This is a genomic window from Ensifer sp. R-19, assembly GCF_049905105.1.
Taxonomy (GTDB): Bacteria; Pseudomonadota; Alphaproteobacteria; order Rhizobiales; family Rhizobiaceae; genus Ensifer.
This window is the reverse complement of the sequence record NZ_CP184569.1, coordinates 1,686,323-1,742,847: the sequence shown is the minus strand read 5'-3', so window position 1 is coordinate 1,742,847 and position 56,525 is coordinate 1,686,323. Positions and strand designations below refer to the sequence as shown.

Here is a 56,525-nt window from a genome sequence, read left to right as displayed (position 1 = left end):
ATGTAGGGAAGCACGTCGGTCGCAACGATCAGGTCGAAGGGCTCGTCGTCGTTGTCGTCGAGATAATCGACCGCTTCGGCGACGTAGAGCGTCTCGTAGAGATCCTTCTCATGGGCGATCTCGACCATGTTTTCGGAGAGGTCGATGCCGGTGATGTCGTCGGCCATGTCGCGGAGCGCGCCGCCGGTGAGGCCCGTGCCGCAGCCAAGATCGAGCACACGATCGAACGGGCCAAGCTCAAGCGCCTGCAGCCGCTGGCGCACGAGGAGCGGCACGCAGTAGCCGAGCTGGTCGACGAGCACGTTGTCGAACACTTCGGCATGCTGGTCGAAGAGGGTGGCGACATAGGCGTCAGGCGCCTTCACCGGCGTCTCGCCGCGTCCCATCGAGGCCAGGCGCACGGCAGCGCCGCCGTGGTCTTCCGGGTCGAGCGCCAGCACTTCGGCATAGGCATCGGCGGCGGCATCGAACTTGCCGGATTTTTCCAGGGAGAGGGCGCGGTTATAGGCTTCCGCCAGCGCTTCCTCGTCGATTTTCGTGCTCTTCTGGGTCATGGGCGCTTCTTACGTCCGCAGAGGCGCTTTGGCAATCGCCGTCGGCGATCGTTTACCGGAGCGGATTAATCGGTATCCGGACGACAAATAGGTTTTCATTGGCCTTTTGAACGAAAAACGGCGCCCTGCGACGCCGTCGGGATTTATCGGCGAGAGGAAAGGAGTCATCATCGCAAGCATAAGAAAAGACGGGAGGAACGCCGATGTCCGCCGAGCTCGGTCCGCTGATCATCAGTGCGGAGGTCAAGGAGCCGAAGGGCCCGCCGCTGCCGCAAACATCCCAGGAGCAGATCAACGCGGTCGTGCACTATTATCGCGGTGAAATGGGCCGTATGGCCGGCTGGCGCGACCGCATCGACCGAACCTCGAACTGGGCGATCACCGTGGTTGCGGCGCTGCTTTCGGTATCGCTGTCGACGCCGACGTCACATCACGGCGTGCTGCTCTTCGCGATGCTGCTGATTACGCTGCTGCTCTTGATCGAGGCGCGGCGTTACCGCTTCTTCGATGTCTATCGCGCCCGCGTGCGGCAGTTGGAACGCGGATACTTCGCGCAAATCCTGGCGCCGGACGGCGCGCCGAACTTCAATTGGGCGGCGGCGATCGCCAAGAGCCTGCGCAAGCCGGCATTTCTGATGACCTATCGCGAGGCGCTCTGTCGGCGGCTGCAGCGCAACTATTGCTGGATGTATCTGATCCTGCTGCTGGCCTGGGCGCTGAAGATCTCCTCGCCGAAGATGTCGGCCAATGGCGAACCCTTCGGGCATGTGCGGTCCTGGACCGATGTCGCCGAGAATGCCGCACTCGGCCCTTTGCCTGGCTGGCCGGTGGTCCTGGGCGTTCTGCTGTTCTATGCGCTTGTCCTTTACGGCTCGCTGCACAGGGAGCCGCGTGAAGGCGAACTGGCGCATGGCGAGGTGCATGTCTGAGAGCGCATCGGCTGCAGCGTCCGCAACGCTGAGCGATCGCGGTTATCAGGGCTTGCCGATCGCAACGCCGGTAGCCTGACCGAAGGCCACCTTAGGCTCCTCGGTTTCGATCGGCGGTTCAGTGCAGAATGAACTCGCCTTTGAGCGCGCGCCATTCCGTCGCCGAGATCAGCTTGCGATGCACATAGCGCACCGAATGCAGCGGTCCATCCAGCTTCTCTTCCCAGAATTTCAGGAAGCTGCGCATTTCCGGAAAGTCCGGTGCCAGGTCGTAGTGCTGCCACACATAGGTCTGGAGGAAGGTTGGATGATCCGGCATGTGGTAGAGGATCTGAGCGGTCGTCAGGCCGTAGCCCTTCAGTTGCAGTTCCATTTCGTTCGTCATTAGGACCTCACTTCTCGCAAAGGTTGGTCTCTATGATGAAACGCCCGATTTCTTAATCAAGGGCTAATATTTGCCCTGAAATGAAACTTTCGTAAGAAATAACAAAAGCTTGGCAGCATCTCACGGAGAGTGCTGCCAAGCTTTGCTCGTCGGTGATTTCCGGAATCAGCGCTTGAGGTGACGGGTTAGCCGCGCTTCCAGCATGCTCCAGATGTTGCGCAGGATCTCGACCATGATCAGGTAGAGAATGGCCGCCCAGATATACATCTGGAAGTCGAAGGTGCGGGAAAAGGCGTAACGGGTTTCGCCCATCAGGTCGAAGACGGTGACGATCGCGACGATCGCCGAGCCCTTGATCATCAGGATGATTTCATTGCCGTAGGGGCGCAGCGCCACGATCATCGCCTGCGGCAGGATGATCTTCCAGAAAGCGACGCGCTCGGGCAGGCCAAGGGCGGCGGCACCTTCACGCTGTCCGCGCGGCACGCTCCCGATTGCGCCACGCAGGATTTCCGCCTGGTAGGCTGCGGTGTTGAGCGTGAAGGCGAAGAGCGCGCAGTTCCACGCATCGCGGAAAAACCACCACAGGCCGACCGTTTCCAGCTGCGGGCGGAAACTGCCGAGGCCGTAATAGATCAGGAAGAGCTGCGCGAGCAGCGGCGTGCCGCGGAAAAAATAAACATAGCCGTAGGCGAGCCACGACCAGAGCTTGTTCTTCGACATGCGGGCAAACGCGATCGGCAGCGACAGAAGGGCGCCGAGGACGATCGAGATCGAGACCAGCATCAGCGTGACGCCGAGGCCGGAGAGGAAGCGCGGACCGTATTTCGCGAATTTCTCCGGGTCCCAGCCATTGACGACGGTCAGGAAGATGCCGACGCCAAGCGCCAGCCAGACGCCGAGCGCGACGCTGCCGACGAAGCGGGTCAGCGTATAGGGCCTTGGCGGAACCGGAGGCGGGGCCTGCGGCGGGATCATCGTTGCAACAGTGCTCATCGGCCCATCTCCGCACGTTTGGTCCAGCGTTCCAGGTTCGCAAAGACGATCGAGGAAATCATCGCGAGGATCAGGAAGAGCACGCAGGCGACACCATAGAATTCAAAGGCTTGCTTGGTAACGCGGGCGGCGACGCCGGTCTGGCGCAGGATGTCGGTCAGGCCCACCACCGAGACGAGGGCGGTGTCCTTGAGCAGCGCCATCCAGAGATTGCCGAGACCGGGCAGCGCGATGCGCACGAGCTGCGGCAGGATGATGAGGCGCATGGTCCTGCCGCGATGCAAACCAAGGGCATCGCCGGCCTCGTATTGTCCATGTGGAATGGCCTTGAAGGCTGAGAGCAGCACTTCGGAACAATAGGCGGAGAACACGACGCCGAGCGCGATCATGCCGGCGAAGAAGGCGTTGATCTCCACCGGCCCCTCGTAGCCGAGCGTCGCCAGCAGCTGCTGAACGAGGATCTGCAGGCCGTAATAGACGATGAAGAGCGTCAGCAGTTCGGGCAGGCCGCGGAAGATCGTCGTGTAGATGTTGGCGGCCAACCGTATGGTGCGCTCTTCGGACTGCTTTCCGAGAGCGATGAAAAAGCCGATCAGCAGGCCGACGGGCAGCGTCGCGATGGCAAGGCTCGCGGTAACCACGAAGCCGTAGGCGATATCGTCGCCCCAGCCTGTGTCGCCGCAGGCCAGCAAGGTGCCGGGCGCCAGCCAACGAAAGACCCCGACGGGGCCGCAGAATGGATCGACGATCGATCCGATCCAGGAAAGGATGGAATAGAAGCCGGCAAACAACCCGCTCATGTCAGAAGTTTCCCCTTTGCGCCGTTTTTGTGTGTATCGATCGCGCTTTGTTTTAGGCTCTTGTCAAACAAAAACGGCGGAAGGGCAAGCCGTCCGCCGTTGCATTTTTCGCATGAACTGACGTTTCTCCGGCATGATTCACTAGGAAATCGCGCCGGATCCCGTCAATCAGCTGCCATAAACGTCGAACGGGAAGTACTTTTCGTTGATTTCCTTGTACTTGCCGTTGGCGCGGATCGCTTCGATTGCCTTGTTGAACTTTTCGCGCAGCGCGTCGTCGCCCTTGCGCACGGCAATGCCGGCGCCTTCACCGTTGATGACGGGGTCGATCGGCAGCGTGCCGAGCAGCTTGCAGCAGGCGCCGTCTGTCGACTTCAGCCATTCGGAGAGCACGACGACGTCGTCGATGACGGCGTCGATACGGCCGTTGGCGATGTCGAGCTTGTATTCGTCAGCCGTCGGATAGAGCTTGATGTCGGCACCCTTCATATGCGCTTCGGCATAGTTGGAATGGGTGGTGGAGCCCTGCGCGCCGAGCGTCTTGCCCGCAAGCGCTGCCTCGGTCGCCTCGGTGATCGGCGAATCCTTCGGCACGACGATTGCCGGCGGCGTGTTGTAGTACTTGTTGGTAAAGTCCACCTTTTCCTTGCGCTCGGCAGTGATCGACATGGATGCGATGATGGCGTCGAACTTCTTGGCGATCAGCGCCGGAATGATGCCGTCCCAGTCCTGCGTGACGAAGGTGCATTCGGCCTTCATTTCCGTGCACAGTGCCTTGGCGATGTCGATGTCGAAGCCCGTCAGCGTGCCATCCGCTGCAAGGTTGTTGAAGGGCGGGTAGGCGCCTTCCGTGCCGATAACGACCTTTTCGCCGTCGGCCATGGCCGAGCCTGCCATGAGCACGAAAACGGCAGCCGATGCGGCGGCTGCCAGCCGCTTGGAAATACGCATGATAGTCCTCTCTGTTGGCCGACATCCGGTTTTTTGTTTTTCACGGATGCCAATTTCTGCCGGAGCGTTTGCCTCCGGTTGCGGCGATATTCGTACTCTTTTCCTGTAAAAATCAACAGGAAAGCGAAGGTGCTCACCGGGAAAAGGATTTCGACCGCAGATTGTGGTGGCGGGTCGCGCAATGAACATGAACGGTGCGTTCAGCGCCGGTTAATCTTGCCTCCGCTAGCCCTTATCAAGGAACCGGCGCGTGGCTCGGGCATTGCACTTGACGGCGCGTGTCGTTGGCAACACAAAAAAGCCGGAACCTTGGGTCAAGGCCCCGTGAGTATTCGCGTTCGCACCCATTCTTAGCCGTGTCATATGCTGGGAAGAGGATGCGGGACCAGGACCTCCCAAGAAGAGGAAGGAAGACAAATGTCGATTCGATCCAAACTGTTTGCAACCGTCGCGCTGCCGGTGCTGTCGGTGTCCGTCGCGGTTCCGCCCGCTGTCGCCGACAACCTGATGAAGCCATTCGAGGTTGCACAGGAGGGCGGCGGTCAGTCTGAGGAAGAGCTGCTGCTGCAGAAGCAGCGCCAGGCTGAAGAAGAGGCAGCACGCCAGGCGGCCGAACAGCAGAAGGCTGCGGAAGAAGAGGCCGCGCGCCAGGCTGCCGAGCAACAAAAGGCTGCTGAGGAAGAAGCCGCGCGCCAGGCTGCTGAACAACAGAAGGCCGCTGAGGAAGAAGCTGCCCGCCAGGCTGCAGAACAACAGAAGGCCGCTGAAGAAGAAGCCGCTCGCCAGGCCGCTGAACAGCAGAAGGCTGCCGAGGAAGAGGCTGCCCGTGCAGCCGCTGAACAGCAGAAGGCTGCTGAGGAAGAGGCTACCCGCCAGGCTGCCGAACAACAGAAAGCTGCTGAAGAAGAAGCTGCGCGCCAGGCGGCTGAGCAGCAGAAGGCCGCTGACGAGCAGAAGGCTGAGGAAGAGCAGAAGGCCGCCGAAGAGCAACAGAAAGCCGCTGAACAGCAGAAGGCTGCAGAAGACGAAGCTGCCCGCCAGGCTGCCGAACAGCAGAAGGCAGCTGAAGAACAGCAGAAAGCTGCGGAGCAGGCTCAGCCCGGTACCTGCGTCGTACCGGAAGGTCAGGATGCATCGACCGCATGCCCGCCGGAAGGCGGCAAGGCAGCCGAACAGCCTGCGACCACCGAAGAGCAGAAGGCCGGCGAGCAGCCGCCCGTGACCGAAGAGCAGAAGGCAGGCGAACAGCCCGCGCCGACCGAAACGGCGCCGGGCACGGAGCCGCAACCCCAGACTGGCGAAGGCCAGCTTGTACCGGGCACGGAGCAACCGCAGACCGGCGAGGGCCAGCCTGTGCCTGGCACCGAGCAGCCGCAGACCGGCGAAGGTCAACCCGTCCCGGGGACCGAGCAGCCGGCGACCGCCGAGCAGCAGCCGCAGGTGCAGCAGCCGGTTCCGGAAGTGGTCGACACCCGCACCGAAGAAGAAAAGGTGAAGATCGCCGAAGACCCGGCGGCGACCGACGAGACCGTCGTTCTGCCGGTTGAAAACGGTGCGGCCGTGCTCGACAGCGACAAGGACGCCGACAATGCCGGCGGCAACCAGGCGCGCGAAGAGCGCCAGAAGCTGCGCGAGGAGCTGCGCGCCAAGGAAGAAGACGCGCCGGCGCCGGCAGACGATGCCGCATCCCAGGCTGCCATCACCGCCGAGACCCCGGCCGACCTGACGCAGAAGATTGAGGCGAACCTCAACGAAAAGGGCACGCGCGTCGATGAGGCGCCGGTCTTCGTGGTTCCGGAGACGACCAACATCGTCAACAACACCGTCATCAACAACACGGTGATCAACAACAACACGACCGTCAACAACGTCACCAACAACATCACCGAGGTGAAGGTCGTCGAGCAGGTCGACAATCGGGTCATCCTCGGCGTCGGCGACCAGATCTTCGTGCGTGGCGACGATCGTCCGCGCCTGCGCCACGATGCGGAAGAGACCTATTACGACGAACTTCCGCGCGGCCGCACCCGCGAAACCATCCTGCGTCCGGGCGGCTACAGGATCGTCACCGTCTACAACCGTTACGGCGACATCCTGCAGCGCTCGCGCGTTGACCGTGACGGCAACGAATACCTGATGATCTACGCGCCCGAGCGTGACGAAGGTCCGCGTCCGGCGATCATCGACGTCGGCTACGAACTGCCGCCGATGCGCCTGCGCATCCCGGTGAGTGATTATATTGCCGACGTTTCCGACGACCCGGACCGTGACTACTACGAGTTCCTGGCCGAGCCGCCGGTCGAGCGTGTCGAGCGCGTCTACACGATGGACGAGGTGCGTCATTCGGCCCGCCTGCGCGACAAGGTTCGCCGTATCGATCTCGATACGATCACCTTCCCGACGGGCAGCGCCGAAGTGTCGATGTCGCAGGCGAAAACCATGCGCAAGGTCGCGGCCGCAATGGAGAAGGTTCTGGCGAAGGATCCGGGTGAAACCTTCTTCATCGAAGGCCACACTGATGCCGTCGGCTCGGACCGCTCGAACCTCGTGCTTTCGGATAAGCGCGCCGAATCGGTCGCATCGCTGCTGACCGAGGTCTACGGCATTCCGCCGGAAAACCTTGTGACCCAGGGCTACGGCGAGCGCTTCCTCAAGGTGCGGACTGAGGAGGCCGAACAGCAGAACCGCCGCGTCACCATTCGCCGCGTCACGCCGCTGGTCCGTCCGGTCGCGCAGCGCTAACAAAGTCGCCCAGCGCTGATCAAAGTCGCACAGCGCTGATCAAGCTTCGGGCAGGAATGTCCGAATAGCTCTAGGAAACCCGCCTCGCAAAAGGCGGGTTTCCGTCGTTTCACAGATCTCCAGCCTCTTTAATTTCCGGATTGCCATGAAAGCCGTTGCCCTGCCGTTCCTCGCCTTCGCCATGCTCACCCAATCGGCTGTCGCAGCACCGGGGCTCGTGGAGCCGGATCTGCGGCTGCCGGCCAATCCAGATGGAAAGAGCGGGGCGCCGCGCGTCGCCCTGACGCTCGATGCCTGCAGCGGCGCGACCGACATGCGCATCCTCGGCACCCTGATCGAGAACCACATTCCGGCGACGATCTTCGTGACCGCGCGCTGGCTGAAGCGCAACGGCCTCGTCGTCGAGGTGATGAAGGCGCATCCGGATCTGTTCGAGATCGAGGATCACGGCGCGATGCATGTGCCGCCGATCGACGTGAAGGTCTCGGTCTATGGTCTGGCGGCGGCCGGGTCGGAGGCTGCGGTTGCGGCCGAAGTCGATGGCGGTGCGACGGCGATCAAGGCGCATGGCCTGCCGGCGCCGCACTGGTTCCGTGGGGCAACCGCCAAATATACCCATTCGTCGATGCGCCAGATCCGCGCCATGGGTTATCGCATCGCCGGCTACTCGGTGAACGGCGACGGCGGCTCGCTGCTCGGCGCAGCCGTCGCCGAAAAGCGGATTCGCGCAGCGAAGGACGGCGACGTCATCATCGCCCATATCAACCAGCCGACCCATTCCGCCGGCGCCGGCGTCGCGCGCGGCATTCTCGATCTCAAGGCGAAGGGCTACAGCTTCGTCCGATTGAACGACATTCCGGATGAAATGACGGTCGGCGCGACGAATTGACTGATTTTGGCGGCTGGCTGCGGAAAATGTCCGTAAGGAAATGGTCAACGCCGGAAAATGTCTGCGTCGAGTGTATCTCCCCGAGCGCGGCGACGTTCCATATCCCATATCGCGTGGTGGATTGTGCGTGCTCGACCAAGCCGTTTCTCTCATGACAGTTGCAAGGCCGCTGCTCGACGCAAAGTAGCGGCTTGTCGAATTCCATTTTCCGTTGCCGGCAGCTCCCCCTTAGGCTTGTCGAGCTATGCGTCTGGCTCTGGAGGAGTGGATGAAGCGTATCGTTATCGGGTTCGTTATCGCGCTGCTATCGCAGGCATTCGCGTCGCCTGCGCGCGCGGATGGTGCGAGTGCGCCATTGCAGCCGTTCGAGCAAGTGCTGGAGCGCGCCGAGAAAGGCGATGTCGAGGCTGAGATCGATATCGGCATACGCTACCAGACAGGTGAGGGTGTTGCGCGCGACGTTTTGAAAGCCATCGGCTGGTATCGGGGGCCGGCCGAGAAGGGTAACGCGAAAGCGCAATTCCTGCTTGGCACAATCTATTTCAACGGTGCCGAGGGCGTGAGGCAGAACTATGCCGAGGCGCTACGCTGGTATAGGAGGGTGATCGCTGGCTGCGGCTTGCTGCGGGTGCCGGAAATGGGCAGGCACAAAATCTCCTCTGCACCATCTACGTGCGCGCATTCGGCGTCGGGCGTGACGATCGGGAAGCGGTAAAGTGGTGCCGCTTGGCGGCCGACCGGGGCATGGCCTCGGCGCAGGTGGATCTGGCAATCTTCTACATGCTGGGTCGCGGCGTCGAGAAGGACGAGGCTCAGGCATTCGAGCTGTTCCTGAAGGCGGCAAAACAGGGGAACCCGCAAGCCCCGATGAATGTCGGCGCCATGTACCTGACGGGTGCCGGCGTTAATGAAAACTACGCGGAGGCGCACCGCTGGTTCCTGATGCTTGCTGATCGCGGAGATCCCAAGGGGCAATTCAACCTGGCGGTCATGTATGCGAACGGCCAAGGTATAGAGAAGAACGTGAAGGAAGCGGCGCGGCTCTACAAGCTTTCGGCTGACCAGGGTTATGCCTTGGCGCAGTTCAATCTCGCCATGGCCTATCTGAACGGCATCGGCGTGGAGATTGACGCTCCGGCTGCCGTCCGGTGGTTCCGCAAGGCGGCGGAGCAAGGAAATGCCGACGCGCAATTCTTTCTCGGTATCGCCTATGCGAGAGGCGATGGGGTGGAGCAGGACCTTTCAGCCGCGGCCGAATGGTATGCCAAGGCCGCCGCGCAGGGGATGCGGAAAGCGCAGGAGTTGCTGGCGAAGCTGCCCGAAGAGTATCGCCGCGCCTCGCAGCGTTGAGCCTGCAGCGCCTTCGCGCCTTTCAGACGCCTTTGCGCTGCAACCCTGTGACCTTCTCCACGAAATCGGCGATCGCGATGGTGTCGTCGAGGTCGAAAAGCGGAAGATCGGCATTGGCAACCGGGTGATCGGCAGCGATCGCGCAGATGTGCGGATCGGTGGGGGCCAGCGGCTCTCGGTTCGCCGATTCCAGGCGGCGGGCCTCGATCTTCGGGATCGGTTCGCGCTTGTAGCCCTCGACGAGCACAAGATCACATGGCGCCAGGCGCGCAAGGATGTCCTCGAAGGACGGTTCCGGCGCGCCGCGCAGTTCGTGCATGATCGCAAACCGCGTGCCGGAGACGATCGTCACCTCATGGGCGCCAGCCTCGCGATGGCGGTAGCTGTCGGCGCCAACCTTGTCGATGTCGAAGTCGTGGTGCGCGTGCTTGACGGTGGAAACCACGTGGCCGCGCTGCGTCAATTCGCTGACGAGCCGTACCATCAGCCCGGTCTTGCCGGAGTTCTTCCAGCCGGCGATGCCGAAGATTTTCATGGCGCTCATGCTTTTCTACCCTCAAACAAACTCAACCATTCCTCCGCCTCGGTGAGATCCGCAGGCGTGTTGACGTTGAAGAAGGGATCGAATGCGCCCTTCGGCGTCATGGTGACAGGAAAGTCGACCGTTACCGAGGCATGGCGTTCGATGAAGGCACGGACGCGGCGCTTCGGGTCGCTCATCAGCCAGTTCTCCAGATCGTCGGCGAGCGCAACTGGCCAGAGCGCAAACAGTGGATGCATCTGGCCGACGGATGCCGCTACGGCAATCTGTTGACGTTGGGTCAAGGCGGCGATCAGTCGCGCGACGAGGTCATCGGGAAAGAAGGGCGTGTCGGTGGGAACGACCAAGACATGGGATGCTTCCGGCGTAGCCCCTGCCACATGGCGCATGGCCGTCAGCACGCCGGCGAGCGGTCCGAGAAAACCCGGAACCGTATCGGCAATGACGGGCGTATTTCCGTCGACGGCGTCTGCCGGTTCGGCGTTGAGGTTGACGGCTATGCTGGTGACCTGGGGACGAAGCCGCTCGATGATGTGCGAAAGCATCGTGCGGCCACCCAGGTGAAGGTCGGGCTTGGGGCTTCCCATGCGGCGCGACAGTCCGCCTGCGAGGATGACGGCGGGTAGCGGTTCGCTGATCAGACGGCGTGAGGTGTCCGGCATCGCGCGGCTCCTATTCCAAAGGGCCGGTCAGCGAGCGCTGGGCGACCGCTTTTCGGCCGCGCAGGGTCTCGCGGTAGAAGGTGTAGAGGCCCGAACCGATAATGACCGCAACGCCGACCAGCATCCAGGTATCGGGCACTTCCGTAAAGAAGAAGATGCCGATCGCGATCGACCAGATCAGGCTGGTGTAGCGGAAGGGCGCAATGACCGAGATATCGCCGGCGCGCATTGCCAGCACGATCGTCTGGTAACCGAGCATCAGCAGGATGCTCGCGGCGGCGATGTGGCTGAAGGTCGTCGCCGACATTGGCTGCCAGCCGCCCATCGGCTGGACGAGGACGGCACCGACGATGGTTGTGACAAGGGAGGTCGACACGGTGATGTAAAGCGAGGGCACGTCATGGCCGATGCGGCGGGTGCAGAGATCGCGGGTTGCCGTGACGAACACGCAGGCGACGACGGTCAGTGCCGCCGGCGTGAAGCCCTCGGGACCGGGCCGAAGCACGATCAGCACGCCGATGAAGCCGGCGATGATCGCCGTCCAGCGCCGCCAGCCGACTGGCTCGCCGAGGAACAGGGCGGCGCCGAGCGTGACGGCCAAGGGCAGCGCCTGCATGATCGCCGAGGCATTGGCGAGCGGGATCTGGCCGAGGGCGGAGATATAGGTGACCGAGGCGAGCGCCTCCATGGCGATGCGCAGCAGGATCACCGGCTTCATCAGGGTGCGGAGCGGCCGAAAGGCGCGAAACTGCCAGGCGGCCAGCACCACCATCAGCGTCGTCAGCAGCCCGCGCACGAAGATGATCTGGCCGACATTCATCGCGCCGGTGACAGATTTGACCAGCGCGTCGTTGCAGGAGAACGTGACCATCGCCAGGCACATGAAAAGAATGCCGCGGAAATTGGTGGAGGCTTGCATGCTGGCTGTCCTGCGGCGCCGGAAAGCGGGCTACGCTGTCGACGAATGGGGAGGCGAATCCACGGGATGGATCGCCTAATGTTTAAGCATTGGCTGCCGGCTTGTGCAAACGGGTTCGCACGCGGTGGCCGTTTTTCTTTCAGCGCAAGTAGAACGGTCCGCGCCGGCTGAGTTCAATTGCCCGGAAGACTGTGGCAGGCCGCTAAAACTCCGCCGGCGAACATGAGCTTATTCGCGGAATCTTAAGTTTCGCTGCCTATCGTCGCTGCAATTCCGCATCCATTCGCATGACGCGATCGGCGGGGTGGCGCCGCAGTAACCTTGCAGGGTGGCCATTCCAGGGACGTCTGCCCAGGCTTAGGAGAGCCTTCGGCACTCGTCCCATCGGTGTTTCCACCAAGAAAAGCCGCCGCGCGGGCCTGCTTCCCATAAGAATAATTCAGGGGTGCGCAATGTCTTTCATCGATCGCCTGCTGCAGCGTTTGCGGATCGTCACCAAGGTTCTGCTTTTCGTGGTTCCGCTTGTGGCGCTGATTGCCGGTATTGGTCTCATTGGCTTCTTTACCGCCCGCACGCTCAACGGCCATATGACCGTGACGCGGGAAACCATCAACAATCTCTCGGATTTCCAGGCGCTGCGCAGCGCGCTGCAGGCTTTTGCCGATGCGCCGAGCGAGGCAACGCGGGCTGCTTTGGCGAGCCAGATCGACGAGCAGGAAAGCGGCGTGAAGACGCTGGACAGCCTGCTGACGCGCGGTGAGGACAAGGCAGAGATAGCCTCGGTGCTGACGCTGGGTGAGGCGATGCGCAGTCAGACGGACAAGCTCTGGGTGACCAAGCTCGAGCGGGACCAGGTGACGGCATCGCTGGAAACGGCGCTCGCCGACATGACCGAGCAGGGCAACAGTGCCTACAAGCAGATCGACATCATCCGCAAGGAATCCGGCGAGAAGGAAGCCTTCGCCAAGGCGCTGCTCTTCGATGCCGCCGCCTATCAGGGCCTTGCCGAGCGCATCAAGAAATTCCGACTGCCGGTCACGATGGCCGTCAATCCGGATGCCAAGATCGATCAGGCGGGCAAGCTGCTGCCGCATCTCGTGAAGCAGATCGATGAGGCCGAAAAGATTGCCTCGGAAAAGGTGCAAGCGCCGATTGCCGACGTGAAGGAACAGGCGCTCAAGGTTCAGGCGATCCTTGCCGGTGCCGAAGACAGCGAGGCGAAGAAAAACGCGCTGGTGCCGATCCTCAGCAAGTTCTCCAAATATGAAGCGGACTTCGCCAAGGAGGCAGCCAAGAACTCGGATACGGCGGCCAAGCGCTTCGTCGGCATGGATGCCGAGATTTCACAACTGAAGACCCTCATCGCGCTGATGGGCGATACCTTCAAGGGGCTCGACAGCACGCGGCTGCATATCAGCGAGTTGCACCGCAAGCTCGATGCCGCGGGCCGCGAGCCGGTCATGGCTGACATCCAGACGGTTCGCGAAACGGCGGGCAAGCTCGGCGAACTCGGCGGCAAGAACGCGGCGCTTCGCGATCTTCCGGCGAAGCTTGGGCCCTCGCTCGGCAACATCGACAAGGACACCGCGGCACTGATCGACGTCGGCGGCCGCTGGCAGGCGGCCAAGGCGGAAGCTTCGGCACTCGTGGCCACTGCCAGCACCACGCTTGAGAGTTTCGTCAGCAGCGCGCAGGAAGCCGGCAAGGTCGACAGCCAGCGCTCGGCCAATGTCTCGATCGTCGCCATGATTGCCGGCACGCTGCTCGCCATCATCGGTGGCCTGATGCTGGTCGAAACGCTGCGTGGCCCGCTGAAGCGCGTGACCGAAACGATGACGCGGCTTGCCGGCGGCGATCTCGACGTTGCCATCGAGGGTCGCAACCGCGGCGACGAGATCGGCGACATGGTGCGCTCCGTTGCCGTGTTCCGCGACAATGCCCTCGAGAACGTGCGGCTGGGGCGCGAGGCGGAGGCGGCGCGTGCGCTTTCGGCAGAAGAAGAAGCGCGCCGCGCCGCGGAGCGTGCCCGTGTCGAGGCCGAGCAGATGCAGGCGCTGAATGCGCTTTCGGATGTTCTCGCAGCTCTCGCCGACGGCAATCTCGAGGAAGGCATGGCGGAGGACCTGCCGGCCGACTACGTCATCATGGCGCGCACCTACAACAATGCGGTCGAGGCACTGCGGGCGACGCTGGCCGACGTGCGTGTCGTTACAGGCGAGATCACCGGCGGCACCGGCAATCTCGCGTCGTCGGCTGACGACCTGGCACGCCGCACCGAGCAGCAGGCGGCCGCACTCGAGGAAAGCTCGCGTGCCCTTCGGCAATTGACGGAGATCGTCCGCACGACGGCCGAAAGTGCGCGCAAGACGACGGTGTCGGTGGGCGAAACCAATTCTTATGCCAAGCATTCCGGCCAGGTGGTCGCCAAGGCGATCGACGCCATGGCGGAGATCAATCGCTCGTCGGAGAAGATCAGCACGATCATCGGCGTCATCGACGAGATCGCTTTCCAGACCAACCTCCTGGCGCTGAATGCCGGCGTCGAGGCGGCGCGGGCAGGCGAGGCCGGACGTGGCTTTGCCGTGGTGGCGCAGGAGGTGCGCGAGCTTGCCCAGCGTTGCGCAGGAGCGGCCCGCGAGATCAAGGGGCTGATTTCGGAAAGCTCGGCACAGGTGCGGAGCGGCGTGGCTCTCGTGCAGGAGACAGGCGATGCGCTCACCGTCATCAACAGTCACATCACCACGATCCACGACCTCGTCAGCAATATCGAGGCCTCGGCGGCTGACCAATATACCGGCCTCAACGAGGTCAATTCCGCCGTGCACGAGGTCGAACTGATCACCCAGCAGAACGCCGCGATGGTCGAGGAGAACACCGCCGAGATCCACGGGCTGCGCCGGCAGGTGGAAGCGCTTAACGAGAAGATCGAGCGCTTCCGCACCGGTACGGAGGGAATGGGTGCGCAGGCGCAGGGGCGCGGGAGCTACGCGGCCTGATCTGTTCCTCCGACGGCGGCTTTCAAGGCTTGCCGCCCGGCTTGTCAGCCCCTCACCCTAACCCTCTCCCCGCAAGCGGGGCGAGGGGACGTGCACTGCGGCAAGACATCCCAATGTAGGTCGCCGGAAAGCGCAAGCCGTCGACGCATCTGTGCGGAGTACGTGGGGACACGAGCGTGTGCCCCACATTCCCTTCTCCCCGCTTGGCGAGGGAGAAGGTGCCGGCAGGCGGTTGAGGGGCCGCCTGCCGGTTGTTCATCCAAAGTTGGTATCGTGCGGGACGGTCAGCCGCCGGTGACGCTCATGTGGCGGGCGACGGCGGGACGGTTGTGCTCCCGGTCGATGATGAAGTCGTGGCCTTTCGGCTTGCGGCCGATCGCCTCGTCTATCACCTGGCTCAAATAGGCATCGTCTTCGGAGGCCCGGAGCGCAGTGCGCAGGTCGGCCGCGTCGTTCTGGCCGAGGCACATGTAGAGCGTGCCGGTGCAGGTGAGGCGGACGCGGTTGCAGCTTTCGCAGAAGTTATGCGTCATCGGCGTGATAAGGCCGAGCCGTCCGCCGGTTTCCGCAACCTCGAGATAACGGGCAGGGCCGCCGGTGCGATAGGGAATGTCCGAGAACGTGAAGCTCTGTTCCAATTGCCGGCGCATTTCGGAGAGCGGCATGTAGTGGTCGGTGCGGTCTTCTTCGATCTCGCCCATCGGCATGGTTTCGATCAGCGTCAGGTCCATGCCGCGGCCATGGGCCCAGCGCATGAGATCGGGGATCTCCGCGTCGTTGAAACCTTTCAGCGCCACGGCGTTGATCTTGATCTTGAGGCCGGCAGCCTGGGCCGCGTCGATGCCTTCCATGACCTTGGAGAGGTCGCCCCAGCGGGTGATCTGGTGGAACTTCGCCGCGTCGAGCGTGTCGAGCGAGACGTTGATGCGCTTGACGCCGCACTCGACAAGCTCGGAGGCATATTTCGCGAGCTGCGAGCCATTGGTCGTCAGCGTCAACTCGTCGAGCCGGCCGGCCTCGATCTCCTTGCCGAGTTCACGCACCAGGAACATGATGTTCTTGCGCACCAGCGGCTCGCCGCCGGTGAGCCGCAGCTTGCGCACGCCCTTGGCGATGAAGGCGGAACAGAGCCGGTGCAATTCTTCGAGCGTCAGCAGATCCTTCTTCGGCAGGAAGGTCATGTGTTCCGCCATGCAATAGGTGCAGCGGAAATCGCAGCGATCGGTGACCGACACGCGCAGATAGGTAATCGCCCGACCGAAGGGGTCGATCATTGGAACGGTCTTCTGCTCTAGCGGCCTGGCGCCGAACCTGTCTATCGTGGCTGTGTTCAAAACGTCTTTCTCCCAGCCCTTTCAATGTCGTTGTCGAACCTGCTCGCGTCAAGGCGCATACTGTCGCAAAGTGTTGATCGGAAGAGCAGGGTAATTCTCGCCAGCCGATTTCTGCGCTAGTGCATACTCATCCCTAAGTCAAAGCCGCATCAGGGATAGGAGGTTTCAGCAAGCAAGGTGCGATGGAGCTTTCAGGCGGATCACGGCGAATGGACGGCATCGCGTTTGCCGTTCGCGAACAGGAGCAGGCAATATGAGTGAAATCTGGCCGACGGAACTGCGTGTCTCCAAGGATCGCCACCGGCTCGTCGTCGCCTTCAACGATGGCGCATCCTTCGATCTCTCGGCGGAGATGCTGCGGGTACTATCGCCGTCTGCCGAAGTGCAGGGCCATGGGCCGGGCCAACGGGTGACGGTGCCCGGCAAGCGCAACGTGCAGATCATTTCAGTGCAGCCAACCGGCAACTACGCGGTGCGCATCGGTTTCGACGATTTTCACGATACCGGCATCTTCACCTGGAGCTATCTGCGCGAACTCGGCGAGAAGGGTGGAGAGCTCTTCGGTGCTTATGAACAGGAACTCGCTGAGAAGGGCATGTCGCGCGACAAGACGGAAAAGCCGCGCTGATCTCGACTGTGCCTGTCGTCAGGCCAGTTCGTCCTCTTCTTTCAGCAGTATCCCGATCAGCCGCTCCATGGATCGGGTGACCACCATGCAGTCCTCCAACGGCTCGTCGTCCAGCAATTTCTCGATCAGCGCCGTGTGGATCTCCATGGCTGCCTCCGTAAGGTTGCGGCCCTCCTGTGTCAGCGACAACCGCAGTACCCGTTTGTCCTTCTCGTCACCGCGGCGCAGGATCAGGCCGCGCTTTTCCAGCTGCGGCAACAGCATGCTCATGTTGGAGCGGCCCACCAGCAGTTTGCGTGCCAGTTCCTGCTGCGAAATGCCGTCGAAGCGGTAGAGGTTGATCAGGATATCGAGGTGTGGCGGCTTGATGTCGAGATGGGCGATCTCGCGCGTCACCGTCTGCTGCATGAGCTGGCAGGCGCGCGCAACCGCGATCCAGCTGCGGAAACGGGGGTGATCCCAAGGGAAATGGTGTTCTGTCGTCACTTGATTTTTGTTCAACGTTGTACAATTATGTTCAGCATTGAACATAACAAGAGATTCCCACTATGGCACCCTTTGCGATCAAGGTCATCCGCCACACGCTGAAAGGCGTGGCAGCGTTCTCGCCCGAGGCCGCCGGCAGGCTTGCCTTCAAGCTTTTCAGCGTGACGCCCGGCCGGAAGCCTAAGAACGCCAAGGAGAGGGCGGCGCTCGCGGCCGCGGCGCCCGTGATCGCCACGGGGCAGCCGGTGACGCTTTCCTATGCCGGCGGCTGGGTGCTGGCACGCCAGTTCGCCGCTCCGCGCAATGCCGCCAACGCCAAGCGCATCCTGCTCGTGCATGGCTGGGGATCGCGCAGCGACTACTTGGCTGCGATGATCGATGGCCTGGTCAAAGGCGGCGCTGAAGTGGTGACGCTCGACTGGCCGGGGCATGGCGGTTCGCCGGGACGCACACTCACGATGCCTGCAGCGGTCAGGGCGATCGACGCCGCCTGGCGGCATTTCGGCAATTTCGATGTCTGCGTCGGTCATTCCTTTGGCGGGGGAAGCCTTGCTTGTGCGGCGGGCGGCATCGTCTGCGACGTGCGCAGCCATGTGGCGAAGAAGCTGGTGCTGATCGGCGCGCCGAGCGAGATGACTTGGCTTTTCAAAGGTTTCGGCAAAATTCTTCGCCTGGCGCCGAAGACGCAGGCGGCCTTCGAAGATGTTGTCGAGCGTCTCGCCGGCAGACGCCTCGAGGATTTCGACGCCGCGCGGATCATCGGCGTCCTCGCCGTGCCGACGCTGGTCATCCATGCGGAGGACGACAAGGAGGTCGCGGCCGATCATGCCCGCCGCTATGCAGCCGCTGGGCCGAACGTGGAGATGTTTTGGGCAAACGGCTTCGGCCATCGCCGCATCGTCTCGGCCGCACCCGTGATCGCGCGGATCAATGCCTTCATACACGCGGAAGATCAAAAAGCCGCCGCCTGACTATTTTTCGTTGCTGCCGTCATCAGACTGTCATGCTATCGGTCAAAGGGTCGCTTTAGCCTCCGGAATCGCTTCGCAATCCGCGCCCTGCCATCGATCCGGAGATCTTTCGGTATTGGAGGACGGCATGTCGGTCATCACCTCGGTCGAGGAACTCAACGCGCTCTATGGCGGTGTCAGCGAAGCATCGGTGGCCAAGGTCACCAAAACGCTGACGGCGGAGTATCGGCTGATGATCGAGGCTTCGCCCTTCTGCGCGCTCGCAACCGTCGGGCCGGAGGGGCTCGATTGTTCGCCGCGCGGTGACGACGATTGCGTCGTTCGGATCGCCGACGACAAGACGGTGCTGCTTCCCGACTGGCGCGGCAACAACCGGGTCGATTCGCTCGCCAATATCGTGCGTGACCCGCGCGTGGCGCTGATGTTCCTGATCCCCGGCTCGAACACGACGATGCGCATCAACGGCACAGCCGTCCTCAGTATCGATCCGGAGCTTACCGATAGCTTCGAGGTCGACGGCAAGCACCCGCGCAGCGTGATTGTCGTGACCATCGGTGAAGTCTATTTTCAGTGCGCCCGTGCGGTGATGCGCGCGCAGCTTTGGAACCCGGAACGCTTCCTCGATCCGGCATCGCTGCCGACGCCCGGCACGTTGCTGAAGGCTGCCAAGACGGATTTCGACCGCGAAACCTATGACCGCGAATGGCCGGAGCGCGCAGCCAAGACCATGTGGTAGGCTGCTGCGGGGGCCGACCGGTACGGTCGCCATCTCAGCGAAGCGCGCGGGTGGAGGCGAGGGTGCGGCGGCAGGCTCTGACAGGTGCATCAGCACTCCTTTTCGCTCTCTTGGCCGGCAAGGCGACAGCCGGCGAGCCCAGTCTATCCGAGAAGCTCAGCCTGCTGGCTACGGCCTACCCCGATGCCATCGAGCGGATCGACGGCAATGTCCTGGTTCTGCGGGATGGTGGGGTGCCGCTCTCCATCGACGACGGCAAGAAGAAGAGCCATGCCGAGAAACTGGCCGCGGCGGATATCGAGGACAGCCTGTCACAGATCTATCCGCTGGGCGCGTGTGCGAAAGCGCCGGCCGTCGATTTCGATCCGGGTCGCATCCGCAGCGATGCACTGTTGAAGCGGCTCTATGGCAGCAGTGCTACGGCTGTCAGGCGGGATCTCGTCACTGTGGACTGGTTCGGCGAGCGGCTGCAGGTGACGCGGAAGCACGGAACGGCCGCGGCGCTGAAGGCGATCGCCGCTGATCTTTCGCGACATGCCGAACTCAAACGCTATCTCAGCCCAAGCGCCGGCACCTTCAACTGGCGGCCGATTGCCGGTGCTGCCACGCTGTCGGTCCATAGCTTCGGCGCGGCGATCGATCTCAATACGGGCTTTGCGGATTACTGGCGCTGGTCCGGGAAGGGGGTGCACGGCTATCGCAACCGCTATCCGCTGGATATCGTCGAGATTTTCGAGAAGCACGGCTTCATCTGGGGTGGCCGCTGGTACCACTTCGATACGATGCATTTCGAGTACCGGCCGGAGCTGATCGCGATCGCGCGGGCGGCGGGCGCGGATGCCTGCGGCCACTAGTCGGCTGCCTCGCAGCGTTCAGAGCGGGCGGTGCCTTCACGCATGCCCGAGCACCGGCAAACAAAAAGCGCCCATGAAGAGCGCCGATTGTCAGTTCGATCGCAGAGCGCCGTAGGTCAGCGTCGATAGATCAGCCAGTTGCGGCCGGATTCCTTGCGCATGCCGTCTTCAAAGAGAACGGTCTTGTTGCGCCCGCCATTCTTGGCCGAATAGAGCGCGATATCCGCCTTGTTGTAGAGATCGACAGGGTCTTCTGCTGCGGTCGCCATGCAGACGCCAACGGAAAGCGTGATCGGGCCGTAGTTGACACCGGTCTTCGAATTGCGGAAGGGCGTTGCCGCAAGAACCGTGCGGATGCGATCGGCGATCTGCAGGCATTCTTCCTGGGTGCTGTCGCCAAGGATAATGGCAAATTCCTCGCCGCCGGTGCGGGCAACGAACGCCTCACGGCGCAGGTTGGCGCGAAGGACGCCGCCGACGGTCGCGAGGATCTTGTCGCCGACCGGATGGCCGAACGTGTCGTTGACCTTCTTGAAATGGTCGATGTCGGCAACGAGCAGGCCGGTGTAATTTCTCAGGTGCTCATTGTTGTAGACGGCCGCCAGATTGTCGTCAAAGGCGCGCCGGTTGGCGAGACGCGTGAGCGAATCCGTGTTGGCGATGCGCTTGTACTCGTCGAGTTCCTGCCGGATGACCTCCATTTCGAAGGACTTTTGCACAACGGTCTCGACGCGCTCCTTGCCCTGGCTCATCGTCTCGGCCGTCGCCTCGGTCAGGATGCCGATCGCGTGGCGCAGGATATCCGCGCTCGATGCACTCTTGCTGACGATGTTGACATAGGCCTCATCGAGAACCTTGTTGTAGTTCTCAAGCGCGTATTGCTCGTCGCGCAACAGGGTAACGAGCTCGGCAAGCTTGGCTGCAAGGGTGGTGTGGGCGCGCTCGATGCCGTTCGAGCGGTGGATGTGGCTGAAGTACTGCGCGCCGATCGCATCCAGCTCTTCCTGGGTCGCGCGGCTACCGAGCGCCGCGAGTTCTTTCGACAGCTGCGGGTTGGAGCCGAGATAGGCTTCGTAATAGAGTTCGTAGTTGCGGGGGATAGGCGCGACACCCATCATGCGCATGGCATGGGTCACTTGCGCTGCGATATCGGGCGTCTGTGCTTTGCCCGAATTTGCCGTTTGCATGTGCAAACCCCCTAATAGTATTCACTGCTTACGGGTTATGATTTTTAGGGGCAAATGATTTGCGAAGTCTTAATATTTGCCGCCGCGGTGCACCGCAGTTCGATCGACTGCGGCCATTCCCGCCGATCTATCCTAGCGTTTGCGACTTGAACCCACGGCGCCGTTGAGGCGCCGTGGTGTGTCAAAATGGATCAGGCCGGGCCGATCATCGTTTCGGGGCGCACGATCGCGTCGAACTCTTCGTTCGTCACGTAGCCGCCGCCGACGGCTTCTTCGCGCAGCGTCGTGCCGTTCTTGTGGGCGGTCTTGGCGATCTTGGCAGCGTTGTCGTAGCCGATCTTCGGGGCGAGGGCGGTGACCAGCATCAGTGAGCGGTCGAGTGCCGCCTTGATGTTGTCTTCGCGTGCCTCGATGCCGACGACGCAGTTGTCGGTGAAGGACACGGCCGCATCGGAAAGCAGCTGCACCGACTGCAGGAAGTTGTAGGCCATCAGCGGGTTGAAGACGTTGAGCTCGAAGTGGCCCTGGCTGCCGGCGAAGGTGAGGGCGGCGTGGTTGCCGAAGACCTGGACGCAGACCTGGGTCAGCGCTTCGCACTGGGTCGGGTTGACCTTGCCGGGCATGATCGACGAGCCAGGCTCGTTTTCAGGCAGCGACAGTTCGCCGAGACCGGAGCGCGGGCCGGAGCCGAGGAAGCGGATGTCGTTGGCGATCTTGAAGAGGGCTGCAGCCGTCGCGTTGATCGCGCCATGGCTGAAGACCATGGAATCATGGGCGGCGAGCGCCTCGAACTTGTTCGGCGCCGAGGTGAAGGCAATGCCGGTGATCTTGGCGATCTCGTCGGCAACCTTTTCAGCAAATCCGACCGGCGCATTGAGGCCGGTACCGACGGCCGTGCCGCCCTGGGCGAGTTCGCAAAGGCCGGGAAGCGTCATCTCGATGCGCTTGATCGAGGAAGCGACCTGCGCGGCATAGCCGGAGAATTCCTGGCCAAGCGTCAGCGGGGTTGCATCCTGGGTGTGGGTGCGGCCGATCTTGATGATGTGATCGAATGCCTTGACCTTGGCTTCCAGCGCCTTGTGCAGGTGCTTCAATGCCGGCAGCAGGTCATGGATCACCCGTTCCGCGCAGGCGATGTGCATCGCCGTCGGATAGGTGTCGTTCGACGACTGGCTCATGTTGACGTGATCGTTCGGATGCACCGGCTTCTTCGAGCCCATGACGCCGCCGAGCAGTTCGATGGCGCGGTTCGAAATCACCTCGTTGGCATTCATGTTCGACTGGGTGCCCGAACCGGTCTGCCAGACGACGAGCGGGAAATGGTCGTTGAGCTTGCCGTCGATCACTTCCTGCGATGCCTTGACGATGGCATCGGCTACGGTGGAATCCAGACGGCCGAGCGCCTGGTTGGTGCGGGCGGCTGCCTGCTTGACGATGCCGAGCGCCCGGACGATCGAGGCCGGCTGCTTTTCCCAACCGATCTTGAAATTGCCGAGCGAGCGCTGGGCCTGGGCGCCCCAATAGCGGTCGCTTGCCACTTCGATGGGGCCGAACGTGTCTGTTTCCGTGCGCGTCGATGTCATCGTGATACCTGCCTTGGATCATGCGGTTCATGAAGCCTGGGCGAGGGGCCGGGTGGCGCATCTCCCCAGGGTGCCGGGCCTCTCTCTGCCCCGCCTGCCGGAGCTTGTAAAGGGGCGTGGCTCGGCTTGCCATGCTACAATCGTTTGAAACGTTGACGTGCAACAAGGCCGGCCCGGAACGATGGTGATTCGGTCGCTTGCGGGCCGCGGGCGCCGTTGTGATGTTTCGGTCACAGGCGCGGCGTTCTTTTTAGCCGCCGATCGGCGGCTGCAACCGGCCCATGACCTCCCGCTGAAATAAAATCCATATGGATCAAATTTTTATCCCCCTTCGAACGTTATGGAATCGAGGCGTTTGCAGGGACGAGGAAGGAGATTCAAGGTCGATGTTCGCGGGCGCGTTTCCTTTTCATTCACCATCCTTTTCTATAACTTTCAGTGCACGAGGGCGTGGCGAGAATCTGGCTTCAGTCGAATTCGGCGACAACGCGATACGGGGACGTAGTTTCATATGAGAGTAATTAAGACGGCAGCGGTCGTGGCGCTCATGAGCGGCTGTGCGATCGCGACCATGGATGTGCGGCCGGCTTCGGCCTTCACATTTGGCGATTTCATCCGGGCGGGCCGGAAGAAGACCGAGGCTCAGCAGGTTCAGCCGAACCAGCCGCTGCCGGGCATGGGCACGATGGTCGACCCGCAGCAGGCGGCCAAGCCGCTGCCGAAGGTCACGGGCCCCAAATATTACACCTACAAGGCGGAGCCGCTGCGTCGCATCTCAACCGACAAGTTGCTCGACCCGGTCGTTACCGGCTCCGTGCGCAACGATGCGCTGCCGCCGATGCTGCGCACGCCGCTTGCCGACGCGCGGCAGTTCCTGCCGGATATCAACGTTCGCGCGTCCGGCGACGTCGCCAAGGCGGTCGAAGCCCATTACGGCGCCCGCATGGATTACATCTGGATCGGCGCCGAAGGCGTGAACGCCAAGGCAAAGGCGGCGGTCGCCGTTCTCGCCGATGCAGCCAAGGTCGGCCTCGACCCGCAGGATTATGCGGTCACCGTGCCGGCTGATACGTTCGACCGCGGCGACATGATCGCGCGCGAAAAGGAACTGCTGCAGTTCGAAATCGCGCTGTCGGCGGCAACGCTCACCTATGCGCAGGACACGGTGCGCGGCCGCATCGATCCGAACAAGATCTCCGGCTACCACGACTTCAAGCGCAAGACGGTCGAACTCGCTCCGCTTCTCGACAAGCTGTCTGCGAGCAACGACGTCGCCACGCTTCTCAACGACCAGAACCCGAAGAGCGCGCAATTTGCGGCACTCTCCGTCGAACTGGAGAAGCTGAGGGCGCAAACAGGCGCCGAGCAGCGCGTCGAGATCGCGCCCGGCACGCTGCTTAAGCCGGGCCAGAGCAATCCCGAGCTCGCCAACATCATTGCCGGTATTCGCCTCAAGGGCTCGGAAGCGCTGAAGACCGAACATGCGGCGGTTCTTGCCGCTTACCAGGGAGCGCCGGAATACACGCCGGAACTGGTAACCGTGGTCGAGGCCTTCCAGAAGGAACACGGGCTGAAGGCTGATGGGGTCGTCGGCCAGGCGTCGGTGCGCATCCTGACGGGTGGCGACAGCGTGGCGAACAAGATCAACAAGCTCGAGATCGCCATGGAGCAGGCGCGCTGGCTGCCGGATGGCCTCGGCGGCCGCTACGTCTTCATCAACCAGCCGGCCTTCACCGCAACCTATACCGACCAGGGCGCCGAGCAGTTCTCGATGCGCGTGGTCGTCGGCTCGAAAACGAACCAGACCTATTTCTTCCAGGACGAGATCCAGACCGTCGAGGTCAATCCGTACTGGGGCGTGCCGCAGTCGATCATCGTCAACGAGATGCTGCCGAAGCTCCGCAGCGACCCGAACTATCTCGATCGCATGGGCTACCAGGTCGAGGTCGGCGGCCGGCCGGTTCCGTCGGCGTCGGTCAACTGGAACGGCTCGACCGCTTCGGTCGCGGTACGCCAGCCGCCGAGCAGCGACAATGCGCTCGGCGAGCTGAAAATCCTGTTCCCCAACGCGCATGCGATCTACATGCACGACACCCCGTCGAAGAGCTTCTTCAAGCGCGACAACCGGGCACTCAGCCACGGTTGCGTGCGGCTTGCCGATCCGCGCCTGATGGCGGCGGCCGTGCTCGGCACGAGCGTCGAGGACGTCGGCAAGGAGATTGCCGGCGGCGGCAACAAGGCACTGCAGGTTCCGGTGAAGGTGCCGGTTTATGTCGCCTACTTCACGGCCTGGCCGAACAAGGATGGTGTCGTCGAGTATTTCGACGACGTCTATGAGCGCGACATGTACATGAACCGCGCCTTTGACGCGACGCGCGGCGCCCGCAGGGCCGAAGGATAAGACACAAGAATAAGAAAAGGCCGCTTCGAGCGGCCTTTTTTCTGTTCGATCATCGGGTCTCGAGCAGCGCCGAGACCAGTTCCGGTGTCAGTTCGTCGAAGTGGCTGATGATTTTCGTCGGCTCGAGGCTTTCGACGGGGACGTCCGAGTAGCCGAAAGGAACCGCAATCGACGGCACTGCTGCATTGCGGGCGACGAGGAAGTCGTTGAGGCTGTCGCCGACCATCACCGAGCGTTCCGCCGAGCCGCCGGCATTGGTGACGGTCCTCAGGAGGTGCTCGGCATTCGGCTTGCGCACTTCGAAAGTGTCGCCACCCGAAATCGCGGCGAAGCGTTCGATCAGCCCCAGGCGTTCGAGCAGGCGCGTTGCCAGCTTTTCCGGCTTGTTGGTGCAGACCGCCAGCTTGAAGCCGGCGCCAGAGAGCCGGTCGAGCGCGTCGACGAGGCCCGGATAGGGCAGCGAATCGCCGGGCATCGAGCCGTGGTAGAAATCGACGAACTCCTTGAGCTGCCATTCCAGGACGTCTTCAGCGAGCGGCTTTTGCCGGAGCGCGAAGGTGCGCTCGATCATGGCGCGTGCGCCGTGCCCGACAAGATGGGTGAGATCCGCATAGCCGACCGGTGCGATGCCGGCCTGGGTCACCGCATGGTTGAGGCTCGCGACCAGGTCCGGCGCGGTATCGACAAGCGTTCCATCGAGATCGAAGACGACTATGGGAGATGACACCGAAAAACCTCATGGCACCGGAAACGTTGCCGTTCGGGTAGGCGAAGTGACAGCAGAATGCAATGGGGAGTACATGTCCCAAGTCCTGCGGAATCCTTGGCGGCAATTTCATTTTGACTTTTGTTTGCGTCGCCGGGCGTGTAAGTGTCTCAGCGGAAAACGGGCCGGCCGTTCGCTGCTTGCAGCAAAGCCGTCCGTCGGAATTACAAGGGAGCGACTGGCGCATGGACGCCCGCGAAATGAAAATCAAAGCCGCGGCTGCGGCTCTGGAATATGTCGAAGACGGCATGCGCCTCGGCATCGGTACGGGCTCCACGGCTGAGGAATTTGTCCGGCTGCTGGCCGAGAAGGTCGCCTCGGGCTTCCGTATCGAAGGGGTTCCCACTTCGGAGCGCACGGCGCGGCTCTGCCTCGAACTCGGTGTGCCGTTGAAGTCGCTCGATGAGCTGCCGGAACTGGACCTGACGATTGACGGCGCCGACGAGGTCGATGGCCGGCTGCGGCTGATCAAGGGCGGCGGCGGCGCATTGCTGCGCGAAAAGATCGTCGCGAGCACGTCGAAGCGAATGATCGTGATCGCCGACGAATCGAAGGTGGTCGAGGTCCTCGGTGCCTTCAAGCTGCCGATCGAGGTCAATCCCTTCGGTCAGGTGGCAACGCGGATCGCGATCGAGAAAGTCGCTTCGCGGCTCGGCCTTTCCGGCGAAATCGCCGTGCGTCAATCGCACGACGGCGCCTTCAAGACCGACGGCGGACACCTCATTCTCGATGCATCTTTTGGCCGTATTCCTGATGCAGATGCGCTCGCGGGAGAGCTGAATGCCATTCCCGGCGTCGTCGAGCACGGGCTTTTCATCGACATCGCGTCGCTGGCAATCATTGCAGGGCCGGAGCAGGCACGCATTCTGACTGCGTCCTGAGCTGGCTCCCGACAGCCCGCAATGGGCTGGGAGCGGTAAAGACAACAGGTTTCCACACATGCGGGCCTGGCGGCGGAAACCGCCCGGGCAGCATGCGACAAACACAGGAGCAAGGGTAAAAATGAACAAACTCGCAGGTCTTGTCCGCACATTCGCTGCCACCGCGGTTCTGCTTTCCGCATCGATTCCGGCGGTGCAGGCCCAGGACGTCTCCGAAGAGCAGATCAAGGCGGCGCGCGCGACGATCGCAGCGCTTGGCGTGACCAACAGCTTCGACAACATTCTGCCGAACCTTGCCGAGCGGCTGAAGAACACGCTGATCCAGTCATCGCCGAACCATCAGGAACTGATCACGGCAACCGTCGACGAGAAGGCACTTAGCCTTGCCGCGCGCCGTGCCGATCTCGAGAACGAAGCGGCGACGATCTACGCCAAGACCTTCTCGCTCGAAGAGCTGAACGCGATCACCGAATTTTACGGCTCGTCCGCCGGCAAGAAGCTCCTGGATAACGGCCCGATCGCTTCGCGCGAACTGCTGAAGGCCGCCGACATCTGGGCCGCAGGCGTTTCCCGCGATCTGACCCAGGAAGCCACCAAGTCGCTCGACGAAAAGGTTGGCAGCACGCAGCCGGCTGCCGAGGGCGCCGTCCAGGCGCCGGCGCAATAACCGTCGCCGGCCACGGTTCATCACGTTTCGAGGAGCCCGGAGAGATCCGGGCTTTTCTTTTGGCCGGAGGCACCACTATATGTGCCTGCGGTGCGGCCTTCGGCCGGCCGCACCGGCTGCCGGACGCGAGATCGTTCGGCGCGCTTTCCATTTCGCCATTTCGGCCCGCTTGCTTTCAGGAGACTGCCCATGCCCGCTTTCGACTATGACCTTTTCGTGATCGGTGGCGGATCCGGCGGCGTCAGGAGCGGACGCCTGGCGGCGAGCCTCGGCAAGAAGGTGGCGATTGCGGAGGAGTTTCGCTACGGCGGCACCTGCGTCATCCGCGGCTGCGTGCCGAAGAAGCTCTATGTCTACGCGTCGCAGTTTTCCGAACATTTCGAAGACGCAGCCGGTTTCGGCTGGTCGGTCGGCGAAAGCCGGTTCGACTGGAAGAAACTGGTCGCCGCCAAGGAGCAGGAAATTACCCGGCTCGAAGGGCTCTACCAGAAGGGTCTGAACAATGCCGGCGCCGAGATCCTGCATACGCGCGCCGAGCTCGTCGGCCCGAACACGGTTCGCCTGCTCGACAGCGGCAAAACGGTGACGGCCGAGCGGATCGTGATCGCCGTCGGCGGTCATCCGACGCCGCATGACGCGCTGCCGGGACACGAGCACTGCATTTCCTCGAACGAGGCTTTCGATCTCGAGGAGCTGCCGAAGTCGATCCTGATTGCCGGCGGCGGCTACATCGCCGTCGAATTCGCCAACATCTTCCACGGCCTCGGCGTCGAGACGACGCTGATCTATCGCGGCAAGGAAATTCTGTCGCGTTTCGACCAAGACCTGCGCCGCGGGCTGCATGTGGCCATGGAAGAGAAGGGCATCCGTATCCTCTGCGAGGACCTTATCCAGTCGGTCGCCCTCGATGATGCTGGAAAGCGTGTCGCGCGCACGATGAAGCACGGCGACATCGCCGTCGATCAGGTGATGCTGGCGCTTGGCCGCGTGCCGAACACCACGGGCCTCGGCCTCGAAGCGGCTGGCGTCAAGACCGATGAGCGCGGCGCCATCATCGTCGATGCGTTCTCGCGCACCAGTGCGCCTGGCATCTATGCGCTTGGCGATGTCACCGACCGCGTGCAACTGACGCCGGTCGCGATCCACGAGGCCATGTGCTTCATCGAGACCGAGTACAAGAACAATCCGGTGTCGCCGGATCACGACCTGATCGCCACCGCCGTCTTCTCGCAGCCGGAGATCGGCACCGTCGGTCTGACGGAAGAAGAGGCGGCGCGCCGCTTCGACGAGCTGGATGTTTATCGCGCCGAATTCCGGCCGATGAAGGCGACGCTTTCGGGCCGCAAGGAAAAGATGATCATGAAGCTGATCGTCAACGCTGCCGACCGCAAGGTGCTCGGTGCCCACATCCTCGGCCATGATGCGGGCGAAATGGCCCAGCTGCTCGGCATCTCGCTGAAGGCCGGCTGCACCAAGGACGATTTCGACCGGACGATGGCGGTGCACCCGACGGCGGCGGAAGAACTGGTGACGATGTATTCGCCGTCCTACCGCATCCGCAAGGGCGAGCGGGTCTGAGGCCCCGGCAGCCGGCGCCTTGCTTTGCAGGCGCCGGAGCCGATGAATTCTGGTAGAATGTCTTTCCAAGCCTTCGCTTAACGTCTATAAGCCCGCATCCGCGAAGTCACCGGCTTCGGGCGAGCTTGGCGCAATAATCTTGCGTTGGGGCAGGGCACGCGGACATGAGTGAAATTTCCGAATACCGGGCGGCCACCTTCGGCCGTCAGGGCGCGACCCGCGCGGATAGATCCGCGGCAGACAACAGGTGATCGAAATGGCACAAACTTGGACTCCAAACAGCTGGCGGCAGAAACCCATCCAGCAGGTGCCGGACTATCCGGACCTGGCAGCGCTTGAGGCGACCGAAGCGAGCCTCGCGAAGTATCCGCCGCTGGTGTTTGCAGGCGAAGCGCGCCGTCTGAAGAGTGCACTTGCCAATGTTGCCGAAGGCCGCGGCTTCCTGCTGCAGGGCGGCGATTGCGCTGAAAGTTTCGCCGAGCATGGCGCCGACACGATCCGCGACTTCTTCCGCGCCTTCCTGCAGATGGCCGTCGTCTTGACCTTCGGCGCACAGCAGCCGGTGGTGAAAGTCGGCCGCATCGCCGGCCAATTCGCCAAGCCCCGCTCGTCCAACATCGAGAAGCAGGGCGACGTGACGCTGCCGTCCTACCGCGGCGACATCATCAACGGCATCGAGTTCACCGAGGAAGCGCGTATCCCGAACCCGGAACGCCAGATCATGGCCTACCGTCAGTCGGCTGCAACGCTGAACCTTCTGCGCGCCTTCGCCATGGGCGGCTATGCCAACCTCGACAACGTGCACCAGTGGATGCTCGGCTTCGTCAAGGATAGCCCGCAGGCAGAGCGCTACCGCAAGCTCGCCGACCGCATCTCCGAGACCATGGACTTCATGAAGGCGATCGGCATCACCTCGGAAAACCATCCGAGCCTGCGCGAGACCGATTTCTTCACGAGCCACGAGGCGCTGCTGCTCGGTTACGAGCAGGCGCTGACGCGTGTCGACTCGACCTCGGGCGACTGGTACGCCACCTCCGGCCACATGATCTGGATCGGCGACCGTACCCGCCAGCCCGACCATGCGCACATCGAATACTGCCGCGGTATCAAGAACCCGCTCGGTCTCAAGTGCGGCCCGTCGCTGACGGCCGATGGTCTCCTGGAGCTGATCGATCTTCTGAACCCGGCCAACGAAGCCGGCCGCCTGACGCTGATCTGCCGCTTCGGCCATGACAAGGTGGCGGAGCATCTGCCGCGCCTCATCCGTGCGGTCGAGCGCGAAGGCAAGAAGGTCGTCTGGTCCTGCGATCCGATGCACGGCAACACGATCACGCTCAACAACTACAAGACCCGCCCGTTCGAGCGGATCCTGTCGGAAGTCGAGAGCTTCTTCCAGATTCACCGGGCAGAGGGGACGCATCCGGGCGGCATCCATATCGAGATGACCGGCAACGACGTGACGGAATGCACCGGCGGTGCGCGCGCGCTTTCCGGCGACGATCTTGCCGACCGCTACCACACCCATTGCGATCCGCGCCTCAATGCGGACCAGGCGCTGGAACTCGCGTTCCTGCTGGCCGAGCGCATGAAGGGCGGCCGCGACGAGAAGAAGATGGTCGTCAACGGCTGATCTAATCCCCTGGCATCGTTCAGGCTTTCTGAACGTCGCTTGGGAGTTTTGAATTTGACAATGCCGGGCCCGCTCTGGAAGCTGGTCCGGCATTTTCGTGTCTGGAGCAGGAAGCGGCGCGCGCAATCGTGCCGCCTTATCCACCGCATGACAGGGTGATGCATCACGATTTCGCTTTGGGGGAACAATGCCGGACGTTCACAAGGGAAGCTGTCTTTGCGGGGCAGTGCGCTTTGCCGCACAGGGCGAGCTGCGCGAGCTGATCTACTGCCATTGCAGCCAATGCCGGAAGCAGACCGGGCTCTACTACGCCGCGACGAATGTCCGGAACGACGGCCTTGAGGTCGAGGGAATGGAGCATGTCACTTGGTATCGGGCAAGCGACAGCGCCAGCCGTGGCTTTTGCCGGATCTGCGGCTCGGCCCTGTTCTGGAAGGGCGACGGGCAGGATTACATCTCGATCATGGCTGGGGCCTTCGAGAAGCCGACCGTGCTGAAGGGTGGCTATCACATCTTCTGCGAAGACCAGGGCGACTTCTACGAAATCACCGACGACTTGCCGAAATATGCGGCCGGACGCAGCTGAGCGATCACTCCGGCGTGCTTGTTGCCTGCCGAACCGCCTGCTCATAGCCATTGGCAAGGCCGGCCATCTTGACCGATTGCCACTGACAATATTCGTCGAGCAGGCGTTCGCCTAGCCAGAACAGCCCGCGCTGGCCTTCGCCGGCGCGGCCGATGAGGCCCGCATCCTGGGCGCGGGTGAAAATGCGCCTGATATGCGTGTTGGAGATCATGTAGTGCGTGGCGAGTTCCGAGAGGCTCGCTTCGAGCCAGACTTTGCCGTCGACGGGATCGAGGCTTTGCGGCCGCGACATGAGATCGTCGAGCAGCAGGCCGCCGCATTCGGTCCAGACGAAGGCGGCCACAGCTTCCGGCGGCTCGTTCCACCGCCGGTCGGCGAGCAGCAGGCGGGTGGCGATCGGTTGGGCGCGCTCAAAGATCGTCCGATCGGCTTCGACGCGCTGAAGGCGGCCCTTGCCGTCGAAACGGTCGAGCGTGCCCATCTGGCTCATGAACCAGCGCAACATCGCCCCTTCGCTGATTTCGGTCGGCTCCAGGGGCCGCACTTTCTTTCTGGCACGACCGCCATTGGTATCGCGCAGCAGCTTGTAGGTCAGCAGTTCGGCAATGAAGGCGGCAGCGGTATTGCGGCTGGCGCCGCCCATCTCATGCATGAACTTTAGCAGGCGCGCGGTGGTGATACCCGTCTCCGGATTCGCTGGATCGCGCTCGAGGTGAAGTGTGTAGACGGCTTGGCTCAGCGTCCATTTCTGATGGGAGGCGACGAGGCGGGCAACTCGAGGGAAGACATCAAACACCGACATCAGATCGCGGGCGCTCGCCTGAAGGATCGCCCGGAAGTTCGGATGATTGCGAAAATCTTCTGCGGTGAAGGCAAGCGCACCAACTGGCGCAACGCCCTCATGCTCTGCCACGACACGCATTTGCTGCGCACACCCCCCGAAGCTTGCGCGGCGTGCCGGATGCTTGAATTTCAAGATGCCCGGTCGCCAGCCGCCACTCAGCCTAACCCCTTTTAGTAGGAGTAGCTTGCCCATAACGTGCGAACAACCGATTTTGTTCAAACGGGGCACCTGACGTTCAGCCGTCAGGCGCCCCGTTCGATTGCTGGATCTCGATCATTGCACCAGCACAGGCGGCTGGCACTTGACGCCGGTGACGCGTACATCGGCCTCGCCGACCCGGACGCCGACGAGCAGGAGCAGGTTGTAGAGGAGATCATCGACCGGCTTGGTGACGGAACCCAAGGTCTGGGCCAGGGCTTGCTGGACGATCGTCGGGCTGCCGAGCGTGAGGAACAGAACCTGGATGTTGACGTCGAGGTTGTTGAGCAGCGTTTGGGTCGTGGAGGTGAGAATATCCTTCGTGGAGACGCTCTTGATCGATCGAGCCGCAATCTCGGATGGGCTGAAGCTCAGGCGCGAGACCTTGAGGTTCTGTGCTTCGACATGAGCGAGCGCATCGATCTTGACGACGAGGGCATCGACGAGGCGGGCCCTTTGCACGCGGGCATCCGACGAGAAGTTCGAGAGCACTGTCGGGTCGACGTCGCCGATCGCGATCTCGGCAATGCCCGGCACCGCGTCGACGCTGACCGCCGCGTTTTCCGGAGTACCGCCGTAGCAGCGGATGTCGGCAAGTTTCGACTCGGCATAGGCAAGTTCGACGTAGATCGGCAGTCTGATGCGGATGCCGGCAAGGGCCGCAAGGCCATCGACGTTGACTTCGACGGCGAGGCGGGTCTGGGCGGTGCGCACGGCCGCCCCCGGGGTTCCGAGGCGGTGGCTGGGCGTCTGGACCGGCGGCTCGCCGATCGCGAGCTTGACCTTGGCAGAAGCGATGCCGGGAAGCCCGGTCACGGCGTTGAGCGCGATCTGGTGTTCGCCATTGGCAATTGCGGCGGCCGCGGAGACGATCTGCAGCGCGCTGATCTTCATCGCCCAATCGGAACCGGCATCGATCTGCAGGCTCTTTTTCGGATCGAGGTTGAGGATCTGGGCCAGTGTGACGGTCTTCTTGTTGTTTGCGGTCGAAAGCTCGATGCTCTTCAGCGCGGCTGTCACTGTGCCTGAAAGACCCTGGACGAGCCGCATCGAGGAGAGCAACTGCGGCATGGTCAGATTGGCCTTCAGCACGTCCTCATAGGAGGCGGCGGTCAGGTTCAGCTTTGTCGCGACGATCTTCAGGAACGGCTGGACGTCGATGTCGGCGTCGATGAGCGCCTGATAATCCATGACCTTGAGGGAGATGGTCGTGCCGAGCATTTGCCCGAGGATCGAATTCAACAATCCGTCGTTCAGGCTGGCGAGACGCGAGCCGACAGAGAAGGCGGCAATCTTGGAGCTGGCGGCCGTGCCGATGACGCTTAAATCCGGCGGCGCGCTGAACATGGAGGCTAGGAAGATCTGGCCTTTCTTTTCCAGCAGAACCTGAACGGCATCGGTCGGCGTTGCGTCCTTGACGAAGCGCTGTCCGGCCTCGACGGAAGGGTCGGGGATATAGCGACCGCGCGCCAGCGTGGCCACGCCATCCACCTTGCCCGTGCTGACATCGCTCAGCGGCAGCACCTTGCCATCGACCGTCATCAGCCCGGTCGGCGTGGCCACGGCGTAGTTGAGGCCATTGTTGGAGAAATGGTTGAGCACGGCCTTCTCGGCCGACGAGATGTTGGCGGCCGCTGCGATCGCGGCAAGGTCGACCGCCGACTGCATCTCACGTTTCTGCACGGTGAGATAGCCGTAGTCGATGCCGAGCCCCATTGAGGCGATGACCAGTGGCATGACCAGTGCGGCAGAGATGCCGATATTGGCGTCTTGTGATCGGAGCAGCGTGCGCAGTCGCGTTGAATTCCACGCCATGTCAGACCCCTCCCACGCGTATGGTTGCGAAGCGCTCGATCTGGCTGCTCGGCATCGCGAACGTGAAAAGGTTAAAAATCGGGAGGTCGGCGGCGTCGTATTTGATCCGAACGGTGAACTGGTTGGCGTTGCTGGCGTCGTCTTTGACGGTCACGGTCATACGCGAGGATTTTATGAAGGCCTGATCCATCGTGGTGCGGCGGATGTAGTCGGTCGCGAGGCGTTCACGCTCGCCTTGGGATAGTCCAGCGATGGCTGTGCGCGCGGCATCGGCGGCGATCTGCTGTATGGAATGCGCTGTGCTGAGATAGACGCCGTAGGCGATCAAGGTTAGCACGCAAAGGAAGAAGAGCGGCGCTATGATTGCGAATTCGATTGCAGCGGCGCCGTCTCGGCCGCCGAAAAGGCGCTTGAAGTTGGACATTGCAGCATCTCCGCGTACCCACGTTGCTGTATTTTTTTCGAATGTCCCTGCACCCATAAGATGGTCTTCAAATATTAATTTTTTCATACTCCGATAAGTTGCCGATGGCAGCGAAGCGGGGGGGTGGGCGCCCGCGCTACGCCGCGGCACCGCGGGATCTGATCCTGCGTGTCGTGGGTGTTCGGTCAGTCCTGCCCGGGTGCTGGACGGTAGTGCTCGAGCTGGCGGTTGAGCGTTGCGAGGTCGGCACGCAGTTCCGAAATCTCACGCAGCAACACGTCGTCGACCTTGTGATGCAGGGCGATCAGTTCGACTTCCGACTTGAGATTGACCTCGTAGTCCTTGGACGCTGCGAAGCGGTCGCGTTCGGCCTGACGGTTCTGCGACATCATGATGATTGGGGCCTGCAGTGCGGCAAGCATGGAAAGCACGAGGTTGAGAAAGATGTAGGGGTAGGGGTCGAACGCTCCGGTCACCAACAGCACCGAGTTCACGATGACCCAGCAGACGAGAAAACTGCAGAAGGTGACGATGAAGCTCCAGGAGCCGCCAACGCGGGCAATGTTGTCGGCGAGCCTGTCGCCTAAGGTTTGCTCGGCAGCGAAGGCCGCATTGGTATCGGTGGTCAGCGTGCGCCGCTCGCGGGCGTAGGCGAGGATGCGGCGCTCGATCTCGCCGAGTTCGCTGAGCGGCTTGCCGAAGAACTGGTGCGAGATGTTGTTGAAATGCGGCATGGCGATCTCCGGGGTTGACCGGAGAAAATCTAGAGCATTTCCAGCAAATGTGCGTGGCGGTTTTGCGTCGCGGAAAAATCTGGCCGACCGAGAGCATGAAGAGCCGGACCGGGTGTGGCCGGTCCGGCGCTCGTGGTTCAGTGGGTCTCGGCCGCGCTTGCGAAGAGGTCGGCGTGGGACTTGAAGAACCGGTCGGTGGAGAAGCGGTCTCCAAACATCATGTCGTGCTGCAGGAAGCGATAGTCACGCAAGAGAGCCGGCACCTTCGGCTGGCGCGACCACTCGGCGACTTCCTTGCCGTTCCTGCGGATCAGCATGTAGCGGTCGACGACCCGGTATTGGTCATGAACCTTGCCGAGGAACCCGGTGTAATAGGGGTGCTCGTAGCCGGACTGCTTGAGGATCTGGTAGGAGAGGAAGGCCGGGCTGATCGTGCCGACGTTCTTTCTCGGGCCTGTTTTGTTCGACCAGACGACGAGCGGCGTTTCGTGCTGCGCCTTCATCTGGTCCTTCGAGCCCTTGCGCTCCGCCGTGACGCCCTTCATGAAGCCGGTGCTGGTATAGACCGTGTTGAGCGGCGGCAGGTGGTCGCCGAACAGCACGATGATCGTTTCGCGATCGCGCTTCTTTGCCCAGTCCATCAGCTTCTTCAGGCTCTCGTCGGCTTCCTTGATGCCTTGAGCATAGGTTTCCAGCACCTGCCGGTCGCTTTCGGGCAGGTTGCCTTCGACCTTGATGGTGTTCTTGGCATAGCGGTTTGCCTCATAGGGGCCATGGCCCTGCAGTGTCACCGCAAAGAAGAAGAACGGATCGTCCATGGCGTCGGCCTGGCGGATGATCTCATGCGTCAGCGACTCGTCCGAGGCAAAGATGCCGCGCTTCTGCATCGGCGGCATGTTCTCTTCCGACTTGAAGGTGTCGAAACCGAAGGCCTTGTAGACGGCGGTACGGTTCCAGAACCAGCTCTGGAAGGGATGGATGGCGCGCGAGACATAGCCTTCGCCACGGAAGAAGGTAGCGAGCGACGGGATCGGGTTGCGGATGTACTGCTGGTACGGAATGCTGCCATAGGGCAGGAAGGCGTTGGAGAAGCCGGTCAGCGCCTCGAACTCGACATTGGCGGTCATGCCGCCGAATTCCGGCGAGAAGACGTTGCCCGACTGCATCTCGCGGATCGTCGGCATCGGATCGGGCGAGAGCTTGACGTTGGGCAGGCGGGTCGGATCCCAGAAGGATTCGCTCATCAGCACGATGACGTCGGGCTTGCCGCGGTGCGAGGTGCCAGCCGGAAGCGGCTTCACCGGAATGCGATCGATGGCGTCGGCCATGTAGCCAGCGGGCGCGCTGACATTGGCCATCGGCAGGTTGATGGCGAAGGCAAGCGCAAAGCCGTTGTGCTTATAGTTCTCGGTCTGGTCCCACATGATGGGGATGACCTTCAGGCGATCACGGATCCAGGAGAACTGGTTGTAATCCATGATGTGCCAGAAGGCGAAGAGCAGCGGCAGCGCAAAGGCCGCACGAGCGATGCGCTCGCGGCGCGTCAGCTTGGGGAAATTGCGCCAGGCGTAGCGCAGCAAGAGGCCGATGGCGGCAACGGCGGCGATGAGGCCGACGACGATGCCGACGGCGGTCCAGGGGCGGTCCTTCACCAGCACCGGCATCAATTCCATGATCTGGCGGCCGAACAGGAAATCGGTCGGATAAAGCGGATCGGACAGGAAGACCTGCTTCTGCTGGCAGACGACGGCGGGTATGATGGCGAGGGGCGCAATCACCACGGCCGACTTATGTTCGCGACCGAAAATGCCGTCGACGGCCAGCAGCATCAGGAAGAATGCACCGACAGTCGTCAGCGCCGGGCGCGTCGGGTCGAGCATATAGGCGAGCGTATCGGCCATCGACTGGCGCACGATCAGCTCGACGGCGAAGACGAGAGCGGCTGCGACGAAAAGGGAGAACAATGCGCTGCGGGTGGCCGCAAGCGTCTTGGCGTGCCGTGCGGTGAAGCCGGGTCTATCGACATAGACGCGCGAACCTCTCGCGACAGCGGAATCGATACTAGCCAACATGTTCTCCAGTTTCATAAATGTGTCGTGTAACTGTCATACGCCCGTCATTTTGAACAGGGGATGAATGGTTTCTTAACGGGGTTTGGGAACAGCTTTTCGTCGCGTGAGGGCGCTGCAACGGCCCTTCATAAGAACCGGGAAAGACAGAATTTTTCGGTTTTTTTTCGCGGAGCGGCGATTGCCTGTGGGTATTTTCCTGCGGATTGCGCTAAAGAACATTGCGAAAGTCAGACGCAATCGCTCAGAACAGACCGACAGGCCCGCTCATGACCGCTCACAAGATCGCCCCCTCGCTCCTGCGCATCGCAATCGCCCAGCTCAATCCGACGGTGGGCGACATCGCCGGAAACCTGGCCAAGGCGCGTGAGGCGCGTGCCGATGCGGCGCGCCAGGGCGCCGATCTCCTGCTTTTGACGGAGCTGTTCATTTCCGGCTATCCGCCCGAAGATCTCGTGCTGAAGCCGGCATTCCTGAAGGCCTGCCTCCAGGCGGTCGAGAAGCTCGCGAGCGACACGGCGGACGGCGGCCCGGGCGTCATCATCGGCTTCCCGCGCCAGGCCAAGACCGGCCGGCACAATTCGGTGGCCGTGCTTGACGATGGCAAGGTGATCGCGTTCCGCGACAAGGTCGATCTGCCGAACTATGGCGAGTTCGACGAGAAGCGCGTCTTCGACCAGGGCGAGATGCCGGGCCCGGTGAATTTCCGCGGCGTGCGCATCGGCATTCCGATCTGCGAGGACATCTGGGGCGATCTCGGCGTTTGCGAGACACTCGCGGAAAGTGGCGCGGAAATCCTGCTGTCGCCGAACGGTTCGCCCTATTTTCGTGGCAAGGTGGATGTGCGCCACCAGGTGGTCCTCAAGCAGGTGCTCGAGACCGGCCTGCCGATGATCTATGCCAACCAGCTCGGCGGCCAGGACGAACTGGTGTTCGACGGCGCAAGCTTCGCCTTCAACACCGACAAGTCTCTCGCCTTCCAGATGAGCCAGTTCGAAGAGGCGATTTCGATCGTCGAATGGAAGAAGGGCGAAAGCGGCTGGCATTGCGAAAGCGGGCTGCAGTCGCGCCTGCCGGAGCGCGAGGAGTCGGACTACCGCGCCTGCATGCTCGGCTTCCGTGACTATGTGAACAAAAACGGCTTCAAGAACGTCGTACTCGGCCTTTCCGGCGGTATCGATTCCGCGATCTGCGCGGCGCTGGCGGTCGATGCGCTCGGCGAGGAGCGGGTGCGCACAGTCATGCTGCCCTATCGCTACACCTCGCAGGAATCGCTGAAGGACGCCAAGGAATGTGCCGCAGCGCTCGGCTGCCGCTACGATATCGTGCCGATCTCCGAGCCGGTCGAAGGGTTCTTAAGCGCGCTCTCCGACATGTTCGAGGGGACCGAATCCGGCATCACCGAGGAGAACCTGCAGAGCCGTACCCGCGGCACCATCCTGATGGCGATCTCCAACAAGTTCGGCTCGATGGTGGTGACGACGGGCAACAAGTCGGAAATGTCGGTCGGCTATGCCACGCTCTATGGCGACATGAACGGCGGCTTCAATCCGATCAAGGATCTCTACAAGATGGAGGTCTATGCCATCTCGCGCTGGCGCAACACCACGGTTCCGCCGGGCGCGCTTGGACCCTCCGGCGTCGTCATTCCCCCAAATATTATCGACAAGGCGCCCTCGGCTGAATTGCGTCCCAACCAGACGGACCAGGATTCTTTGCCGCCCTATCCGGTGCTCGACGACATTCTCGAATGCCTGGTGGAAAAGGAGATGGGGACCGACGAGATCGTCGCCCGCGGCCATGACGAGGCGACGGTTCACCGGGTCGAACACCTGCTCTACATTGCCGAATACAAGCGGCGGCAATCGGCGCCGGGCGTCAAGATCACCAAGAAGAATTTTGGCCGCGACCGGCGGTACCCGATCACCAACCGCTTCCGCGATCGAGGGTGAGCGCGTTCGGCCAAGGGCGGGACGGCAAGGAAAGCTGTCCGGAGTTCACGGACGAGGAAATCCGGCTGATCCGGCTGTGGTCGCTGAGCGACGTTTCTGCTGGCCGGCAGCTCTCGGCGCAGATCGCCTATTTCGCGACGCCGGCGGTCTTCGGCATCTATGGTCTTGCAAGCGGCAGTATCGCCATCGTCGGCGTGGCCTTCGTCTGCATCCTTCTGCTGTTGGCCTGGGGCGTCGTCTCGACCTGGCGAGATCAACGCAATTCCAATTTGATGCAGTCGATCTGCGCCAAGGTCGCGGCGACGCTGCCGAGAGGCGAAGAACGCAAATAGCTGCCTTGGTCGCGGCGGGAGAACGGGATGCGCAGTTCCATCGAGACCTATGACATCGTTACCGGTGAAACGCGCGTCGTCTGGCAGACCGATCGGCTGGTCGAGGCGCCGAACTGGTCGCGGGACGGCACGCATCTGGTCATCAACGGCGATGGCCGTCTTTATCGCCTCGGTTTCGACGGTTCGGAGCCGGTGGAGATCGATACCGGCTTTGCCGCGCTCTGCAACAACGACCACGGCATTTCGCCCGATGGCGCCACCATCGCGATCAGCGACAAGACCGAGTTCGGCAAGTCGGCGATCTACCTGCTGCCGGCTAGAGGCGGCACGCCGCGGCTCGTCACCCGCAACCTGCCGTCCTATTGGCACGGCTGGTCGCCGGATGGGCGAAGAGTGACCTATTGCGGCATCCGCGACCAGGTCTTCGACATCTATACGATTTCGGTTGATGGCGGCGAGGAGCAGCGGCTGACCCACGGGGAAGGGCGCAACGACGGACCCGACTGGTCGGCGGATGGCGAATGGATCTATTTCAACTCCAGCCGCACCGGACGCATGCAGATCTGGCGCATCCGCCCCGATGGCAGTGACGTCACGCGCATCACCGACAGCCCCTATGGCGACTGGTTTCCGCATCCGTCGCCGGATGGGAAGCATCTGCTGGTGCTCTCCTATGACGGTGATGTTTTCGATCATCCGAGGGATCTCGATGTCCGCCTGCGGCTGATGGATATGGACGGCGGCAACCCGCGCATCCTGTTCGAACTTTTCGGCGGGCAGGGAACCATCAACGTTCCCAACTGGTCGCCGTCAGGCGATCGCTTCGCCTTCGTTCGGTATCAGCCTGAAAGCTGAGCGCGCTGGACAAGTATAAGGGCAGCGTGCTAGCGATGACCTCGTTCGCAGGGCGCATCCGATCCGCGGGAAGGGCAAGGCCCACCTGTCTCACTGAACTTGGTTGCCACACCTCTTTTCAGTCTGTGGGCGCGGATACCGGACGTGAATGAAAGGAGGTCTTTCATGATCGCGCGCGATCTTCCCGCGAACCTTACCCTCGAAACGATCCGCAAGCAGGCCAAGGCTTTTCTGAAAGCCGTGAAGGCCGATGATGCCAGTGCAAGGCAGCGGGCGTTTCCCTATTTTGCCGATCCCGCTGCAATGGGGCTCCAGGATGCGCAACTGGTGCTCGCCCGCGAGTTCGGCTTTTCGAGCTGGACACGGCTGAAGCGGCATCTTGAGAAATCCGGGAGCAATGCACCTGCAACCGAGCAGCTTGCAAACCGCTTTCTGTCTCTGGCGACCGTCTCCTACTTCGGCGACATAGCCGCTGATCCCGAGCGGTTCACCCAGGCGCTTGCACTGCTGGAAGAACATCCCGAAATCGCCGGCGACAGCATCCACGTTGCAGCCGCGCTCGGCGACGTAGAGGCAATTGACCGCTGGCTCGATCGCGATCCGAAACTCGTAGGCAAACGCGGCGGGCCGTATGACTGGGAGCCGTTGCTCTACGCTGCCTATGCCCGGGTTCCCGGCCATTCCTCTCTGCCCGCCGGCCGACGCCTGATCGAACGGGGTGCCAGTCCCGATGCGCATTGGCTTGACGACGGTCAGTACCGCTTCACGGCGCTGACGGGCGTCTTCGGCGAAGGCGAGGCCGGCCCCGAGCGGTAGCCGCAACATCCGGATTGCGTCGCTTTCGCGCGGCTGCTGCTCGATGCCGGTGCCAGGGCGAATGACAGCCAGGCGCTCTACAACCGGATGTTCGAGCCGGACAACACGTGCCTCAAGCTTTTGCTCGACTATGGCCTTGGCGCCAACGATCGGAACAATTGGCTGGTTCGCAACGATGGCGGTTTCGTTGAAAACGGCGAACGCGTTTTCGACTACCAGCTCGCCTGGGCGCTCGAAAAACGCATGGGCGAGCGCGTGCGCCTGCTGGTCGAGCATGGTGCCGACGTCAATCGTCCCATCAAGGGCCGGACGCCCTATCAATGGGCAGAGCTCGGCGGTGATGCGGCGCTGGCTGCGTTTCTCGTTTCGCGCGGGGCAACGGAGGCACCGCTGGACGATGTTGACCGGCTGGCCCGGGCTATCTCAGAAATGAAGGCCGATGCGGCGAGGGCGCTCGTTAATGCGGATCCGACGCTGATCACACGCGCGCAGACCGCGCATCCGGCGCTTCTGCACGAGGCGGCGGGTGACGACAGGCGCGCCGAAGCCACGCTCATGTTGTCGCTCGGCTTCGACGTCAACCGCATGACATCGCGCACGCCGCTGCACGTGGCGGCACTGCACGGCAATGTTGATATGGCGAAGCTGTTGCTCGATCACGGTGCCAATTCAACGGCCCGTGATCCCTACCACCATGCGCCGCCGATCGGCTGGGCCGAGTACAACGGCAAGGCCGAGATGGTGCGCTTCCTGAAGGAGCAGCCGCTGGATATCTTCGCGGCCGCGGCCTTCGGCATGGTCGAATGGGTTGCCGAAATCCTCGATCGGGAGCCAGAGTTGCTCGAAACGCCGTTCGGAAGGTTCCGGGGGCGCGGCCGTCCGGAACCGCAACAGGATTGGATGACGCCACTGGCGTTCGCCGTGGTCAACGGGCAGCCGGCCGCTGTGCGGCTGCTTCTCGATCGAGGCGCAAACGCCGGCATAGGTGACGGTGTCGCGGGCCCCTCGATACGAGATCTGGCGCGTGACAAGGGCAATGAGGAGGTCATCGCATTGCTGCGCCCGGCAGCCGTTCCGAAATAGAACGCTCCGTCCAAATGGGGAGCGCTGACATTGGTTTGCGCTCCCTGTAATCCGCCTGCGACTGCTGATTGCTGGCGGATTCAGCCGGTTGAAATCGTTAAGTATTTCAACACCAGCTTATTTAAGCCAAACTTTGATTTTGATCGCTACGGTGCTGCCCAAGTTGGCCGCCGTGGCTGCGTATCGCGCTTGGAGAGGCGCGAGAATGCGCGCGACAGCCGGCCGGACGAGGGGGCGATCGCATCATGGACAAGACTTTGCGGCTGGCGAAGCGGAGCAGAACGGTTTGGGCGATCCATGCCGCCTGCACGCTGGTCGCGGTTCTGATCATCGCGAGCCTCATTTTCGTTCTGGATCGGTCCGTCGCCGAGGCGGGTCGCTTCGGCCTTTCGGCGGAGCGCCGGCTGGTGGCAACCGAACTGCGCCACCAGATGGATGCCGTCGTTCAGTTTCAGGCGCAGCTTTCCTTCTGGGACAAGACCTACGAAGAACTGGCCAAGGGGCACGTCAGCGACGCATTCGTTGCGGACGAGCTGTCGGGCTGGCTGTGGGAAGACTACGGCTTCTCCTGGCTGATCATGACGGACGTGGATCACAGCACGTCGACTGTGTTGAAGGACGGTGTTGCGGTGCCGAGCGAGACGGCCCGTGTCCCGCTCGAAGAGGTCGATGACCTGCTCGACGAGGCCAAACGCCGTTACGATAATGTGCTCAGAAACAACCACGGCTCCTACGTGCTGGATGTCGTGACGCCCGACCCGCAATCGCTGATGCCGTCCGTACCCGGGATCCACGCCATGGACTTGCGTGAGATCGACGGGCGCATGAGCGTCGCGGTGGTGCAGGCGGTCATCCCGGAAACGCTGGTCGTTCCAGCGGGGCGCCGGGCACCGGTGCTCATGGTTTCGGTGCGACCGGTGACGGCCAAGATGACGCGAGAGATCGCGGCGCGTTTGGGCGTCCGGGGGCTTGCTTTCGTGCCATTGACCGAGCGGCCGGAGGGCAGCGTTTACACATCGGTCGGCCGCTGTTCCGACGCCTCCTGTCTGGTGGCGGCTTGGATGCCGCAATCTCCTGGCGGGTTCGTGCGCGCCGAGTTGCTACCGAGCGTCATCGTGATGGCAATCGTCGCAGCGCTGCTGATGGCGTTCGTTGCCTTCCGCTTCTCGACGCTCTTTGCCGCCTTGCAGCAGAGCGAGGCGCTCAACCGGCATCTCGCCAAGCACGATCGGCTGACGGGGCTGCTCAATCGCAGCGGTTTCGACGACATGCTGGCAGCGGCGCTGTTGAAGGCAAAGACGCACCCGTTCACGCTCGTCTATGCCGACCTCGACGCGTTCAAGGCGGTCAACGACCGCTATGGTCATGCGGCAGGCGACGCTGTTCTGGTCGCCATGGCCGAGCGTTTCCGGAACCGCGCCGGACCCAACGGTACTGTGGCACGGCTCGGCGGCGACGAGTTCGCAATCATCCTCGGCGATTGCAGCGAGGCCGAAGCCCGTGGGCTTGCGGCCGGTCTTGTCGCCGATGCGCAGACACCGGTTGGGTTCAACGGCCAGCTGCTGGTCGTCGGCGGCAGCGCCGGCATCGCCTTCGCGCCGCGCCATGGTTTGACCGCGCGTGCCTTGCTGCTGGCGGCAGATGAGGCGCTCTATCTTGCCAAGCGACGTGGCCGCAACCGCGTCGAGACCGCTGACGATACGGTGCTGCCGGGTGAAACCACCGGCGAGCAGCCAACCGCCGGACCAAGCGGCCTGGGCGATTTTTCTACTCCGGTACGTTATAGGGCGTGATGACCACCACGGCAGAAAGCTGAGGGCCGACTGCGGCGGACGGCACGCGGCCGTAAAGCATGATGGTGCGGAAGGCCGTGCGTGCGTCGGTCTTCAGATCATGATGCAGGACGAAATGAACGCGCCGCGCGCGCAACAGCGCCAGATTGTCCTCGTCGAGATCATGGGCGATGTAGAGCGCGCAGTTGCGGTTGAGGCGATCGAAGGCCGCGAGCACAGAGCGGTTGCCGCCACCGATCGAATAGGCGGCGTTGATATCAGGGTTGGCGGCGAGTGCTGCGTCCGCCAGCGCGCCGGTTTCGCTATCGCGACCATGCCCCTCGCTGATCTCGACGATCCGGATTGTCGGATAGTGCTGACGCAGCACCCGGCGAAAGCCGATTTCGCGCTCTTCCTCACCGCGGAAGCGGCCACTGGATAGCGTCACGAGGACCGTGGCCGCGGCACCTGCAAAGCGTTCGCCAATCAGATAGGCAGCCGTTTCTCCGGCCGCCCGGTTGTCGGCGCCCGCATAGGCGGTGCGCTGGGAGTTGGGAAGGTCGGTCACCAGCGTCACGACGGGAATACCGCCTGTCTCGAAGCGTGCGACGGCGCCGACGATCTCGGGCACATCCGGTGCCTTCAATACGAGCCCGTCGGTTCCGCGCAGGCGTATGCGGTCGAGCAGTTGCACGATGTCCTGCGGGCGCATGGTCTCGGCGAAGTGAAAACGGCAGCGAAAGATCGTCGGCGCCAGTGTCATGGCTTCGCTTTCAAAGGCCCGTCGTACCGCATCGGTAAAGCGCTCCGGCGCCTCCATGACGATGTCGATCGCGAACTTGCGGCCCTGTATATCGAGCCCCGCCTGCTGCTTCTCCAGCTCCTCGATGGCCGCGCGAACCCTGGCGATGGTCTGGCGGCGGACACCCGGGCGCTCGTTGAGCACGCGATCGACCGTCGCGGTGCTGAGACCGGCCTGAAAGGCGATGTCCTTGACCAGATAGGGATGGGCCACCGCCGCTGCTCTCCTGATGGATTTTTGATGGATTCCTGCTCTATATCATGTTTTGCCGCCGCCTATAGTCGTGCCCATCAAGATGTTCCGGAGGAGGAAACGCGATGAAGACCGACAACAGGGCGAGGCAGCGGATCGAGCGCATCTGGCTCACCGAAGCGGCCTGCGATATCGAGGCGTTCCGGGCGGAGGTCGAGCGCCGGACCAGCCTGGCCGACTATCCCTATGCTTCGAGCTGCGACCAGAACGTGTTGATCTACAATAGCGACGAGCTGATTGCCGCCTGCGGCGATGCAGAAACGCGGCGGGCGGTGCTTGCCGAAATCTGTGAGGCGCTGGCGACCGGCCCGGGTGTGGCGGTGTTCAAGCGCGCCTTTGCCGATACCGCCGCGGTGGATGTCGCGAGCACCGTCTTCGACGAGATCATCGAGGAGCAGCATCGCAGCAACAGCGGCGGCGGCGACCACTTCGCCAAGCCTGGCGCCAATGATCGCATCTGGAACTCGCTGGAAAAGCACTGCCTGAAGGCGCCGGCGAATTTTGCCGCCTACTACGGCAATGCCATCATTGCGCTTGTCAGCGAAGCCTGGCTTGGGCCGAATTACCAGATGACGGCGCAGGTGAACCGCGTCAATCCGGGCGGCGCGGCACAATCGGCGCACCGGGACTACCATCTCGGCTTCCAGACCGCCGCGGTGATCGAGCGCTATCCAGCGCATGTCCACAAGCTCTCGCCGGTGCTGACGCTGCAGGGCGCGGTCGCCCACTGCGCCATGCCGCTTGAAAGCGGGCCGACCCTGTTCCTGCCCTATAGCCAGACCTATGTGCCGGGTTATCTGGCGCTCAATCGGCCCGAGTTCCGAGCCTATTTCGACGAGCACCATGTCCAGCTCCCGCTCGAAAAGGGCGATGTCGTCTTCTTCAATCCGGCGCTCTTCCACGCGGCCGGCAACAACCGCTCCACCGACATCCGCCGCGTGGCGAACCTGCTGCAGGTGTCCTCGGCCTTTGGCCGGACAATGGAAACGGTCGATCGACTGACGATGAGCGCGACGCTCTATCCGGCGTTGAAGGTTTTGCTTGGCGGGGGCAAACTGACCAATGCAGAAGCGGCCAATGCCATCGCGTCCTGCGCCGAGGGCTATTCCTTCCCAACCAATCTCGACCGCGATCCGCCGCTTGGCGGGCTGGCGCCAAAGACCCAGGCGCAGTTGATGCGCGAGGCGCTTGCCGCGGGAGCAAGCGAGCAGGATTTTCGGGCCTCACTCGACGCGCAGGCGAAGCGCAAGCTGAGTTGACGGGTCAGTCTCACAATTGACAGGCTCCCGGCGCATTTCGCTCGGGAGCCGTAGCTGTTTCACATCATCATTTGCGAGGGAGGAACTCGATGAACGGACAGATGCAAGGCAAGGTCGCCATCGTCACCGGCGGCACGCAAGGGCTGGGCGCAACGATCGCCCGCCTATTCGCCGAACGCGGTGCGGCGGGCATCGTCATTTGTGGGCGCAATGCCGCCAAGGGGCGGGCGAAGGCCGAAGAAATCGGCAAGGCCAGCGCCGCGAAAGTGGTCTATGTCGAGGCCGATCTTGAAAAGGTGGACGGCGCGCGCAAGGTCGTTGCCGCCTGCGATGCGGAATTCGGTCGGGTCGATGCGCTGGTCAATGCCGCCGCCATCACCGATCGCGGCACGATCCTGGACACGACACCGGAACTCTTCGACCGGATGTTCGCCATCAATGTGCGGGCGCCGTTCTTCCTGATGCAGGAGACGGTGAAGGTGATGCGGCGCGAGCGAACGGAAGGCACCATCGTCAATATCGGCTCGATGTCGGCAATGGCCGGGCAGCCCTTCATTGCGGCCTATTGCTCGTCGAAAGGCGCTCTGGAGACGCTGACCAAGAACACTGCCTATGCGCTTCTGCGCAACCGCATCCGCGTCAACGGCCTGAATATCGGCTGGATGGCTTCCGAAGGCGAGGACCGCATCCAGCGCGAATTTCACGGCGCTGCCGCGGATTGGCTCGAAAAGGCGGCCGCCAGCCAACCCTTCGGCAGGCTCGTCGATCCGGCCGAGGTGGCGCGAGCCTGCGCCTACCTGTCTTCGGCGGAATCCGGGCTGATGACCGGATCGGTGATCTGCTTCGACCAATCGGTCTGGGGCGGCTATGACGGTTCGCCCCATCCGGTGGCGCCGCTCTAGATCACGATGATTTTGGGTCGGATCGATCCAAAATCATAAACGTGATCGGTCCTTAGAAGTTAGAGCGGAATGCGGGCGGAAAACTGCGTGCACTTTTCCTCATCCCGCTCTGACGGGCGCTTGTCTTTCGCTAGTGGCTGTGCCCTTATGACGCCGTCAGGTGCCCGCGCAAGCGGGAGAATCGGGAATCCGGTGTCATTCCGGAACGTGCCCAACGCTGTGACGGGGACGGTCGCCTCTACAAGTGCCTTGAATTGATTCAAGGTTTTGCCACTGGATCTTAAATCGATCTGGGAAGGTGAGGCGACCGGTTGAACCGAAGTCAGAAGACCGGCCTGGCGAGATAGACCGAACCCCGCGCGGACGGCGGGAGGTTTTCGCATTGTTGGGGATCGAACGATGCTGACTGAACCGAAGGGCGGCCTTGCGGCTGCCGGTGCCTTCTCGCTGGATGAGCGGGAGGCTGTCTACCGCGCTATCGAAACACGCCGCGACGTGCGCGACGAATTCTTGGCAGAGCCTCTTCCCGACGATCTGGTGAAACGCCTGCTTGCCGCGGCGCACAGTGCGCCGTCGGTTGGCTTCATGCAGCCCTGGAATTTCGTACTGGTGCGGGGGGCAGAAACGCGCGAGCGCGTCTGGCAGGCGTTTCGCCGCGCCAATGATGAGGCGGCGCTGATGTTCGAGGCAGAGCAGCAGACCAAATACCGCTCGCTAAAACTCGAAGGCATTCGCAAAGCACCGCTCAGCATTTGCGTCACCTGTGACCGCACGCGCGGCGGCGCCGTCGTTCTCGGCCGCACGCACAATCCGCAGATGGATGTCTATTCGACGGTTTGCGCCGTGCAAAACCTGTGGCTTGCGGCCCGCGCCGAAGGAGTTGGCGTCGGCTGGGTCAGCATCTTTCACGAGGCCGAGATCAAGGCGATCCTCGGCATTCCCGATCATATCGAGATCGTCGCCTGGCTCTGCCTCGGTTATGTCGATCGCCTTTACCAGCAGCCCGAACTGGCGGTGAAGGGATGGCGGCAACGCCTGCCGCTGGAAGAGCTGGTGTTTGAGGAAGGCTGGGGGAACTGCGGCGAGAGTTCCTAAAACCCGTCTCGCAAAAGTGCGCAGCGGTTTTGCGATAACGACGTGCGAAGTATCAAAAACTTAAAGTGCAATGAGCGAATCTAAAAGATCGCGACGCGCTTTAAGGCGGCGCCAGGATCAGTTCTGGACCGGTTGATAGGCCGGTCCCTTCGGGTGCTTCAGGTCGATCGAGGTTTCTTCCTGCGGCAGGAAGGTCGGGCCGACGACGCGCACCTTGCTCTTGGACGGGTCGTAGGGCCGCTCCTCGGCCGGCGCCTTGGCGGTCGTGGTGTCCGCCGGTTTCTTGGTTTCGATCACGACGATGGATGACTGATCGTCGCCGATCTTGGTGCCGGTCGTCTTCGGCGAGGTTGCGGCAGTCTGCGGTATCTGGCAGCCGCACATGCCAGGCTTGCTGATGCCGCGGGTGCGATAGGCAAACGCATTGGGCATTTCGGTATAGGGTAGCCCGGTCACGGCCGAGACCATCTGTTCGCTCTCTTCCGTGTTGATATCGTGGAAGTAGAGTTCCGTTTCGGCGCCAGGGCAGCGCGCCCGGCAGGCCTGTTCGTCCCGCGGGAAGTCGGCCGGCGTCGCATCCGAGGAGATCGGGAAGAAAGCGCCGTCGCAGGTGCGCACGCACATGGTCCTGAGCGTTCCGCGATAATAGCCATCCTGCGGCGCATAACCATCTTCGCCATGCCCGAGCATCGGCCCGTAGGCGTCCTCAGGTGGCAGGTCGGCAATGATGTTGCGGTGCGTTTCGGGCTCTTCGGGCTCGACGCTGGCGAACTCCTCGCTGTCGCTGTAGCAGCCGTTGATTTCAAGCGCGGCAAGGATGCGGCGGCGGCTGTCTTCGCTGCCGCCGGCGACGATCTGCTCGCGCTCCGACTTCAGCATGCGCAGATTGTCTTCCATCTCGGCGATGAGGCTGTCGAGCTCCCCGCAGCTGTCGGGGTCGCCGCCATCGAAGGTGACGACGCTGCCGCCACCGCAGCCCGCGCGGCGGCGGTCGTTCTTCGCCCGGCGCAGCTCGATATTCTGTCGTGAGATGGCGCTGGCATAGTCCCGGGCATCCGCAGTGGTGGCGACCATGTCGGGCAGTTGCGCAAGCCGGGTATTCAGCCGGTCGCACACGGTCGATGCCAGCGAAGGATCGGCACCGACCAGGGCCAGCGGCACAAGCACCACAGCGACGTGTTTCAAGCGCGGGAACACGGGCGAAGTCTCTTCCTGATGCCGCATGATGCCGGCCTTCTGATATGGGCGGCTGCCAGCGGCAATTCCTGTTTCACCTCCATCATAGAACTTGTCGGTGATCGTGCAACGACAAGCGGCGGTTTGCGTTAACGGCTCCGGCCGGCGATGGCATTCAAGCGGCGCGGGCGGTTTCGAGCGACATCGGGCGTTCGAGAACGGTGCCTTCGATGGCGGCAATGGCCTTCATGCGCTGAAGTAGGTCGTCAGTCACTTCCCAGGCGACGGCAACGGCGAAGACCGAGCCGATGCGATGGGGTTCGGCGATGCGTTCGCCCGGGCATCCCATGCGCCGGAACATGCGTTCCAGGAACACGTCGGTGACCGTGACGATGTGGCTGATGCCGGAGGCGAGACCGAGTTCGCCGACGCCGCACATCAACTCGGCGGCGGCGATCGTCACCTGATTGGAGGCACGGTCCTGCGAAATCTCGGGCTCGATGCAGAAGCGGCTCGATTCCCACACCGAAGCGCTGCGGATTTCCGGATTGTCGCCGAGCAGGATCGGGAAGGTATCGTCCAGCATGTTGGGACCGAGCGTCGGCAGCAGCCTCAGCGAGCCACGCAGCCGGCCGTCGGGAGCGTAGGATAGCACGTAGAGCGGGTTCGCCGTGTCGTAGTTGTCGATTTCCCATTCGCCGTCCGTCTGAACGTCCCATTTCAGGAAATCGTGGAAGACCCGCTTGCGCAGCCGGAACATGTCGTCGACGGCCCGCGGGTGCTGTGCTCGGGTCTTTCCGTTCAGGATCCTGATCATCTTTTTCTCCATCCTTGTCTTGGGATGGGCGGATGCTGTCAGGCTGGCGGCGGTCGCGTAACTGTCGGTAGTGACAGTTTAAATCAGCGATATTTCCCACTAGATTTCGAGGGGTTTTGGGAGGGCATTGGCGCGAGCTGCGTCAAACGGTGGGGATCAGCGCATGGCGGACGGCCTGGGCGACCGCTTGCGTGTTGGAGACGACATTCAGCTTGCGCCTCGCATTGGTCATGAAGAAGCGCACAGTGCGTTCGGAAATGCCGAGGATAGTGGCGATTTCCCAATAGCTCTTGCCGGCGGCGGCCCAGGTCAAAACCTCGGTTTCGCGACCGGTGAGGCGCATGTCACGCGCCGAAAGGCCGCCGGCCATTGCGCCATGTTCCAGCATGGCCGCATGGAAAAGATTCGCGGCGAGCTGGAAATCGCGCAGATGTTGGCGCCGATAGGCCGTCCATTCGTCGGCCGGCATGTTGACGTTGATTGCCAGCAGCGCCGTCCGACCTGCGGGCGATGGCAGCGGCAAGGCAACGCCCTCGGTGGAAATGCCGATTTCCTGCGCGGCCTGGAACAAAGGCTCGCATTCCGGGAACCGATGTCGCGCCATCGTCCATTCCACCGGGCGCACGCCGCCAAGCGCGAGCTTCAGGATCGGATCGATTCGGTGAAGGCCGCGCGAACGGTAGATCTCGGCGGCATAGGCGCCGAAGGTGTGATGCAGGCGGCAAATCTTGAGCTCGTCCGCATAGGGCTCGGCTTCGAGGTACAGGAGATGGGCAATGCGGAACGTGCGGCGCATCAGCGTAAAGAAATGAGCGGGCTCGACACAGCCCCCGCCTTCCAGGATTTCCAGCATGTCGAGGACAGCCTGCTGCTCAGTCATGCCACAACACCGAATCTCGTCCGAAGCCACAGCATGGTTAGAGGTTCACCTTTTGTCCAGCGCAAACTTACCCGTTTGGTGTGTGATGCCAATTTTGCAATTTTCGATTGCCGGTTCTTGCGACCGGATCGCGCGAGCGGGCAGCAGAGGATGATTCCGCTGTGATTCTCGGGCGATAGAGCGTCGCGCTCAACAACTGCGCGACGCCCGGATATGGCATTGGGGGCGCCGGTCTGGCGCCTGATATCTGCGAAGATCGAAGGCGATCTCCGCGGTATCATGTCAGCCCGGATGGCTGGCTTCGACGACCGCGAGGGCCGCCATGTTGACGACACCGCGCGATGTGACCGAAGGCGAAAGGATGTGCGCGGGAAGCGCCGAACCCAGCAGGATCGGACCGACATGCAGGCTGTCGGTCATGGTCTTGACGACGCCGAGCGTGATGTTGGCGGCATCGAGATTGGGGAAGACCAGCAGGTTGGCTTCACCCGGCAGGCTGCTGTCCGGCATGACGCGTTGGCGCAGCGCTTCCGAGATCGCCGCATCGCCGTGCATTTCACCGTCGACTTCGAGGTCAGGCGCGAGTTCGCGCACGAGCTGAAGCGCCTTGCGCATTTTGGTGGCGCTTTCCGAGTCGCGCGAACCGAAGTTCGAATGCGAGACGAGCGCTGCACGCGGCGTGATGCCGAAGCGGCGGATTTCCTGCGCGGCCATGACGGTCGTCTGCGCGATCTCCTCGGCGCTCGGGCAGTAGCTGACATAGGTGTCGGTGAAGAAGGTCGCGCCGCGCTGCGAGATCAGCAGGCTGAGGGCGGAGAAGTCGAGCACGCCTTCGCGCTTGCCGATGATCTGCGAAACGTCGCGCATGTGCCTGGAGTACCGGCCTTCGACGCCGCAGATCAGCGCATCGGCTTCGCCGCGCTTGACCGCAAGCGCACCGATCACCGTCGTGTTGGTGCGCACGATCGTACGGGCCGCCTCCGGGATGACGCCGAGGCGTCCGACGAGGGCGAAATAATCCTCGACATAGTCGCGGTAGCGCGGATCGCCTTCGGGGTTCACCACTTCGAAATCGACATCCGGACGGATGCGCAGGCCGTAACGGCGCAGGCGCGTCTCGATGATCTGCGGACGCCCGATCAGGATCGGCCGGGCCGTGCTTTCTTCCAGCAGCACCTGGGCGGCGCGCAGCACGCGCTCGTCTTCGCCCTCGGCAAAGATCACGCGGTTCTTCTGGGCGTTCTTCGCGGCGGCAAACACTGGCTTCATGATGAAGCCCGAGCGGAATACGAAGCGGTTCAGCTTGTCGAGATAGGCGTCATAATCCTGGATCGGACGGGTGGCGACGCCGCTTTCCTCGGCCGCCTTGGCGACGGCCGGCGCGATCCTGAGGATCAGGCGCTGATCGAAGGGCGAGGGGATCAGGTAGTCGGGGCCGAAGACCGGGGTTTCGCCGGAATAGGCGCGGGCGGCAACGTCGGACGGCTCCTCGCGGGCAAGGCCGGCAATGGCGCGGACCGCCGCCATTTTCATTTCTTCGTTGATCGTGCTTGCGCCGCAATCGAGCGCGCCGCGGAAGATGTGCGGGAAGCACAGAACGTTGTTGACCTGGTTCGGGAAGTCCGAGCGGCCGGTGCAGATCATCGCATCCGGGCGGGCGGCACGGGCCTCTTCCGGCATGATTTCCGGCGTCGGGTTGGCAAGCGCCATGATCAGCGGCTTTTCGGCCATCTGAACCAGCAGCTCCGGCTTCAGGACGCCGGCAGCGGAAAGGCCGAGGAAGACGTCTGCGCCGCCGATGCTGTCGGCGAGCACGCGGTTGTCGCTCTCCTGGGCGTAGATGGACTTCCACTCGTCCATCAGCACCTCGCGGCCCTTGTAGACGAGGCCCTCGAGATCGTGCACCCAGATGTTCTCGCGCTTGGCGCCGAGGATGACGAGCAGGTTGAGGCAGGCGAGTGCTGCCGCACCGGCACCCGACGTCACGATCTTCGCCTTGGCGATATCCTTGCCGGCGAGTTCCAGGCCGTTGAGGATGGCGGCGGCGACGATGATCGCCGTTCCGTGCTGGTCGTCATGGAAGACCGGGATCTGCATCTTTTCACGCAGCTGGCGCTCAACCTCGAAACATTCCGGTGCCTTGATGTCTTCAAGGTTGATGCCGCCGAAGGTCGGCTCCAGCGCCGAGATCACGTCGACCATGCGCTCGATGGACGAAGCGTCGATCTCGATGTCGAAGACGTCAATGCCGGCGAACTTCTTGAAAAGGACGGCCTTGCCTTCCATCACCGGCTTGGAGGCGAGCGGCCCGATATTGCCGAGACCGAGCACGGCCGTGCCGTTGGAGATGACCGCGACCAGGTTGGCGCGCGCCGTGTAGTCGGCGGCCGTTTCCGGGTTGTCGCGGATGGCGATGCATGGCGCGGCCACGCCGGGCGAATAGGCGAGTGCCAGATCGCGCTGGTTGCCGAGCGGCTTGGTGGGCTGGATTTCGAGCTTTCCCGGGCGCGGGTAACGGTGGAAGAAAAGGGCCTGCTGGTCGATGTCGCCGCTGGCCGGACCGATGTGGGATTTCGTCTTGTCGCCCGTGTTCATGCTCTCACATTCCTCATTCGTGGTCGTGCCTTTTGGCATGAATTCGGAGCGAGGTACAGTTTTGCCGTGCTGATTTCAGCGGCCAGACCGGCGGCAAGGCGCTCATGTCATCTTCCTGAAACACGAGTCTGGTTTTCACGGGGGCAGGAAGCGTAATTAAAGACGAGGCTGGCATGACGGCGCAGCAAGACAAGTCCGTACGAAAGCTCAGGACGTTGTTCATCTCCGACGTCCATCTCGGGTCGAAGGCCGCCAAGACGGACTTCCTGCTCGATTTCCTGCGGCATCACGAAGCGGAGACGATTGTGCTGGTCGGCGACATCGTCGACGGCTGGAGGCTGAAGCGCAGCTGGTACTGGCCGCAGAACTGCAACGACGTCGTCCAGAAGCTTCTGCGCAAGGCCCGCAAGGGCACCCGCATCGTCTATATCCCCGGCAATCACGACGAGTTCCTGCGCGATTTTCCCGGCGTGCACTTCGGCGGCATCGAGGTGGCGCAGCGCTACATGCACGAGGGTGCGGACGGCCGTAACTATCTGGTGCTGCATGGCGACGAATTCGACGTGGTGGTGCGCAATGCCCGTGTGCTCGCCTATCTCGGCGACTGGGCCTATGACACGGCGATCGCCATCAATATCGGCCTGGCCGCCATTCGCCGGCGCCTCGGCATGCCCTATTGGTCGTTCTCCTCCTGGGCCAAGCTCCAGGTGAAGCATGCCGTCAACTTCATCGGCGAGTTCCAGAAGGTGGTTGCCGAGGAAGCCCGTCGCCACGACGCTCAAGGGGTGATCTGCGGCCACATCCACCATGCCGTCATCGAGGACATCGGCGATATCCGCTACATCAATACCGGTGACTGGGTGGAAAGCTGCACGGCGATTGCCGAGCATCACGATGGCAGGATGGAACTCATCACCTGGCATCAGATGCGCGGTGGCGCGCTTGAGGGCGAAGCCTCTGGTGAAGCCGACAAGCTGCTTGCCCAATTGCTGACACAGCGCGCTGCGTAACCGGAGAGCGACAGGTCACCTCCTGTCGCGAAAACTAGGTTATGGCGAGGCATGCCAGGGCTGTGCTAGAGATTGAGCACAGCCATCAGGTCAGCCGATGATTCCCTCCTCAGCGCCCGCAACCGTGGGCCCTCCGCCGCGCCATTTCGCGCTTCGCATCGCCTTGCTCTTCTGCGCGCCGTTGATCGTCAACGGCTTCGCGATGCCGTATTTTCCGATGTGGCTCAGCACGCTCTCGATGAGCGACTTCGAGATCGGCGTCGTGCTGGCGCTGCCGATGTTCGTGCGCGTCATCACCGCGCCGATCGCCGGCGTCATCGCCGACCGCCTTGGCGAGCGGACGATCGTGCTGATCTGGTCCGGCTTCCTATCGCTTGCAACCGCTCTGGTGTTGTTTTACTTTCGCGACTTCTGGCCGGTGCTGGTCATCTACACGCTGCAATCGGCGGTCTATTCGCCCTATGTGCCGATCGTCGAGGCGATCGCGCTTTCCGGCGTCCGCCGCTGGGGCTTCGACTACGCCCACATGCGGCTCTGGGGCTCGGTCGCCTTCATCGGTGCGACAATGCTCGGTGGCTGGATGGTCGGCATATACGGCAGCGACATGGTGCTGCCGGCGATGGCGATCGGTTTCGGCCTGACAATTGCCATGGCCTATGCGGCGCCGCGCGTCGGAAAGCCGCGCCGGCCATCGCCGATCACTGCACTCACCGAGCCGCCGCCGAAGTCGCTCAAGCAGCTCGACCTGCAGCTGCTCCTGATCGGTGTGACGCTGGTCAATGCCAGCCACGCGATGCTTTTTGCCTTCTCGGCGATCTACTGGCAGCACATCGGCTACAGCGGCACCGAGATCGGCCTGCTCTGGAGCGCGGGCGTGGCCGCCGAAGTCACGATGTTCATCTTCGCCAAGGCGATCAGCCGCCGTTTCAGCGTCTGGGTGATGATCCTGTCGGGCTGTTCGCTCGCCGTGGTGCGCTGGATCATCTTCCCGATGGATCTCGGTTTCAGCGGCTACTTCATCCTCCAGTGCTTCCACGCCTTCACCTATGCGATCATGCACACCGGCATGCAGCACAAGTTGGTCGAGCGGGTGGTGGAATCGCAGGAAGCGTCCGCCCAGGGGCTCTATTTCTTCTACACCGGCATCTTCACCGCGATCCTCACGTTCCTGTCTGGCTATTTTTACGCCTGGTATGGGGTGAAGGGGTTCTATTCGATGTCGGTCGTCGCCTTTGCCGGCTGCTGCTTCGCGGTTGCCGCCTGGTATCTTCAGCCCCAGAGGCGCGGTTCCGGCGGAAAACCAGCGAAGCCTCGTAGCGCAGACCCGGTGTGCGGTCTTCGGCGAGCAGCAGAGGCCCGTCGAGATCGACGAAATCGGCGCCCTGGGCAACCAGGATCGCCGGCGCCATCGCCAGCGAACTGCCGACCATGCAGCCGACCATGATCTTGAGGCCAAGGGCTGCTGCTTGATCGCGCATGCGCAGCGCTTCGGTAAGGCCGCCGGTCTTGTCGAGCTTGATATTGACCGCGTCATAGCGGCCGACGAGCGCGGCGAGGTCCTCGGTCGCGTGCACGCTTTCATCCGCACAGATGGGTACCGGGCGGGCAATCGTCGCCAGCGCATCGTCGCGCCCGGCGGGCAGCGGTTGCTCGATCAGGTCGATCCGTTCCTCGGCGCAGATTGCGAAGTGATAGGCGAGGGTTTCGGGCGTCCACCCCTCATTGGCATCGAGGATGATGCGGCTCTCGGGCGCGCCCGCCCGCACGGCGCGGATACGCGCGCCATCGTCCGGTGTGCCGACCTTGATCTTGAGGAGTGCGCGGTGGGCATATTTCGCCGC

General features: G+C 62.6%; 48 protein-coding genes, 3 pseudogenes and 1 riboswitch (2 of these 52 running past the window's edge). Of the genes and pseudogenes, 27 read left to right on the top strand and 24 right to left on the bottom strand.

Going from position 1 to position 56,525, the window contains the following annotated elements:
* On the bottom strand, positions 1-554 hold the 5' portion of the coding sequence (locus tag ACN9MO_RS08460) for a class I SAM-dependent DNA methyltransferase (protein WP_057248838.1). It extends 274 nt beyond the left edge of the window; the window shows 554 of its 828 coding nt (coding positions 1-554); it begins with the start codon at positions 552-554; the stop codon falls past the left edge of the window.
* 203 nt (positions 555-757) lie between these two features.
* Here ACN9MO_RS08460 and ACN9MO_RS08455 point away from each other — a divergent pair, with 203 nt between their 5' ends.
* A complete protein-coding gene (locus ACN9MO_RS08455) occupies positions 758-1,483 on the top strand; it encodes a DUF2270 domain-containing protein (RefSeq protein WP_057248839.1) in 726 nt (241 codons plus the stop codon).
* Positions 1,484-1,601: 118 nt separating this feature from the next.
* Here ACN9MO_RS08455 and ACN9MO_RS08450 read toward each other — a convergent pair whose 3' ends face one another.
* The 4 genes from ACN9MO_RS08450 to ACN9MO_RS08435 form a co-directional block, all read right to left on the bottom strand.
* Positions 1,602-1,868 carry an usg protein gene (locus ACN9MO_RS08450; protein ID WP_057248840.1) on the bottom strand — a complete coding sequence of 89 codons (267 nt, stop codon included), beginning with the start codon at positions 1,866-1,868 and terminating at the stop codon, positions 1,602-1,604.
* Between the two features lie 165 nt (positions 1,869-2,033).
* Positions 2,034-2,864, bottom strand: coding sequence for an ABC transporter permease (locus tag ACN9MO_RS08445; RefSeq protein WP_057248841.1), 831 nt, complete (start codon positions 2,862-2,864; stop codon positions 2,034-2,036).
* Positions 2,861-3,664 carry an ABC transporter permease gene (locus ACN9MO_RS08440; RefSeq protein WP_057248842.1) on the bottom strand — a complete coding sequence of 268 codons (804 nt, stop codon included), beginning with the start codon at positions 3,662-3,664 and terminating at the stop codon, positions 2,861-2,863. The genes ACN9MO_RS08445 and ACN9MO_RS08440 overlap by 4 nt, the downstream gene beginning before the upstream one ends.
* A gap of 168 nt (positions 3,665-3,832) precedes the next feature.
* Positions 3,833-4,615, bottom strand: coding sequence for an ABC transporter substrate-binding protein (locus ACN9MO_RS08435; protein WP_057248843.1), 783 nt, complete (start codon positions 4,613-4,615; stop codon positions 3,833-3,835).
* 417 nt (positions 4,616-5,032) lie between these two features.
* Between ACN9MO_RS08435 and ACN9MO_RS08430 the strand changes: the two genes are divergently transcribed.
* The 4 genes from ACN9MO_RS08430 to ACN9MO_RS08415 all read left to right on the top strand — a co-directional run bounded on the left by ACN9MO_RS08430 (position 5,033) and on the right by ACN9MO_RS08415 (position 9,596).
* Positions 5,033-7,357 carry an OmpA family protein gene (locus ACN9MO_RS08430; protein WP_057248844.1) on the top strand — a complete coding sequence of 775 codons (2,325 nt, stop codon included), beginning with the start codon at positions 5,033-5,035 and terminating at the stop codon, positions 7,355-7,357.
* A gap of 145 nt (positions 7,358-7,502) precedes the next feature.
* Positions 7,503-8,246, top strand: coding sequence for a polysaccharide deacetylase family protein (locus ACN9MO_RS08425; protein ID WP_057248845.1), 744 nt, complete (start codon positions 7,503-7,505; stop codon positions 8,244-8,246).
* A gap of 268 nt (positions 8,247-8,514) precedes the next feature.
* A complete protein-coding gene (locus ACN9MO_RS08420) occupies positions 8,515-8,961 on the top strand; it encodes a tetratricopeptide repeat protein (RefSeq protein ID WP_057248846.1) in 447 nt (148 codons plus the stop codon).
* The gene (locus tag ACN9MO_RS08415) at positions 8,919-9,596 is read left to right on the top strand and encodes a tetratricopeptide repeat protein (RefSeq protein ID WP_082615751.1); all 678 of its coding nucleotides are present in this window, start codon (positions 8,919-8,921) and stop codon (positions 9,594-9,596) included. Before ACN9MO_RS08420 ends, ACN9MO_RS08415 begins: the two co-directional genes overlap by 43 nt.
* A gap of 22 nt (positions 9,597-9,618) precedes the next feature.
* Here ACN9MO_RS08415 and mobB read toward each other — a convergent pair whose 3' ends face one another.
* The 3 genes from mobB to ACN9MO_RS08400 are packed head-to-tail and all read right to left on the bottom strand — an operon-like array spanning position 9,619 to position 11,718.
* The gene (gene mobB, locus ACN9MO_RS08410) at positions 9,619-10,140 is read right to left on the bottom strand and encodes a molybdopterin-guanine dinucleotide biosynthesis protein B (RefSeq protein WP_057248848.1); all 522 of its coding nucleotides are present in this window, start codon (positions 10,138-10,140) and stop codon (positions 9,619-9,621) included.
* The gene (gene mobA, locus ACN9MO_RS08405) at positions 10,137-10,799 is read right to left on the bottom strand and encodes a molybdenum cofactor guanylyltransferase MobA (protein ID WP_057248849.1); all 663 of its coding nucleotides are present in this window, start codon (positions 10,797-10,799) and stop codon (positions 10,137-10,139) included. Before mobA ends, mobB begins: the two co-directional genes overlap by 4 nt.
* 10 nt (positions 10,800-10,809) lie before the next feature.
* Positions 10,810-11,718, bottom strand: a complete 909-nt coding sequence (locus tag ACN9MO_RS08400; RefSeq protein ID WP_057248850.1) for a DMT family transporter — start codon at positions 11,716-11,718, stop codon at positions 10,810-10,812.
* A 452-nt stretch (positions 11,719-12,170) separates the two neighbouring features.
* Between ACN9MO_RS08400 and ACN9MO_RS08395 the strand changes: the two genes are divergently transcribed.
* On the top strand, positions 12,171-14,714 hold the full coding sequence (locus ACN9MO_RS08395; protein ID WP_057248851.1) for a methyl-accepting chemotaxis protein: 2,544 nt from the start codon (positions 12,171-12,173) through the stop codon (positions 14,712-14,714).
* Between the two features lie 284 nt (positions 14,715-14,998).
* On the opposite strand, the gene moaA is transcribed toward ACN9MO_RS08395, so the two are convergent.
* Positions 14,999-16,048 carry a GTP 3',8-cyclase MoaA gene (gene moaA / locus ACN9MO_RS08390; protein WP_082615752.1) on the bottom strand — a complete coding sequence of 350 codons (1,050 nt, stop codon included), beginning with the start codon at positions 16,046-16,048 and terminating at the stop codon, positions 14,999-15,001.
* A 253-nt stretch (positions 16,049-16,301) separates the two neighbouring features.
* Between moaA and ACN9MO_RS08385 the strand changes: the two genes are divergently transcribed.
* Positions 16,302-16,676: a gamma-butyrobetaine hydroxylase-like domain-containing protein gene (locus tag ACN9MO_RS08385; protein WP_057248853.1), complete on the top strand. Its 375-nt coding sequence runs from the start codon at positions 16,302-16,304 to the stop codon at positions 16,674-16,676.
* An 18-nt stretch (positions 16,677-16,694) separates the two neighbouring features.
* On the opposite strand, the gene ACN9MO_RS08380 is transcribed toward ACN9MO_RS08385, so the two are convergent.
* Positions 16,695-17,207, bottom strand: coding sequence for a MarR family winged helix-turn-helix transcriptional regulator (locus ACN9MO_RS08380; RefSeq protein WP_093232993.1), 513 nt, complete (start codon positions 17,205-17,207; stop codon positions 16,695-16,697).
* A gap of 17 nt (positions 17,208-17,224) precedes the next feature.
* On the opposite strand from ACN9MO_RS08380, the gene ACN9MO_RS08375 reads away from it, so the two are divergent.
* From ACN9MO_RS08375 to ACN9MO_RS08365, 3 genes are all read left to right on the top strand, one after another.
* Positions 17,225-18,133, top strand: coding sequence for an alpha/beta fold hydrolase (locus ACN9MO_RS08375; RefSeq protein ID WP_057248855.1), 909 nt, complete (start codon positions 17,225-17,227; stop codon positions 18,131-18,133).
* Positions 18,134-18,260: 127 nt separating this feature from the next.
* Positions 18,261-18,869: a pyridoxamine 5'-phosphate oxidase family protein gene (locus ACN9MO_RS08370; protein WP_057248856.1), complete on the top strand. Its 609-nt coding sequence runs from the start codon at positions 18,261-18,263 to the stop codon at positions 18,867-18,869.
* 62 nt (positions 18,870-18,931) lie between these two features.
* Positions 18,932-19,723 (top strand): M15 family metallopeptidase, encoded by a 792-nt coding sequence (locus tag ACN9MO_RS08365; RefSeq protein WP_244495559.1) that lies wholly within the window; start codon positions 18,932-18,934, stop codon positions 19,721-19,723.
* A 116-nt stretch (positions 19,724-19,839) separates the two neighbouring features.
* Here the strand turns inward: ACN9MO_RS08365 and ACN9MO_RS08360 are convergent, their stop codons facing one another.
* Together ACN9MO_RS08360 and fumC are read right to left on the bottom strand one after the other, a co-directional pair.
* Positions 19,840-20,910, bottom strand: a complete 1,071-nt coding sequence (locus tag ACN9MO_RS08360) for a GGDEF domain-containing protein (protein WP_057248857.1) — start codon at positions 20,908-20,910, stop codon at positions 19,840-19,842.
* A 191-nt stretch (positions 20,911-21,101) separates the two neighbouring features.
* Positions 21,102-22,554 (bottom strand): annotated as a pseudogene (gene fumC / locus ACN9MO_RS08355) (class II fumarate hydratase).
* A gap of 450 nt (positions 22,555-23,004) precedes the next feature.
* Here fumC and ACN9MO_RS08350 point away from each other — a divergent pair.
* On the top strand, positions 23,005-24,894 hold the full coding sequence (locus tag ACN9MO_RS08350; protein WP_113132901.1) for a L,D-transpeptidase family protein: 1,890 nt from the start codon (positions 23,005-23,007) through the stop codon (positions 24,892-24,894).
* Positions 24,895-24,943: 49 nt separating this feature from the next.
* Here ACN9MO_RS08350 and ACN9MO_RS08345 read toward each other — a convergent pair whose 3' ends face one another.
* The gene (locus ACN9MO_RS08345; RefSeq protein ID WP_057248860.1) at positions 24,944-25,621 is read right to left on the bottom strand and encodes an HAD family hydrolase; all 678 of its coding nucleotides are present in this window, start codon (positions 25,619-25,621) and stop codon (positions 24,944-24,946) included.
* A 224-nt stretch (positions 25,622-25,845) separates the two neighbouring features.
* On the opposite strand from ACN9MO_RS08345, the gene rpiA reads away from it, so the two are divergent.
* The 5 genes from rpiA to ACN9MO_RS08320 all read left to right on the top strand — a co-directional run bounded on the left by rpiA (position 25,846) and on the right by ACN9MO_RS08320 (position 31,002).
* Positions 25,846-26,541, top strand: coding sequence for a ribose-5-phosphate isomerase RpiA (rpiA, locus tag ACN9MO_RS08340; RefSeq protein ID WP_057248861.1), 696 nt, complete (start codon positions 25,846-25,848; stop codon positions 26,539-26,541).
* Between the two features lie 121 nt (positions 26,542-26,662).
* Positions 26,663-27,208, top strand: a complete 546-nt coding sequence (locus tag ACN9MO_RS08335) for a DUF2059 domain-containing protein (RefSeq protein ID WP_057248862.1) — start codon at positions 26,663-26,665, stop codon at positions 27,206-27,208.
* Positions 27,209-27,397: 189 nt separating this feature from the next.
* Positions 27,398-28,786: a glutathione-disulfide reductase gene (gor, locus tag ACN9MO_RS08330; RefSeq protein ID WP_057248863.1), complete on the top strand. Its 1,389-nt coding sequence runs from the start codon at positions 27,398-27,400 to the stop codon at positions 28,784-28,786.
* A 256-nt stretch (positions 28,787-29,042) separates the two neighbouring features.
* A complete protein-coding gene (locus tag ACN9MO_RS08325) occupies positions 29,043-30,416 on the top strand; it encodes a class II 3-deoxy-7-phosphoheptulonate synthase (RefSeq protein WP_057248967.1) in 1,374 nt (457 codons plus the stop codon).
* A gap of 187 nt (positions 30,417-30,603) precedes the next feature.
* Positions 30,604-31,002 (top strand): GFA family protein, encoded by a 399-nt coding sequence (locus tag ACN9MO_RS08320; RefSeq protein ID WP_057248864.1) that lies wholly within the window; start codon positions 30,604-30,606, stop codon positions 31,000-31,002.
* Between the two features lie 4 nt (positions 31,003-31,006).
* Here ACN9MO_RS08320 and ACN9MO_RS08315 read toward each other — a convergent pair whose 3' ends face one another.
* From ACN9MO_RS08315 to ACN9MO_RS08295, 5 genes are all read right to left on the bottom strand, one after another.
* Positions 31,007-31,924, bottom strand: coding sequence for a hypothetical protein (locus tag ACN9MO_RS08315; protein ID WP_057248865.1), 918 nt, complete (start codon positions 31,922-31,924; stop codon positions 31,007-31,009).
* 195 nt (positions 31,925-32,119) lie between these two features.
* Positions 32,120-33,859: a pilus assembly protein TadG-related protein gene (locus ACN9MO_RS08310; protein WP_113132900.1), complete on the bottom strand. Its 1,740-nt coding sequence runs from the start codon at positions 33,857-33,859 to the stop codon at positions 32,120-32,122.
* A 1-nt stretch (position 33,860) separates the two neighbouring features.
* Positions 33,861-34,283 carry a TadE/TadG family type IV pilus assembly protein gene (locus tag ACN9MO_RS08305; RefSeq protein WP_058324072.1) on the bottom strand — a complete coding sequence of 141 codons (423 nt, stop codon included), beginning with the start codon at positions 34,281-34,283 and terminating at the stop codon, positions 33,861-33,863.
* Between the two features lie 185 nt (positions 34,284-34,468).
* The gene (locus ACN9MO_RS08300; RefSeq protein WP_057248868.1) at positions 34,469-35,017 is read right to left on the bottom strand and encodes a DUF1003 domain-containing protein; all 549 of its coding nucleotides are present in this window, start codon (positions 35,015-35,017) and stop codon (positions 34,469-34,471) included.
* Positions 35,018-35,154: 137 nt separating this feature from the next.
* Complete coding sequence (locus ACN9MO_RS08295; protein WP_082615755.1) at positions 35,155-37,086, bottom strand: LTA synthase family protein; 1,932 nt, start codon at positions 37,084-37,086, stop codon at positions 35,155-35,157.
* Positions 37,087-37,355: 269 nt separating this feature from the next.
* Between ACN9MO_RS08295 and ACN9MO_RS08290 the strand changes: the two genes are divergently transcribed.
* The 6 genes from ACN9MO_RS08290 to ACN9MO_RS08265 all read left to right on the top strand — a co-directional run bounded on the left by ACN9MO_RS08290 (position 37,356) and on the right by ACN9MO_RS08265 (position 43,917).
* The gene (locus ACN9MO_RS08290; protein ID WP_113132899.1) at positions 37,356-39,038 is read left to right on the top strand and encodes an NAD+ synthase; all 1,683 of its coding nucleotides are present in this window, start codon (positions 37,356-37,358) and stop codon (positions 39,036-39,038) included.
* Positions 39,035-39,370, top strand: a complete 336-nt coding sequence (locus ACN9MO_RS08285) for a hypothetical protein (protein ID WP_057248871.1) — start codon at positions 39,035-39,037, stop codon at positions 39,368-39,370. Before ACN9MO_RS08290 ends, ACN9MO_RS08285 begins: the two co-directional genes overlap by 4 nt.
* A gap of 27 nt (positions 39,371-39,397) precedes the next feature.
* Positions 39,398-40,225 carry a TolB family protein gene (locus tag ACN9MO_RS08280; RefSeq protein ID WP_057248872.1) on the top strand — a complete coding sequence of 276 codons (828 nt, stop codon included), beginning with the start codon at positions 39,398-39,400 and terminating at the stop codon, positions 40,223-40,225.
* 165 nt (positions 40,226-40,390) lie between these two features.
* Positions 40,391-41,041: a hypothetical protein gene (locus tag ACN9MO_RS08275; protein WP_425987070.1), complete on the top strand. Its 651-nt coding sequence runs from the start codon at positions 40,391-40,393 to the stop codon at positions 41,039-41,041.
* An 87-nt stretch (positions 41,042-41,128) separates the two neighbouring features.
* The gene (locus ACN9MO_RS08270; RefSeq protein ID WP_425987068.1) at positions 41,129-42,124 is read left to right on the top strand and encodes an ankyrin repeat domain-containing protein; all 996 of its coding nucleotides are present in this window, start codon (positions 41,129-41,131) and stop codon (positions 42,122-42,124) included.
* Positions 42,125-42,369: 245 nt separating this feature from the next.
* Positions 42,370-43,917, top strand: a complete 1,548-nt coding sequence (locus ACN9MO_RS08265; RefSeq protein ID WP_057248874.1) for a sensor domain-containing diguanylate cyclase — start codon at positions 42,370-42,372, stop codon at positions 43,915-43,917.
* On the opposite strand, the gene ACN9MO_RS08260 is transcribed toward ACN9MO_RS08265, so the two are convergent.
* Positions 43,892-44,911, bottom strand: a complete 1,020-nt coding sequence (locus ACN9MO_RS08260; RefSeq protein ID WP_057248875.1) for a LacI family DNA-binding transcriptional regulator — start codon at positions 44,909-44,911, stop codon at positions 43,892-43,894. The genes ACN9MO_RS08265 and ACN9MO_RS08260 overlap by 26 nt on opposite strands.
* Before the next feature lie 104 nt (positions 44,912-45,015).
* Between ACN9MO_RS08260 and ACN9MO_RS08255 the strand changes: the two genes are divergently transcribed.
* The 3 genes from ACN9MO_RS08255 to bluB all read left to right on the top strand — a co-directional run bounded on the left by ACN9MO_RS08255 (position 45,016) and on the right by bluB (position 48,206).
* Positions 45,016-46,209: a phytanoyl-CoA dioxygenase family protein gene (locus ACN9MO_RS08255; RefSeq protein WP_057248876.1), complete on the top strand. Its 1,194-nt coding sequence runs from the start codon at positions 45,016-45,018 to the stop codon at positions 46,207-46,209.
* Positions 46,210-46,298: 89 nt separating this feature from the next.
* Positions 46,299-47,111 carry an SDR family oxidoreductase gene (locus tag ACN9MO_RS08250; protein WP_057248877.1) on the top strand — a complete coding sequence of 271 codons (813 nt, stop codon included), beginning with the start codon at positions 46,299-46,301 and terminating at the stop codon, positions 47,109-47,111.
* A gap of 141 nt (positions 47,112-47,252) precedes the next feature.
* A riboswitch (cobalamin riboswitch) is annotated at positions 47,253-47,464 on the top strand.
* Between the two features lie 46 nt (positions 47,465-47,510).
* Positions 47,511-48,206, top strand: coding sequence for a 5,6-dimethylbenzimidazole synthase (bluB, locus tag ACN9MO_RS08245; RefSeq protein WP_057248878.1), 696 nt, complete (start codon positions 47,511-47,513; stop codon positions 48,204-48,206).
* A 117-nt stretch (positions 48,207-48,323) separates the two neighbouring features.
* Here the strand turns inward: bluB and ACN9MO_RS08240 are convergent, their stop codons facing one another.
* From ACN9MO_RS08240 to ACN9MO_RS08225, 4 genes are all read right to left on the bottom strand, one after another.
* On the bottom strand, positions 48,324-49,430 hold the full coding sequence (locus ACN9MO_RS08240) for a DUF2865 domain-containing protein (RefSeq protein WP_057248879.1): 1,107 nt from the start codon (positions 49,428-49,430) through the stop codon (positions 48,324-48,326).
* A gap of 127 nt (positions 49,431-49,557) precedes the next feature.
* Positions 49,558-50,199: an acyl-homoserine-lactone synthase gene (locus tag ACN9MO_RS08235; protein WP_057248880.1), complete on the bottom strand. Its 642-nt coding sequence runs from the start codon at positions 50,197-50,199 to the stop codon at positions 49,558-49,560.
* Between the two features lie 142 nt (positions 50,200-50,341).
* Positions 50,342-51,079, bottom strand: coding sequence for a helix-turn-helix transcriptional regulator (locus tag ACN9MO_RS08230; protein WP_057248881.1), 738 nt, complete (start codon positions 51,077-51,079; stop codon positions 50,342-50,344).
* 282 nt (positions 51,080-51,361) lie between these two features.
* Positions 51,362-53,674, bottom strand: a complete 2,313-nt coding sequence (locus ACN9MO_RS08225; RefSeq protein ID WP_057248882.1) for an NADP-dependent malic enzyme — start codon at positions 53,672-53,674, stop codon at positions 51,362-51,364.
* A 173-nt stretch (positions 53,675-53,847) separates the two neighbouring features.
* Here ACN9MO_RS08225 and ACN9MO_RS08220 point away from each other — a divergent pair, with 173 nt between their 5' ends.
* Both ACN9MO_RS08220 and ACN9MO_RS08215 read left to right on the top strand, forming a co-directional pair.
* Positions 53,848-54,684 (top strand): UDP-2,3-diacylglucosamine diphosphatase, encoded by an 837-nt coding sequence (locus tag ACN9MO_RS08220; protein WP_057248883.1) that lies wholly within the window; start codon positions 53,848-53,850, stop codon positions 54,682-54,684.
* Positions 54,685-54,781: 97 nt separating this feature from the next.
* Positions 54,782-55,993 (top strand): annotated as a pseudogene (locus tag ACN9MO_RS08215) (MFS transporter); the annotation flags it as partial.
* Between the two features lie 37 nt (positions 55,994-56,030).
* Here ACN9MO_RS08215 and dgcA read toward each other — a convergent pair.
* Positions 56,031-56,525 (bottom strand): annotated as a pseudogene (gene dgcA, locus ACN9MO_RS08210) (N-acetyl-D-Glu racemase DgcA); its annotated part runs 411 nt beyond the window's last position; the annotation flags it as partial.

What these genes read in the sequence shown, in the direction of transcription:
- ACN9MO_RS08455 (WP_057248839.1), top strand. Translation starts at nt 758, where the DNA reads ATGTCCGCCGAGCTCGGTCCGCTGATCATCAGTGCGGAGGTCAAGGAG.
- ACN9MO_RS08450 (WP_057248840.1), bottom strand. Translation starts at nt 1,868, where the DNA reads ATGACGAACGAAATGGAACTGCAACTGAAGGGCTACGGCCTGACGACC.
- ACN9MO_RS08445 (WP_057248841.1), bottom strand. Translation starts at nt 2,864, where the DNA reads ATGAGCACTGTTGCAACGATGATCCCGCCGCAGGCCCCGCCTCCGGTT.
- ACN9MO_RS08440 (WP_057248842.1), bottom strand. Translation starts at nt 3,664, where the DNA reads ATGAGCGGGTTGTTTGCCGGCTTCTATTCCATCCTTTCCTGGATCGGA.
- ACN9MO_RS08435 (WP_057248843.1), bottom strand. Translation starts at nt 4,615, where the DNA reads ATGCGTATTTCCAAGCGGCTGGCAGCCGCCGCATCGGCTGCCGTTTTC.
- ACN9MO_RS08430 (WP_057248844.1), top strand. Translation starts at nt 5,033, where the DNA reads ATGTCGATTCGATCCAAACTGTTTGCAACCGTCGCGCTGCCGGTGCTG.
- ACN9MO_RS08425 (WP_057248845.1), top strand. Translation starts at nt 7,503, where the DNA reads ATGAAAGCCGTTGCCCTGCCGTTCCTCGCCTTCGCCATGCTCACCCAA.
- ACN9MO_RS08420 (WP_057248846.1), top strand. Translation starts at nt 8,515, where the DNA reads ATGAAGCGTATCGTTATCGGGTTCGTTATCGCGCTGCTATCGCAGGCA.
- mobB (WP_057248848.1), bottom strand. Translation starts at nt 10,140, where the DNA reads ATGAGCGCCATGAAAATCTTCGGCATCGCCGGCTGGAAGAACTCCGGC.
- mobA (WP_057248849.1), bottom strand. Translation starts at nt 10,799, where the DNA reads ATGCCGGACACCTCACGCCGTCTGATCAGCGAACCGCTACCCGCCGTC.
- ACN9MO_RS08400 (WP_057248850.1), bottom strand. Translation starts at nt 11,718, where the DNA reads ATGCAAGCCTCCACCAATTTCCGCGGCATTCTTTTCATGTGCCTGGCG.
- ACN9MO_RS08395 (WP_057248851.1), top strand. Translation starts at nt 12,171, where the DNA reads ATGTCTTTCATCGATCGCCTGCTGCAGCGTTTGCGGATCGTCACCAAG.
- ACN9MO_RS08385 (WP_057248853.1), top strand. Translation starts at nt 16,302, where the DNA reads ATGAGTGAAATCTGGCCGACGGAACTGCGTGTCTCCAAGGATCGCCAC.
- ACN9MO_RS08380 (WP_093232993.1), bottom strand. Translation starts at nt 17,207, where the DNA reads ATGTTCAATGCTGAACATAATTGTACAACGTTGAACAAAAATCAAGTG.
- ACN9MO_RS08375 (WP_057248855.1), top strand. Translation starts at nt 17,225, where the DNA reads ATGGCACCCTTTGCGATCAAGGTCATCCGCCACACGCTGAAAGGCGTG.
- ACN9MO_RS08370 (WP_057248856.1), top strand. Translation starts at nt 18,261, where the DNA reads ATGTCGGTCATCACCTCGGTCGAGGAACTCAACGCGCTCTATGGCGGT.
- ACN9MO_RS08360 (WP_057248857.1), bottom strand. Translation starts at nt 20,910, where the DNA reads ATGCAAACGGCAAATTCGGGCAAAGCACAGACGCCCGATATCGCAGCG.
- ACN9MO_RS08350 (WP_113132901.1), top strand. Translation starts at nt 23,005, where the DNA reads ATGAGAGTAATTAAGACGGCAGCGGTCGTGGCGCTCATGAGCGGCTGT.
- rpiA (WP_057248861.1), top strand. Translation starts at nt 25,846, where the DNA reads ATGGACGCCCGCGAAATGAAAATCAAAGCCGCGGCTGCGGCTCTGGAA.
- ACN9MO_RS08335 (WP_057248862.1), top strand. Translation starts at nt 26,663, where the DNA reads ATGAACAAACTCGCAGGTCTTGTCCGCACATTCGCTGCCACCGCGGTT.
- gor (WP_057248863.1), top strand. Translation starts at nt 27,398, where the DNA reads ATGCCCGCTTTCGACTATGACCTTTTCGTGATCGGTGGCGGATCCGGC.
- ACN9MO_RS08325 (WP_057248967.1), top strand. Translation starts at nt 29,043, where the DNA reads ATGGCACAAACTTGGACTCCAAACAGCTGGCGGCAGAAACCCATCCAG.
- ACN9MO_RS08320 (WP_057248864.1), top strand. Translation starts at nt 30,604, where the DNA reads ATGCCGGACGTTCACAAGGGAAGCTGTCTTTGCGGGGCAGTGCGCTTT.
- ACN9MO_RS08315 (WP_057248865.1), bottom strand. Translation starts at nt 31,924, where the DNA reads ATGCGTGTCGTGGCAGAGCATGAGGGCGTTGCGCCAGTTGGTGCGCTT.
- ACN9MO_RS08310 (WP_113132900.1), bottom strand. Translation starts at nt 33,859, where the DNA reads ATGGCGTGGAATTCAACGCGACTGCGCACGCTGCTCCGATCACAAGAC.
- ACN9MO_RS08305 (WP_058324072.1), bottom strand. Translation starts at nt 34,283, where the DNA reads ATGTCCAACTTCAAGCGCCTTTTCGGCGGCCGAGACGGCGCCGCTGCA.
- ACN9MO_RS08300 (WP_057248868.1), bottom strand. Translation starts at nt 35,017, where the DNA reads ATGCCGCATTTCAACAACATCTCGCACCAGTTCTTCGGCAAGCCGCTC.
- ACN9MO_RS08290 (WP_113132899.1), top strand. Translation starts at nt 37,356, where the DNA reads ATGACCGCTCACAAGATCGCCCCCTCGCTCCTGCGCATCGCAATCGCC.
- ACN9MO_RS08280 (WP_057248872.1), top strand. Translation starts at nt 39,398, where the DNA reads ATGCGCAGTTCCATCGAGACCTATGACATCGTTACCGGTGAAACGCGC.
- ACN9MO_RS08275 (WP_425987070.1), top strand. Translation starts at nt 40,391, where the DNA reads ATGATCGCGCGCGATCTTCCCGCGAACCTTACCCTCGAAACGATCCGC.
- ACN9MO_RS08270 (WP_425987068.1), top strand. Translation starts at nt 41,129, where the DNA reads ATGTTCGAGCCGGACAACACGTGCCTCAAGCTTTTGCTCGACTATGGC.
- ACN9MO_RS08265 (WP_057248874.1), top strand. Translation starts at nt 42,370, where the DNA reads ATGGACAAGACTTTGCGGCTGGCGAAGCGGAGCAGAACGGTTTGGGCG.
- ACN9MO_RS08255 (WP_057248876.1), top strand. Translation starts at nt 45,016, where the DNA reads ATGAAGACCGACAACAGGGCGAGGCAGCGGATCGAGCGCATCTGGCTC.
- ACN9MO_RS08250 (WP_057248877.1), top strand. Translation starts at nt 46,299, where the DNA reads ATGAACGGACAGATGCAAGGCAAGGTCGCCATCGTCACCGGCGGCACG.
- bluB (WP_057248878.1), top strand. Translation starts at nt 47,511, where the DNA reads ATGCTGACTGAACCGAAGGGCGGCCTTGCGGCTGCCGGTGCCTTCTCG.
- ACN9MO_RS08240 (WP_057248879.1), bottom strand. Translation starts at nt 49,430, where the DNA reads ATGCGGCATCAGGAAGAGACTTCGCCCGTGTTCCCGCGCTTGAAACAC.
- ACN9MO_RS08235 (WP_057248880.1), bottom strand. Translation starts at nt 50,199, where the DNA reads ATGATCAGGATCCTGAACGGAAAGACCCGAGCACAGCACCCGCGGGCC.
- ACN9MO_RS08230 (WP_057248881.1), bottom strand. Translation starts at nt 51,079, where the DNA reads ATGACTGAGCAGCAGGCTGTCCTCGACATGCTGGAAATCCTGGAAGGC.
- ACN9MO_RS08225 (WP_057248882.1), bottom strand. Translation starts at nt 53,674, where the DNA reads ATGAACACGGGCGACAAGACGAAATCCCACATCGGTCCGGCCAGCGGC.
- ACN9MO_RS08220 (WP_057248883.1), top strand. Translation starts at nt 53,848, where the DNA reads ATGACGGCGCAGCAAGACAAGTCCGTACGAAAGCTCAGGACGTTGTTC.